The 41,011-nt window shown below is 66.0% G+C and carries 30 protein-coding genes; 10 read left to right on the top strand and 20 right to left on the bottom strand.

The genetic code is table 11. From position 1 onward, the window contains the following. Window positions 1-212 precede the first annotated feature (212 nt). Window positions 213-1,118 (bottom strand): alkaline phosphatase family protein, encoded by a 906-nt coding sequence (locus tag Q0R23_RS09995; protein ID WP_293912631.1) that lies wholly within the window; start codon window positions 1,116-1,118, stop codon window positions 213-215. A gap of 287 nt (window positions 1,119-1,405) precedes the next feature. Here Q0R23_RS09995 and Q0R23_RS09990 point away from each other — a divergent pair, with 287 nt between their 5' ends. Next, on the top strand, window positions 1,406-1,564 hold the full coding sequence (locus Q0R23_RS09990; RefSeq protein WP_293912629.1) for a hypothetical protein: 159 nt from the start codon (window positions 1,406-1,408) through the stop codon (window positions 1,562-1,564). A 66-nt stretch (window positions 1,565-1,630) separates the two neighbouring features. Here the strand turns inward: Q0R23_RS09990 and Q0R23_RS09985 are convergent, their stop codons facing one another. Together Q0R23_RS09985 and Q0R23_RS09980 are read right to left on the bottom strand one after the other, a co-directional pair. Next, window positions 1,631-3,097 carry a glutamate synthase subunit beta gene (locus tag Q0R23_RS09985; RefSeq protein WP_293912627.1) on the bottom strand — a complete coding sequence of 489 codons (1,467 nt, stop codon included), beginning with the start codon at window positions 3,095-3,097 and terminating at the stop codon, window positions 1,631-1,633. Between the two features lie 229 nt (window positions 3,098-3,326). After that, entirely contained in the window at window positions 3,327-8,051 is a 4,725-nt protein-coding gene (locus Q0R23_RS09980; RefSeq protein ID WP_293912633.1) for a glutamate synthase-related protein, read from the bottom strand. A gap of 515 nt (window positions 8,052-8,566) precedes the next feature. Here Q0R23_RS09980 and Q0R23_RS09975 point away from each other — a divergent pair. Both Q0R23_RS09975 and Q0R23_RS09970 read left to right on the top strand, forming a co-directional pair. Then, a complete protein-coding gene (locus tag Q0R23_RS09975) occupies window positions 8,567-9,316 on the top strand; it encodes an SRPBCC family protein (protein ID WP_293912625.1) in 750 nt (249 codons plus the stop codon). A gap of 133 nt (window positions 9,317-9,449) precedes the next feature. Then, window positions 9,450-10,646 carry a zinc-dependent alcohol dehydrogenase gene (locus tag Q0R23_RS09970; RefSeq protein WP_293912623.1) on the top strand — a complete coding sequence of 399 codons (1,197 nt, stop codon included), beginning with the start codon at window positions 9,450-9,452 and terminating at the stop codon, window positions 10,644-10,646. A gap of 353 nt (window positions 10,647-10,999) precedes the next feature. Here the strand turns inward: Q0R23_RS09970 and Q0R23_RS09965 are convergent, their stop codons facing one another. The 14 genes from Q0R23_RS09965 to Q0R23_RS09900 form a co-directional block, all read right to left on the bottom strand. Beyond that, window positions 11,000-13,573, bottom strand: coding sequence for a GDSL-type esterase/lipase family protein (locus Q0R23_RS09965; RefSeq protein WP_293912621.1), 2,574 nt, complete (start codon window positions 13,571-13,573; stop codon window positions 11,000-11,002). Window positions 13,574-13,658: 85 nt separating this feature from the next. Then, complete coding sequence (locus Q0R23_RS09960; RefSeq protein WP_293912620.1) at window positions 13,659-14,246, bottom strand: lipoprotein; 588 nt, start codon at window positions 14,244-14,246, stop codon at window positions 13,659-13,661. A 165-nt stretch (window positions 14,247-14,411) separates the two neighbouring features. Beyond that, window positions 14,412-15,080 carry a DUF1868 domain-containing protein gene (locus Q0R23_RS09955; RefSeq protein ID WP_293912618.1) on the bottom strand — a complete coding sequence of 223 codons (669 nt, stop codon included), beginning with the start codon at window positions 15,078-15,080 and terminating at the stop codon, window positions 14,412-14,414. A gap of 271 nt (window positions 15,081-15,351) precedes the next feature. Further along, window positions 15,352-16,206, bottom strand: coding sequence for a sugar phosphate isomerase/epimerase (locus Q0R23_RS09950; protein ID WP_293912616.1), 855 nt, complete (start codon window positions 16,204-16,206; stop codon window positions 15,352-15,354). A 60-nt stretch (window positions 16,207-16,266) separates the two neighbouring features. After that, window positions 16,267-18,189: a beta-L-arabinofuranosidase domain-containing protein gene (locus tag Q0R23_RS09945; RefSeq protein ID WP_293912614.1), complete on the bottom strand. Its 1,923-nt coding sequence runs from the start codon at window positions 18,187-18,189 to the stop codon at window positions 16,267-16,269. Window positions 18,190-18,274: 85 nt separating this feature from the next. Further along, the gene (locus Q0R23_RS09940) at window positions 18,275-19,132 is read right to left on the bottom strand and encodes a carbohydrate ABC transporter permease (RefSeq protein ID WP_293912612.1); all 858 of its coding nucleotides are present in this window, start codon (window positions 19,130-19,132) and stop codon (window positions 18,275-18,277) included. Further along, window positions 19,122-20,021 carry a sugar ABC transporter permease gene (locus Q0R23_RS09935; protein WP_293912610.1) on the bottom strand — a complete coding sequence of 300 codons (900 nt, stop codon included), beginning with the start codon at window positions 20,019-20,021 and terminating at the stop codon, window positions 19,122-19,124. Before Q0R23_RS09935 ends, Q0R23_RS09940 begins: the two co-directional genes overlap by 11 nt. Window positions 20,022-20,120: 99 nt before the next feature. After that, window positions 20,121-21,449: an extracellular solute-binding protein gene (locus Q0R23_RS09930; RefSeq protein ID WP_293912608.1), complete on the bottom strand. Its 1,329-nt coding sequence runs from the start codon at window positions 21,447-21,449 to the stop codon at window positions 20,121-20,123. 160 nt (window positions 21,450-21,609) lie between these two features. Continuing rightward, window positions 21,610-22,695: a LacI family DNA-binding transcriptional regulator gene (locus tag Q0R23_RS09925; protein WP_293912607.1), complete on the bottom strand. Its 1,086-nt coding sequence runs from the start codon at window positions 22,693-22,695 to the stop codon at window positions 21,610-21,612. Window positions 22,696-22,866: 171 nt separating this feature from the next. Then, window positions 22,867-23,676 carry an ATP-binding cassette domain-containing protein gene (locus tag Q0R23_RS09920; RefSeq protein ID WP_293912605.1) on the bottom strand — a complete coding sequence of 270 codons (810 nt, stop codon included), beginning with the start codon at window positions 23,674-23,676 and terminating at the stop codon, window positions 22,867-22,869. Window positions 23,677-23,678: 2 nt separating this feature from the next. Next, window positions 23,679-24,905: a sugar ABC transporter permease gene (locus tag Q0R23_RS09915; protein WP_293912604.1), complete on the bottom strand. Its 1,227-nt coding sequence runs from the start codon at window positions 24,903-24,905 to the stop codon at window positions 23,679-23,681. Between the two features lie 234 nt (window positions 24,906-25,139). Beyond that, window positions 25,140-26,183 (bottom strand): D-xylose ABC transporter substrate-binding protein, encoded by a 1,044-nt coding sequence (xylF, locus tag Q0R23_RS09910; RefSeq protein WP_293912603.1) that lies wholly within the window; start codon window positions 26,181-26,183, stop codon window positions 25,140-25,142. Window positions 26,184-26,539: 356 nt separating this feature from the next. After that, on the bottom strand, window positions 26,540-27,703 hold the full coding sequence (gene xylA / locus Q0R23_RS09905) for a xylose isomerase (RefSeq protein ID WP_293912602.1): 1,164 nt from the start codon (window positions 27,701-27,703) through the stop codon (window positions 26,540-26,542). Window positions 27,704-27,835: 132 nt separating this feature from the next. Continuing rightward, complete coding sequence (locus Q0R23_RS09900) at window positions 27,836-27,997, bottom strand: hypothetical protein (RefSeq protein WP_293912600.1); 162 nt, start codon at window positions 27,995-27,997, stop codon at window positions 27,836-27,838. Between the two features lies 1 nt (window position 27,998). Here Q0R23_RS09900 and Q0R23_RS09895 point away from each other — a divergent pair, with 1 nt between their 5' ends. Continuing rightward, window positions 27,999-29,501: a cryptochrome/deoxyribodipyrimidine photo-lyase family protein gene (locus Q0R23_RS09895; protein ID WP_293912597.1), complete on the top strand. Its 1,503-nt coding sequence runs from the start codon at window positions 27,999-28,001 to the stop codon at window positions 29,499-29,501. Window positions 29,502-29,654: 153 nt separating this feature from the next. Next, window positions 29,655-31,049, top strand: a complete 1,395-nt coding sequence (locus Q0R23_RS09890; protein WP_293912594.1) for an FAD-binding domain-containing protein — start codon at window positions 29,655-29,657, stop codon at window positions 31,047-31,049. 170 nt (window positions 31,050-31,219) lie between these two features. Here the strand turns inward: Q0R23_RS09890 and Q0R23_RS09885 are convergent, their stop codons facing one another. The 3 genes from Q0R23_RS09885 to Q0R23_RS09875 form a co-directional block, all read right to left on the bottom strand. Next, window positions 31,220-32,566, bottom strand: coding sequence for an alpha-glucosidase/alpha-galactosidase (locus Q0R23_RS09885; RefSeq protein WP_293912591.1), 1,347 nt, complete (start codon window positions 32,564-32,566; stop codon window positions 31,220-31,222). A 121-nt stretch (window positions 32,567-32,687) separates the two neighbouring features. Next, on the bottom strand, window positions 32,688-33,347 hold the full coding sequence (locus Q0R23_RS09880; RefSeq protein WP_293912588.1) for a response regulator transcription factor: 660 nt from the start codon (window positions 33,345-33,347) through the stop codon (window positions 32,688-32,690). Then, entirely contained in the window at window positions 33,344-34,864 is a 1,521-nt protein-coding gene (locus tag Q0R23_RS09875) for a HAMP domain-containing sensor histidine kinase (RefSeq protein WP_293912586.1), read from the bottom strand. The genes Q0R23_RS09880 and Q0R23_RS09875 overlap by 4 nt, the downstream gene beginning before the upstream one ends. A gap of 102 nt (window positions 34,865-34,966) precedes the next feature. Between Q0R23_RS09875 and kdpF the strand changes: the two genes are divergently transcribed. The 5 genes from kdpF to Q0R23_RS09850 all read left to right on the top strand — a co-directional run bounded on the left by kdpF (window position 34,967) and on the right by Q0R23_RS09850 (window position 41,010). After that, window positions 34,967-35,056: a K(+)-transporting ATPase subunit F gene (kdpF, locus tag Q0R23_RS09870; protein ID WP_293912583.1), complete on the top strand. Its 90-nt coding sequence runs from the start codon at window positions 34,967-34,969 to the stop codon at window positions 35,054-35,056. A gap of 93 nt (window positions 35,057-35,149) precedes the next feature. Continuing rightward, window positions 35,150-36,976 carry a potassium-transporting ATPase subunit KdpA gene (gene kdpA, locus Q0R23_RS09865; protein WP_293912580.1) on the top strand — a complete coding sequence of 609 codons (1,827 nt, stop codon included), beginning with the start codon at window positions 35,150-35,152 and terminating at the stop codon, window positions 36,974-36,976. Continuing rightward, a complete protein-coding gene (kdpB, locus tag Q0R23_RS09860) occupies window positions 36,973-39,039 on the top strand; it encodes a potassium-transporting ATPase subunit KdpB (RefSeq protein WP_293912578.1) in 2,067 nt (688 codons plus the stop codon). The genes kdpA and kdpB overlap by 4 nt, the downstream gene beginning before the upstream one ends. Window positions 39,040-39,258: 219 nt before the next feature. Further along, window positions 39,259-39,864, top strand: a complete 606-nt coding sequence (gene kdpC / locus Q0R23_RS09855; protein WP_293912576.1) for a potassium-transporting ATPase subunit KdpC — start codon at window positions 39,259-39,261, stop codon at window positions 39,862-39,864. 15 nt (window positions 39,865-39,879) lie between these two features. Beyond that, window positions 39,880-41,010 (top strand): sensor histidine kinase KdpD, encoded by a 1,131-nt coding sequence (locus Q0R23_RS09850; RefSeq protein WP_293912575.1) that lies wholly within the window; start codon window positions 39,880-39,882, stop codon window positions 41,008-41,010. Window position 41,011 lies beyond the last annotated feature (1 nt).

Raw genomic sequence — 41,011 nt, 5'->3', positions numbered from 1 at the left:
GCATCTGGGGCAGCGAAACCTAAAGCAGTACTCCGAATTACGCCACGGGGAAAACAGCCTCCCCGCGCCTCCATTCTGCGTCCTGCTCAGCCAAAACTACTCGCTCCGCTCGGTCATAAAAAGGGTCTTTTTATGACATCTGCTTTAAAGCCTGACAAGGAGATACTTGGATGCGGTTTGGGCAAAAACGTGCCGCCGCCAGCTCGCGCTGCTCAGGGCAGCAGATCGGTCATCGGCTGGGCTTTGACGGCTCCCCTGAGCGGTGGCAGTCCAAAGCCGTCTTCCAGCGTGCGCAGCAGCGAGTAATGGTTGTAAGCCCGGTCACTGGTCACGCCCGCTTTGCCGCCAGGCGTCACGATGATGGTGGGCACCAGGCCCCCGCCGCCGCGCTCGTCCTCGCCCTCGTCGAAGGTGATGATGAGCGCCGTGCCGGGCACCCAGGCTTTGGACTGCATGATGGCCGTGCTCCACTGCTTGACATAGGCGTCACCGAGGCGGTCCACGTTGGCGCGGCCCAGGCAGCGCAGGTCGCCGTGCAGGTCGTGGCACAGGTCGGGCACCAGCATCGAGAAGTTGGCGACCTGATTGCTGGCGAGGTCAGCTTGCAGTCGCTCGAAGGGGACGACGTTCCCGGCCCGTTTGGGGTCGTTGGCGATGTCGGCGTTGAGCATGAACGGGTTGTGCTTCTTGCCGTACAAGGCGGCGTAGGGCGCGTTCGACCCCACGCTGGGCAGCCCCTGCATGTAGGCCCGCCAGGTGAGCTGTCGGTCTTCGAGTTGCGAGGCCAGGGTGGCGCCGCCAAACGACTGCGCAGGATTGTCGCCGCGCAACTTCATGGTGCTACCCGCGATTAAAGCCACGTAGTTGGGCAGGCTGGGGTGGGTCACACCCGTGTAGTTGCGGGCCAGGGCAGCCGATTTCGCCAGGGCGTTGATCGCCTTCAGGTTGGGATTGCCGATCACCTGAGCGTAACTGTGGTTCTCCAGCACCAGTAAAAACACGTGCTGGAGGGCCGGAGTGGCAGAAGGCTGAGCTGTAGAGGGCTGGGGCGCCCCCGCCGCCTGACTGGCGCCGAGCAGGGCGGTGAGCAGCAGGCGGCGCCGATGCAATGTCCACATGCGCCCAGTCTGACGCAGGAAGGTCAGCCGCGCTGGGTGCTGCCGTCCAGTTGGGGCGGTCCAGTTCATGAACTGCTTTGTGCTGTCCCCATGCCGCTACCCCCTGGTGACCTGAACGCCACTCCTCGCCGTGCTGGACCCGGATTCAAGGACGTGACCATGCCTGTCGCCGCTCGCCGTGCTGGACTGCTGCTCTTTACCGTGCTGGGCACCGAATTTCTGGACGAACTGGTCGGTGGCGTCGGCGGCGCGGCCCTGGCGCTGGGCAAGCCCTGGCGCTGGGCAACATGGCCGGACGGCAAGGCGGCCTGTTTCCGTTGCTGCTGGGCGCACTGGCCGCCCGCTTCGGGCTGGGCGCGGCGATGTGGGGCCTGCTGCTGGGACCGGTCAGCCTGCTGTGGGGCCTGCCACGGGCCGGGCCGGAACGCAGGGAACGAAGGCCATAGCGTCAGCCGCCGTAGCGAGAGCGCCCCGCCGAGTGAATCTGGCGGGGCGCTCCGGCTGGTGCCGAGTTACCTCGGCAGCTCCGACATCCCCATCAGGTACTGATCGACGGCTCTGGCGGCCTGGCGACCCTCACGGATGGCCCAGACGACCAGCGACTGCCCCCGGCGCATATCGCCCGCCGCGAAGATGCCCGGCACGCTGGTGACGTAGCCGCCCTCCTCGTCGGTTCCGGCCCTGACGTTGCCGCGCCCGTCGCGCTCGACGCCGAACTTGTCCAGTACGCTGGCCACCGGACTCATGAAGCCCATCGCCAGCAGCACCAGGTCGGCGCTCAGCAACTCCTCGCTGCCCCCCACCTCGCTCATTTTATTGCCGTCCCACTCGACGCGCACGGTGCGGATGCCGGTCAGCTTGCCACCTTCACCCACGAACTCGCGGGTGGCGATGGCGAATTCGCGCTTGCCGCCCTCCTGGTGGCTGGAGCTGGTGCGCAGGCGGTAAGGCCAGTACGGCCAGCTCAGCGGCTTGTACTCGCTTTCGGGCGGCATCGGCATCAGCTCGAACTGGGTCACGCTGGCCGCGCCCTGGCGGTGGCTGGTGCCCATGCAGTCCGAGCCGGTGTCGCCGCCGCCGATGACGATGACGTGTTTGCCGGTGGCGAGCAACTGCCCCTGACCTTCCCAGCCGTGGTTGACCCGGTTCTGCTGTGGCAGGAATTCCATCGCAAAATGCACCCCGCTGAGTTCACGGCCCGGCACCGGCAGGTCACGGGGTTGCTCGGCGCCGCCTGAGAGCAGCACGGCGTCGAAATCGGCGCGCAGTTCTTCGGGGCTGATGGTCGTGACGTGGTGCGAGGTCACGGTGCTGCCCACCGGCAATTCGCCCACCAGCACGCCGGTCCGGAAGGTGACGCCCTCGGCCTCCATCTGCGAGACGCGGCGGTCAATGTGGACCTTTTCCATCTTGAAGTCGGGAATGCCGTAGCGCAGCAGCCCGCCGACCCGCTCGTTTTTCTCGAAGACGGTCACGTCATGCCCGGCGCGGGCCAGTTGCTGCGCGGCGGCCAGTCCAGCCGGGCCGGAGCCGATGACAGCCACTTTTTTGCCAGATTTGACGGGCGCGATCTGCGGCGTGACCCAGCCCTGTTCCCAACCCTTGTCGATGATGCTGCGCTCGATGCTCTTGATGCCCACCGGGTCGTCGTTGAAGTTCAGCGTACAGGCCGCCTCGCAGGGCGCCGGGCAGATGCGGCCCGTGAACTCCGGAAAGTTGTTGGTGGAATGCAGCACGTCCAGCGCCGAGCGCCAGTCCTGCTGATACACCAGCTCGTTGAAGTCGGGAATGATGTTGCCCACCGGGCAGCCGTTGTTGCAAAACGGAATGCCGCAGTCCATACAGCGGGCCGCCTGTTGCTTGGCCGCGCCGTCGCTGAGACCGTGAACGAACTCCTTGTAATGCCGGGTACGGGCCTCGGCGGGGTCGTAACTCTCCCCCACGCGCTTGTGATCGAGAAATCCGGTGACTTTGGACATGGGGGCTCCTGGGGAGGGGGAAGTGGGAGGTGGGGAGTGGGGAAGGGATGAGGGCATTCGCTGGTGCTCACTCACCCCCACCCAGCCTCCCCCCTCAAGGGGGAGGAGCTACAACAGCACTCTAAGAAGCTTAATTTGAGTTGTTTCAGCCCCTCTTTAGGGGGGGCCGTCGCGAAGCGACTGGGGGTGGTGAGCGCAGCGATTGCCTTCAATCTGCCTTGCTTTCCAATCACTTCGTCTTCGTCACGATCCCCGCCGCCACTTCGCCGGGAATGGTGCCTGCGTCGCTGCTCACCTGAACGGAATTCATCTCGCCCAGGGCGCGGCGGTACTCGTGGGGGTAGACCTTGACGAACTTGCTCATGGCGGCGCCCCAGTCTTCGAGCAGGTCGCTGGCCCGCACCGAGCCGGTCCAGGTCAGGTGGTCCTCGACGAGCTTGCGGAGCTGCTCCTCGTCGGTGATACCCCGGTGGAGGTGGCCGTGGCCCTGGCCGTCACGGAGCTGCTGAAGCTGGGCGGCGGCGGTCTGGATGGGCTCGATGTCCACCATGCTGGTGTTGCAGCGCCCAGCGAAGGTGCCGTCCTCGTCGTAGACGTAGGCGACGCCGCCCGACATGCCCGCCGCGAAGTTGCGCCCGGTCTGGCCCAGCACGACGACGGTGCCGCCGGTCATGTACTCGCAGCCGTGATCGCCGGTGCCCTCCACGACGGTACTGGCGCCACTCAGGCGCACGGCGAAGCGCTCGCCCGCCACGCCCCGGAAGAAGGCCTCGCCGGAGGTCGCGCCGTACAGGACCGTGTTGCCCACGATGATGTTCCTGGTCGCGTCGCCCCGGAAATCGATGCTGGGCCGCAGCGCCACCCGCCCGCCGGAAAGGCCCTTGCCGGTGTAATCGTTGGCGTCGCCGATCAGGTACAGCGTGATGCCTGTGGCCAGAAACGCGCCGAAGCTCTGGCCGCCGTTGCCCTCCATCTGGATGAAGATGGTGTGGTCGGGCAGCCCCTCCGGACGGCGCCGGATCAGTTCGCCCGACAGCATGGCGCCCACCGTGCGGTTGACGTTGCGGGCCGGGTGCAGAATCTGGATGGGCTCGCCGGTCTCGATGGCCGACCGGACCTTCTCGATCAGCACGTGGTCCAGGGCGCGCTCCAGGCCGTGCTCCTGGCGCTCCTCATGGCGGCGGACGTGCTCACCCTCCGGGCGGTAAAACACCCGGCTGAAATCCAGGCCCCGCGCCTTCCAGTGCTCGATGCCGCCCCTGGTGTCGAGCAGGTCGCTGCGGCCCACCAGATCCTCGAACTTGCGGATGCCCAGCTCGGCCATCAGGCCCCGGACCTCCTCGGCCACGAAGAAGAAGAAGTTGATGACGTGTTCCGGCTTGCCCGCGAAGCGTTTACGCAGCTCCGGATCTTGCGTCGCCACGCCCACCGGGCAAGTGTTGAGATGGCATTTGCGCATCATGATGCAGCCCTCGGCGACCAGCGGCGCGGTGGCGAAGCCGAACTCGTCGGCGCCCAGCAGCGCCCCGATGACGACATCGCGCCCGGTCTTCATCTGCCCGTCGGCCTGGACCCGCACGCGGCCTCGCAGCCCGTTGAGCACCAGGGTCTGCTGCGTTTCGGCCAGCCCCAGTTCCCAGGGTGTTCCGGCGTGCTTGATCGAGCTGTAGGGTGAAGCTCCGGTGCCGCCGTCGTGTCCTGCTATGACGAGGTGGTCGGCCTTGGCCTTGGTGACGCCCGCCGCGATGGTGCCCACGCCGACTTCCGAGACCAGCTTGACCGAGATGTCGGCCCCCGGATTGACGTTCTTGAGGTCGTGGATGAGCTGGGCCAGGTCTTCAATCGAGTAGATATCATGATGCGGCGGCGGCGAGATGAGACCCACGCCTGGCACCGAGTGGCGCAGCATGCCGATGTACTCGCTGACCTTGCCGCCGGGAAGCTGCCCGCCCTCGCCCGGCTTGGCGCCCTGGGCCATCTTGATCTGGATCTGGTCGGCGCTGACCAGGTACTCGGTGGTGACGCCGAAGCGGCCCGAAGCGACCTGCTTGATCTTGCTGCGCAGGCTGTCGCCATCCTGCAACTCGTAGTCGGAGAGGGAGCGCTCACCGCCGATGATGTCGCTGATTTTGGTTCCAGCCTGGATGGCATTGCCCGCCCGCTCGCTGCGATACCGCGCCGGGTCTTCCCCGCCCTCGCCGGTATTGGACTTGCCGCCGATACGGTTCATGGCGACGGCCAGCGTCGTATGCGCCTCGGTGCTGATGCTGCCCAGCGACATGGCGCCCGTGGCGAAGCGCTTGACGATCTCTTTTGCCGATTCCACCTCGTCGAGCGGGATGGCCTGGGCCGGGTCGGATTTCAGCTCGAACAGCCCGCGCAGGGTCATGTGACGGCGCGACTGGTCGTTGATGATGGTGGAGTATTCGGTAAAGGTCTTGGCCTCACCGCTGCGGGCGGCGTGCTGGAGCTTGGCCACCGCGTCGGGCGTCCACATGTGCTCCTCGCCGCGCACGCGCCAGGCGTATTCGCCGCCCACATCCAGCATATTTTCCAGCAGCGGGTCATGACCGAAGGCGGCCTTGTGATTGCGGATGGTCTCCTCCATCACCTCGAAGACGCCGATGCCCCCGACCTGCGTGCTGGTGCCGGGGAAGTAGCCGTCCACGAGTTCCTTGGACAGCCCCACCGCCTCGAAGATCTGGGCGCCGCAGTAGCTCATGTAGGTGCTGATGCCCATCTTGGACATGATCTTGGACAGGCCCTTGCCGATGGCCTTGATGTAGTTGTAGACGGCTTTATCGGAGTCGCCGTGCCCGTTGGGGTCGGCGTGCTGGGCGATCAGGGTTTCCAGGGCCAGGTAGGGGTGGACCGCCTCGGCGCCGTAGCCCGCCAGCACCGCGAAGTGGTGGACTTCTCTCGCGTCGCCGGTCTCGACGACCAGCCCGGCGGAGGTCCGCAGGCCCTCTTTCACCAGATAATTGTGAATGGCCGACAGTGAAAGCAGCGACGGCACCGCCACCCGCCCACTGTCGAGCTTGCGGTCCGAGATAATCAGGATGCTGGCCCCGCCGCGAATGGCGTCCACGGCCTGGGCACGCAGCGAGGCCAGCTTGGCTTCCACGCCCTGATTGCCCCAACTGGCAGGGTAGGTGATGTCCAGATCAAAGGCCTTGAACTTGCCACGTGTGTGCTCGGCAATGCTGCGCAGCCGGGCCATGTCGTTGAAATCCAGAATCGGCTGCGAGACTTCCAGGCGCATGGTCGGGTTGGCCGCGTTGATGTCGAGCAGGTTGGGCTTGGGGCCGATGAATGACCTCAGCGACATCACCACCGCCTCGCGGATCGGGTCGATGGGCGGGTTGGTGACCTGGGCGAACAACTGGCGGAAGTAGTTGTACAGCGGCTTGTTGCGACTGCTCAGCACGGCCAGCGGCGAGTCGTTGCCCATGCTGCCGATGCCTTCCTCGCCCAGCGCGGCCATCGGGCCGAGCAGAAACTTGAGGTCTTCCTGGGTGTAGCCGAAGGCCTGCTGGCGGTCCAGGCGCGACTCGGTGAAGCTGCCGACCCCGCCGGACACGTCGATGTTGCTCAGATTCACCCGCACGTTGTCGATCCACTGGCGGTAGGGCCTGGCGCCCGCGAACTGGGCCTTGAGTTCGTCATCCTCGATGATGCGGCCCTGGTCGAAGTCGATCATGAACATCTTGCCCGGCTGGAGGCGCCACTTGCGCACGATCTTGTTTTCCGGAATCGGCAGCACGCCGGTCTCGGAGGCCAGCACCACCAGATCGTCTTTGGTCACAATGTAGCGGGCCGGACGCAGGCCGTTGCGGTCCAGCGTGGCGCAGAGCTGGCGACCATCGGTGAAGACCATCGCGGCGGGGCCGTCCCAGGGCTCCATCATGGCGGCGTGGTACTCGTAGAAGGCGCGGCGGCGGTCATCCATCAGGGTGTTCTGTTCCCAGGCTTCGGGAATCAGCATCATGGCGGCCTGGGCCATCGGGTAGCCCGCCAGGGTCAGCAGTTCCAGCGCGTTGTCGAAGGTGGCGGTGTCGGACTCGCCCTCGAAGCTGATCGGATAGAGCTTTTTCAGGTCGTCGCCGAGAACCGGGCTGCTCATCACGCCTTCGCGCGCCCGCATCCAGTTGAAGTTGCCCTTCACGGTGTTGATCTCGCCGTTGTGGGCGACCATCCGGTAGGGGTGCGCCAGTGGCCATTCGGGGAAGGTGTTGGTCGAGAATCGCTGGTGGACGAGCGCCAGGGCCGACACGACCCGCACGTCTTTCAGATCGAGGTAGTAGGTGCCGACCTGGTTCGCCAGCAGCAGGCCCTTGTAGATCACGGTCCGGCACGACATCGAAGGCACGTAATATTCGCTGCCGTGGGTCAGCTTGAGGTAGCGGATGGCGTTGGAGGCGCTGCGGCGAATCACGTACAGCTTGCGCTCCAGCGCGTCGGGCACCAGGATGTCGGGGCCGCGCCCGATGAAGATTTGGCGGATGACGGGTTCCTTGCCCTGCACCGTCGGCGACATCGGCATTTCACGGTCCACCGGCACGTCGCGCCAGCCGAGGACGACCTGACCCTCGGCGGCGACGACCCGTTCGAGTTCCTGCTCACAGAAGCGCCGCGAGGCCGACTCCTTGGGCAAAAAGATCATGCCGACGCCGTATTCCCCGGCGGGCGGTAGGCTCACGCCCTGCAAGGCCATCTCGGCGCGGTAGAAGGCGTCGGGAATCTGTATCAATATACCGGCGCCGTCGCCCATCAGCTTGTCGGCGCCGACAGCCCCCCGGTGATCGAGGTTCTCCAGAATTTTCAGGCCCTGCGCCACGATGCTGTGCGCCCGCTGGCCCTTGATGTGCGCCACGAACCCGACTCCGCAGGCGTCGTGCTCGTTGTCGGCATACAGGCCGTGCTCGGCAGCTTGGCGCCTGGCCTGGCTGGTCATGGAATCGGTTCCAGAGGCGGCGTTCTGGCGGGGCTGCTGCTCAAGTCGGTCGCTGCTGTCTTGTGGGTGATTGGCCTGATCGTGCATCGCAATACCTCCGGGGCAACTGAAACCGGCGACGCCGGGTCTATCCGTCCAGTTTACTCAACCTGAGAGGCCGTGTCGGGGATTTGTTTATGCGTGTCCAGCCTGGCTTACATTCCGGTAATGCCGGGGGGCGTGTGTATAGCGCAATTTCAGCACTGCATAACCGGATACCAGTTCTCGTAACCGCCGTGTGTGTTTTTTGAAGTGCCCGTTTTGTGCGTGCTGGCGCTGGTCTGGGCAACCCGGTGCAGGGCCGTTCATCCGGGCGCCGCACCTGGCCAAGTCCCCACACAAGCTTCAGGGCACCTTCAAAGAGTGTCAGCTCACCGCTTCTCGGCTCGGCAGGCCAGGCCCAATACGGGCAGACACCAATACACGCAGGCACCGGTACACGCAGACACCGATACCCGCAGGCAAGGGAGGTCCAGATGACGACACAGACCGCTTCCGCAACTTCCTTTCTTCAGACGGCCCAGGGCGGACACCTGCAACCCACCGAGCGCGTGCTGGTCGGTGTGCTGGGCCTGGGGCTGGCGCTGCTGGGCCTCGGCGGCGGCAGGGCGCGGGGTCTGATTCTCGGCGGGGCCGGGCTGGGGCTGGCCGCCGTAGCCCTGCGCGGCAGCAATCCGCTGGCGACGGCCCTCAAGATCCAGCAAAACGAGGCGGGCGAAACGCTGGTCAGCGACGCCGTGACCATCGGCAAGGCGCCGGATGAACTCTACGCCCTGTGGCGCCCGCTGGAGAGGTTGCCGCAGATCATGAGCCACCTCAAAGACGTGCAGGTTCTGAGTGAAACGCGCTCGCACTGGACGGTCAAGGGGCCGCTGGGCAACGTGAGCTGGGACGCCGAAATAACAGCCGACGAACCGGGCAGGCGGCTGGCCTGGGCCTCGCTGCCGGGCGCAGGCATCGAGAACAGCGGCGAGGTCATCTTTCGGGAGGCTCCGGGCGGGCGAGGCACCGAACTGGTCGTGCGGCTCAAGTACAAGAATCCGGCGGGCACGGCAGGCGCAGTCATCGCCCGCATCGCCGGGCAGGAGCCTTCGCAGCAACTGCGCGACGACCTGATGCGCTTCAAGCGCGAGCAGGAACTGGGGTTTAACCCCACCACCGAGGGCCAGACCAGTGGCCGCAACAAGTCCCAGACCATCAACGAAAAAATAAGGAACGTCTCGTGATGCGGGCCGCGTCTGTTCTGTCGTCAACCCGGAAGGGCGCCGGGCCGCCGACTCCACGCCCGCAACCCGTTTTGCTCCTTCTCCCTCTGGTCGGATTGAACCACTTTTACAAAGCGGTTCAATCGGAGGCTTTATGAAAGCGGTCATCTGGCAGGGCACCAACAAGGTCGGCGTGGAGACGGTGCCGGACCCGACCATCCTGCAAGCCACCGACATGATCGTGAAGGTCACGGCCACCGCCATCTGCGGCTCGGACCTGCACCTGCTCGACGGCTACATCCCCAGCATGGAAAAAGGCGACATCCTCGGCCACGAGTTCATGGGCGAGGTCGTGGAGATCGGCCCGGCGGTCAACAACCTGAAGGTCGGGGACCGGGTGGTCGTGCCCTTCAACATCGCCTGCGGGGTGTGTGACTACTGCCAGCGCGGTTTTTTCAGTGCCTGCGACAACACCAACCCCAATCACCGGATGGCCGAGGCGCTCTACGGAGCCGTCAGCGGCGGCGGGCTGTTCGGCTACTCGCACCTGTACGGCGGCTACGCGGGCGGCCAGGCCCAGTACGTGCGGGTGCCCTTCGCCGACATGGGCGGCTTCAAGATCGAGTCGGGGCTGCGCGACGAGCAGGTGCTGTTTCTGACCGACATCTTCCCCACCGGCTACCAGGCCGCCGAGAACTGCAATATCATTCCGGGCCGCGACGTGGTGGCGGTCTTCGGCGCCGGGCCGGTAGGCCAGTTCGCCGCCCGCAGCGCCCAGATGCTCGGCGCGGCGCGGGTCATCGTCATCGACCGCGTGCCCGAACGCCTGGCCCTGGCCGAGAAGGCGGGCACCGAAACCGTCAACTACGAACAGGTGGACGTTCAGGTCGCCCTGCGCGAGATGACCGGCGGGCGCGGCCCGGATCACGTCATCGACGCGGTGGGTCTGGAGGCGCACGGCCACGGCCCCGGCGCCCTGCTCGACACCGCCCAGCAGAAGTTGCGGCTGACCTTTGACCGCATTACCGCGCTGCGCTGGGCCATCATGAGCTGCGCCAAGGGCGGCACCGTCAGCATGCCGGGCGTCTACGGCGGCCTGGTCAACGAGATGCCGATGGGCGCCGCGTTTGCCAAGGGCCTGATCTTCCGGATGGGCCAGACGCACACCCACCGTTACATCCGGCCCCTTCTGGAGCGCATCGAGAAGGGCGAGATCGACCCCAGCTTCGTGATCTCGCACCGCGCCTCGCTCCACGACGCCCCGGAGCTGTACGAAACCTTCCGTGACAAGAAGAACGGCTGCATCAAAGTGGTCCTCGACCCCTGGGGACCGCCCAGCGCGGCAGACTGAGACGAACTCCGCTCGATTGCCCAACATCCGAAGAAGCGCTTACCCTGCCTGTCCGCTTCCCGGCCAGGACGGCAGACGCCAGTTGTGGCAACACCATCCTGCGACCATCCTGCGACCATCCTGCGACCATGTGGCCCGTCTCCACAGAGCCGGAGCGCCGCTACCCGTTGAAGGCAGCGGCGCTCTGCGGGAGCACTCAGATGTGGGTGTGCTCACTCAGAGCAGTACTCCGAATTACGCCACGGGGAAAACAGCCTCCCCGCGCCTCCATTCTGCGTTCTGCTCAGTCAACACTACTCGCTCCGCTCGGTCATAAAAAGGGTCTTTTTATGACATCTGCTCTAGGACCAGCGTCAGTCGCTCAGGCTGTCCTGGTCGACGTCGCTGCCCTGGTACTCGTCACTGCCCTGATCGACCGTGGTGTTCGGGTCGGTGTTCAGCAGGTTGTAAGGGCTGGGCGGGTCGTCGGGCAGCGGCTCAGTGGGTTCTGACGTGTCGCCAGTCTGCACGTTCGTCGTGACGCTCTGTGCGGCCAGGTTGTTCTCCGGTCCGTTGAGAACAGCCGCCTTTGCACCAGTGCCTGGAATCTTCGGACAGTTGGCGCCCAAGGGCGTTGACCGGTAGGGCGCATTCAACCTGTTGAGCCAGATGTGCATCACGCCGGTCCAGCCCACCCGCACCAGATCAGCCGCCCCGTCGCCACCGACGTCCACGAAGCGCATGTCCTGGGGCGGCAGATTCTTGTCGGCCATGATCTCGCCGACTTTGCACAACGTGACCGCCGAATAAACAATACCTTGACCGGTGTTTCCGCGTACCGGAGAGATGCCTCCGGTATTGAGCCATACGGTCGCGCCGCCTTTGGGCGAGACGTTGATCTGGTCTGCGCGTCCGTCAGCGTTGATATCGGCCCAGTTGGCGATCCAGCCGGGCGGCAGGAAGTAGTTGGCGTCCAGAGCCTCCATTTTGGTCCACACAGGAATAAGGCTGCCGACGGTGAAGCTGTTGATCCAGACCGACGCAGCCCCGTTTTTCCCGACGAGGATGTAGTCGTCTTTCTTATCGCCGTTGAGGTCTGCGAACACAATCCGTGTATCCGGATCGATCTTGCCCGTGCCAGGGACATCCCAGTTCAGTTTGCCTTGCCTACCACACTGCTTCTGGCCAACCGGCTTGGACTCGTCCCAGAAGCCGACAAAGGGGAGACGTCCGTTCAGGTCAACCGTCACACAGTCGGCGTGCCCGTCTCCGTCGAGGTCGGCCAGGCGCAGGGCGTTGCCGACCAGCCCCGGCTTTCTCGGTGCGCGTTTCACGCCCGGCGCCCAGACATTCCAGCCGTTCGCGGAGCGCCCGCCGTTCCAGAAGAACTGCCATCCCTGACTCTGGTCCACCACAAAAAATTCCGGCTTCTTGTCCCCGTTCACGTCGCCAAAACGGAAGCTCGACCCCTGGGGGAAGCCCTTTTCAAAGCTCACTCCGTGGTCTTCCCAGCGCGCATCGCTGGACGTGGATGCGAGTCCGGCGCATCCGGCAGCGACGTTCCCGCTGTTGGCTTCGGGGTCGTTCAGCAAGCCCACCCGACTGGCCTCCTCTACACGCTGGAGAAAGGCCTGCGCGATCTTGAGGTAGCCCCCATCGGTAGGGTGAATATGATCCGGGCCAACGTCGGCGGCTGTGAGACCAGGATCGACCAACAGCACGTTCTTGCCTGAAGCGCGGCGGAGCGCAACCATGCCGGGCAGGGCCGCATTGAAGGCACTGGTGCGGGCGTTGATGCCGGGCTTCGAGGCGTCGGTGTTGGGCGGAACCGTGCTGACCAGCACCGTCGCTTTCGGAGAATCGACCAGAATCTGATCGATCAGTTGTCCCAGGCGGTCGGGAGCGCCCCCCACCTGGAAGTCCTGCACCATGTCGTTGGTGCCGACCAGCAGCGTGACGACGTTGGGCTTGAACGTGGGCACCGCGCACCTGGCTTCCCCCAGAACCTCATCGATGCGTTGGCCGGGACGGCCCTCGTTGTCCTTGTCGGCCATGGTGCTGGCCGGGTTCTGTATCCGGCCCACAAAGTCGATGACACCCGTCGTGACCCCTTTCAACCCGTCGTACAGCTTCGAGCGGTAGCCGTTGCCGTCGGAGCTGCCGGTGCCATACGTGATCGAGGCGCCCAGCGGCATCAGTCTGATGGGCGTAGTGGAGCTCTGCATGCGGCTGATGTTACGCTTGCCGATGCCGCGAAGTTGAACGTCGTAACTGAGTGGGTTGTCCGCCGTAATTGAGTTGAAACCCTGCGCGTTGAGATACAGCAACGAGCCACGGTTATCTTCTGTATCAGAAGGTTGGTTGAACGTCGAACCGTCGTAGAAAAAGTCCGAGAGGCGAACGCAGCAATACCCGATTGTCGTAAAGAAAAGCGGGTCGACTCTGTTGATGTCCTCTGGTTTATAATAATCCGCATATGGACTGAAAACAGTCACCGACTTTGGCCGCCCGGTGCGAGAGTCCGTCTTCGCGGCGGACAGTACATCGGTCAGAATTCCACCGAGTTTCTTGATCTGGATTTCGACCGCGACGACGTTGATATCTGGGTCGTTCTCGAAATCCCGAAGTGATTGGATGACCGCCTGTTCGCTGCCGTAACCGGTGGGCGCTGGCCCGACGTTGACACCTCCGAACGTCAGTAAATTCTCAGGCATGGCCCCCGGAGCGATGTCTCCTGTGTTGTATACCGGTTGAAAGTTCGGCGTGTAAAAAGGACCACCACCGGGAAGTGCTGCTAAAACTTCCCGAGAGTTCGCGAACGCTCTCGCCGGGACTTTGAACAGCGTCGATAAGATGAAATTGCGGCCCAGGTAATCACTGTTTTTGCTAATGACATTCCATGCAGCGTTAGTGGTATGGGCGTCCCTGAGATCGAGGGCGAGGACCATAGCGATCTTATTTTCGCGCATATAGTCTAAAACTTCTTGTAGAGTCGGTGCTAAGGTAAAAGGCGGTGAATTACTACACTTGAGGCTAATTGAGTCTCTCAGGTGTCCCATAACCAATACAATTGCGTCTCGAATACGACAAAGACCAACTGTCAACCGCAGGATTGTACGAATCGTTAGAGCTGCGGCTTCCGAACGGATCGAATTGTCCGAAGGCACCATTTGAGGGAGTCGCATTGCACTGTTCTCGCCCCCAGGTCGTATCGTGACTCAGGATCGGAACTCCGTCCTGGGTCAGCTTGACATCGATTTCGATCTCTTCTATTCCAGACTGTGCAGCGAGGCCGATAGCCTCCAGAGAATTTTCGGGAACGTTTGGATATCTGCCGTCTACCAGGGCGTGATTGCCACGGTGAGAGGAGACGATCACCAGATCAGACTTCGGATTTTTGATCGCGTCCATAATTCTTGAGGTGTCGAAGTTGTTGGGGTTGAAGTTACCGTTCAGCGCAAGCGTTTCAAACCCTGTGGCAGTGGATGTTACCGAGCCTGAAGAGGTCTCGGCAGCGGGCGGCTGGCTGCTGGGTCGGGTAGTGGCTGAGGGTGATGTCTGACCACACGCGGCGAGCAGCGTGGTAACGGCCAGGGCAGCGAAAACAGCGATTTGACGCATACTGATTCCTCCGTAAAGTGGGCGATGTAAGGCCGGGCTGTTTCGTTCCTTCCGCCCAGATTTCAAGCGGACACCACTGATGCACCTCCTTTAAACGGGTCGGGTAAACGGGTCGGGGACCTCGATGTGTGGACATCCTGTGACCAGCTATCTGTAACTAGCTCTTCAGTTCACATCGTCATTCACCCCCAGGTAAAACTGCCGGTCAAACGAAAACATGTTCTGAAAATGGCAGTATTCGGGAAGTCCCAGTTCGACCACCAGGTGTTCACGGCGCAGACGTTCCAGGAAAGCGAGCTGTTCAAGCCGGAGGCCGTGTTCCTCTTCGGGCGTCAGCCACTTCACCAGATATCCGAGGGTGAAGTGAAGAGCGAATGTAGGTGCGCACAGGCCAAGCAGCTCGGCCAGATCACGGCGCAGGCGGCTCAGGCGGTGTTCCTCGGTGCCTGAAATGGCCTCCAGGTCCAACACCAGATCGCTCCCACCGGGTTTGAAGGCCGAGGCACGTAAGCGGTAAGGCGGTCGTTCGCACAGGTCAAAGGTGCGCAGCCGATCCGCGAAGAAGCTGTGACAGAGCGCCAGAGGAGCGTTGATCGGCAGGTCGCGGGGCCAGCCGTGAAGCCCGCGTAGCCGATCATCGACGCCACAGATCAAGGTCACGTGGTAGCTGGCCGGTGGCAGGAAAGTCATCTTCTCGCCAAAGCCGAGCTGGGCGAGCCGTTGGCAAAAGCCGAGCAGGCGGCCATGCAGAGGCTGCTGCGGGTCGAGGTGAGCGATTACCGTGTTGCCGGGGTAAAAGCGCACTGTTCCGTCAGCATGAACCTTGCTGCCCACGGCGGGTGGAAGCGCCCGGATGGATGAGCTGCTCAGGGCGACTCCTTTTGAGATTAAGCCAGGCATAGTGCTTCACGGCGCATACAACTCCCTCTGTGACGCAGATGGGGGCGTTTGGACTGACGGACTCGTCGTGACGGCTACCGCGCGGGGCTGGGGGATCAGGATTGGGTTGCCTCCTGCAACCGTATAGCCCTACAGACAACTGCCGTCAACCGGTCTGCCTTCAAGCGGTCCGCCGCCGTGGCTGGCCGGTGTTCTACCCGGTGTTCTACTGGGCCAGGCCGCGTTCGGCGAGCCAGCGTGCGCCCCCTTCGAGCGCCTCCGGCTGAAGTTCCATAATCAGCCTGGGCACTCCGCCGACCTGACGCAGTGCCCGGAACACCGCCCCCCAGTTGACGCTGCCCTCGCCGGGCACCCAGTGGCGGTCGAGCTGGCCGTCGTTGTCGTGGAGATGCACGTGGGCCAGCAGGTCGCCCGCCTCCAGAATCCACTGGTCGGGCGACGGCCCACCCTTGCGCTGCATCAGGTGGGCGTGCCCGACATCCACGCTGACCCGCACCGACGCCGAACCGAACGACCGCACCAGGGCCAGCAGCGGCGCCGGGTTGAGATCACGAATGTTCTCCACCACCAGCAGGCAGCCGAGGTCGTCGGCCAGCTTCACCACCTCCCCGATGGTGTCGTGGACCTGGCTCAACTGCTCGTCGAGCCCGGTGGCGCGGGTGTGGGCCACCAGCGGGTGCCCGAAAAAATCAAACGGGCTGTGGATCACCATGTGGGTGGCCTCCACCGCCGACGCGAATTCCAGGGCGCGGGTCAGCCGGGCGGCGCTCAGGGCACGGACTGCCGGGTCGCTGACCATGATCGTCAGCCCCCAGAACGGGCCGTGAATGCCGAGGCGACCGGTAAGGCCGAGGTCGCTGCGCCGCGCCTTGATGGCCGCTGCCTGGGCCTGCCAGTCGCCGTCGAGCAGCAGGTGCGAAACAGCGTCTTTCAGCTCCAGGTCCCGCCCGGCCATCAGCCAGTCGCGGTGCGGGGCCAGTTGTGCGCCGGTCATGGCCGCGCCGACCAGCGGCAGGGCCTGGGGGCCAGGGTGCTGGAGGGATTTTGCAAGTCGAGTCATGGGCATTCTCCTGTGGACGGCGGCGGGGTGGGCCGTCTGCCGCGTTTGCGGGGAGGCCAGTCATTCGGCCCTGACCGTCGGGAACTCGGCGATGCGGATGCGGGCGCAGCCATACGGCACCAGGCTGAGCTGGGCTGGCGGCATTCGGCTGGTGAGCGGGCCGGGCGCGGGGGCCGCCGCCGAGGCGAATCCCGGCTCGAAACCCCAGCTCGGCAGCAGGTGGCCCGGAACCTGGACCTTGAGCGGCACGCCCTCGGCGCCGAGCGGCGGCGGACCTGGGCGGACGGTGAACGGCGGTGAGGTCGGGCCGAAGCGCTGCACCTCCAGGGCGGCGATGTCTGTGCCTTGCAGGGCCACCCCGTAGTTCCAGGAATGGCGCGGCCTCAGCTCCCAGTCGCCGAAGCCCGCCGAGTCGGGCAGCAGGCTCCAGCGCTCGCCGGGCGAGAAGGCCAGCGTCAGCGGCCCGCTGCGAAAGCTCACCGCCGCGTTGGGCCTGGGCAGCACCCGGACCGGCATCGGCAGGCGCAGTTCGAGCACGTCCCCGGCGGTCCAGATCCGTTCGAGTTGCACGAAACCCGCGCTGTCCGGGGTGCAGGCTTGCGCCTGACCGCCCAGGCTCAGGCTGGCCCCGACGCACCAGCCGGGAATCCGCAGCCGCAAGCTGAAGCGTGCGCCGCCCGCTTCGAGAACCCGCAGCGTCAGGGTGTCGCCGAACGGGTAGTCGGTGAGGGTCTCCATCCTGACGCGGTGGCCGCCGACCTCGGTGTCCAGGGTGTTGGGTGCGTACCCCAGCGCCACCAGGCCGCCCTGGCTGCGTGCCCACAGCGAGCGCACGAATTTGGGCCAGCCCTGGTGCAGATTGGCGGTGCAGCAGCCGAAACGCGGCTCCAGGCCGAAGATGTTGGCGTCGTCGGTGCTGTAGGTCCAGTTGCGGCGCTCGACGGTGCACGACACCTGGTTGACCTGCTGGTGGTACTGGTGTGAGCGCATGTCGGCGCTCATGGCGGCGGGCAGCGCGTTGAAGGCGATGACTTCCAGGCGGTCGGCCAGTGCGCCGTCGCCGAACAGCCGGGCGAGGACTTCCAGGCTGTGCATGGCCTCGACCACCGCGCAGGTCTCGACGCCCCGCTGCGGCTCCAGCCCGGCCAGCCATTCGTCGCCGCTGAACATGCCGTTGACCATGCCGTGTTTGAGGTCGAGTTGCTCCAGCGCCTGCGCGAGCCTGGCCGGGCGACCGGGCACGCCGAGCAGGTGCTGGGCGGCGAAGTAGGTCAGGCCCATCGCCACGTTAACGACGTGGGTTCGGTGCTCGAAGCGGGTGGCCGGGCCGCCCGGCAACTGCTCGCCCAGGTACGTCGCCCAGTCCAGGGTCTGCTCGACGATCGACGCCGCCAGGTCGCGCAGCCAGCCTTCCCCGCTGCGGGCGTGCAGCCACAGCGCCGCCAGCGCGTTCTCGGCGCCGCGTGCCTGGCCCCAGTCGCTCAGCGGGCGCAGCGGCAATTCGCGCCGCTGATACTCGAAATAGCGCCGCAAAAACGGCTCGACACGGCTGTCCCCGCTGGCCTCGGCGTGCTGGATCATCACCTTGAGGACCACCATGCGCGGCCACCAGTCCAGAACGTCGGCAGGACCGAAATTGCCGTCCGGACGCTGCGAACTCAGAATGGCCTCGGTCCACTTATGGGCGCGCCCGATCAGGGTAGCGTCGTTCAGAATGTACGCCAGCGGCAACAGGCCGTCGAGGTAGTACGGCCCCTGTTCCCCGCGCTCGCCGCCGCCGCCCAGCCAGCCCGAAGTCGGCCCCACGGCGGGCCACAGGTTTTCGAGCTGGCCGCTCAGGCCGCACGCCTGGAGTTCGAGCTGCTCGCGCAGCCAGCCCAGGGGCCGGACCGCGCCCGGCGGCAATTCGGTAAAAGGCATGTCGGTGAAGGGTCGTTCGGTGGAGAGGGGGGCGCCGTGGGCCGGGTGGGTCGGTAAAGGCATGCGTGCTCCGGGTGGGGACCGCCCAACGACCTGGCGGTCTGGTGCTGTGGACTGGGCGCGTCGGTGAACCAACGGATGGGCGGCGTCACTTTTCGCCTCCCAGCGCAAAGCCCTTGCTGAACTGCTCCTGAAGGGCCGTGAACACGATCAGGGGCGGCACGATGCTGACCACCGCCCCGGCCATCACCACGCCCCAGTTCTGGCCCTCGGCGGCGCTCGACAGGCCCTTGAGGCCGACTTGCACGACCTGGTGGGCCTCGTCGCGGATGATGACCAGCGGCCAGAGGTACTGGTCCCAGGCCGAGACGAACTGGATGACGGCCATCGCCCCGATGGTGTTGCCGCTGAGCGGAATCAGCACGTGCCACAGGTAGCGCAGCGGCCCGGCCCCGTCCATCCGGGCGGCCTCGGCCAGCGAGGAGGGAATCTGCATGAACTGCTGGCGAAACAAGAAGACCCCGGTGGCCGAGGCCAGAAACGGCACGATCACGGCGGCGTAGGTGTTGGTCCAGTGCAGCCGGGTGACCACATCGAAGAGCGCCACGATCAGGATTTCGGAGGGCAGCATCAGCGAGAACAGCACCAGTGCGAACAGCGCCCCGCGCAGCGGAAACCGGAAGTAGACGAAGGCCGCCGCCGCCAGCAACGAGAGCGCCGTTTTGCCCAGCGTCACGCACACGGCGACGATCAGCGAGTTGCGCATGTAGACGCCCAGATTGGCGCTGACCCAGGCTTCGCGCAGATTGCTCCAGAAAAATCCGGCGACCTTGAGGCTGGCGCCCGACACCATCGCCCCGGTCTGGGTGCCCTTGATGACGGCGGCCAGCAGCGGAAAGACGACGATCAGGCAGGCCAGCAGCAGCAGGGAGTGCTTGCCGACTTCGGTCCAGTCGACGCGCAGCGTGGGCCGGGTGGCCGGGCGGACTCGCACCTTAAGCGCCATACTGCACCCGCCGTCCGGCGAAGCGAAACTGCGCCAGCGTAATCAGCGCCACGCCGAGAAACATCAGCACCGCCTGGGCCGCGCCGAAGCCGGTCTTGTAGTTCTCGATGCCGTCGGTATACAGCCGGAACATCAGAAAGCGGGTCGCGCCGCCGCTGCCCATCACCGGCCCGCCCTTGGTCAGAATGTCGACCAGCGCGAAGCTCTCGAACAGGGCGTAGGTCAGGTTGGCGAACACCAGAAAAAACGTCATCGGCGAGAGCAGCGGAAACAGGATGCGCCAGAACATCCGGCTGCCCCAGGCCCCGTCGATACGGGCCGCCTCCAGCACGTCTTTGGGCAGGTTCTGAATGGCGGCGATGTAGAACGCCACGTTGTAGCCGACGTTTTTCCACACCGCCGCCATGACCACCAGCCCGAAGGCCAGCCCCGGCGTGTCCAGCCAGCGCGGGCGAATGCCGAGCAGGTCGCCCAGCACGGTATTGACCATGCCCACCTCCGGGTTGAACAAAAACAGCCACAGCGTGGCCGCGATCGCCGGGGAGAGCGCGTAGGGGTAGATCAGCGCCAGGCGGTACCAGCGGGCGCCGCGCCGGACGCTGGAGGCCAACAGCGCCAGGCTCAGGCTGACCAGCAGCCCCAGCGACACGACCAGGGCACAAAACAGCAGCGTCAGCGCGGCGCTCTGCACGTAGCTGGGGTCGCGCAGCAAGTCGGTGAAGTTCTCCCAGCCCACGAAGCGGGCGTTGCCGGTAATCAGGTTGCTGGCGGTGGCGCTCAGGCGCAGGGTCTGGACCGCCGGGTAGTACAAGAACACGGCCAGGACCATCAGCGAGGGCAGCAGCAGCAGCCAGGGGAACAGGCGGCCTTTAAAGACGGGGGTATCCAACGGGCGCCTCCAATCAGGGCAAGGCCCCCTCGGTGGAGGGGGTGGAAGGGGCCGGGTCCACGAAGCTGGACCTATTGGCCTGAACGTATCAGCCTGAATCTACTTACCCAGGCTCTTGTTGTAGTCCGAGATCACCTTGTCGACCTGCGCCTTGGTGTCCCTGGTCACCGAGTCCACGTCCTGGCCCTGCAAGACCTTCTGGAGACCTTCCTGAATAATCTGGCGGGCGGGCAGCAGGCCGCCGAACAGCGCTCCAGCGGTAGCCGGGCTGGCCTTGGTGTTCAGGAGCTGGCGAAAGGCCACCGTCTGGGGCGCGGCGCTGTCGAGCCAGCCCTCCTTGCGCAGTTCGCTGACGCTCGACTTGCGCACCGGGTAGTAGCCGGTGAGCTTGTGCCACTCCTTCATGTTGGCGGTGTTGGTCATGAACAGCGCGAAGGTGCGGGCGGCGTCGGCCACGTTGTCGGGGATGCCCTTGGCGATCCACAAGCTGGCGCCGCCGATGACCACGCCGTTGCGGGCGCTGCCGTCCTGAATCGGCAGCAGGCCCACACCCAGGCGGTAGCTGCCCTGCTTGGCGGCGTCGAGCTGGTTGCCGAGGTCGGCGGTCGACGAGATCAGGAACACGCTCTTTTGGGCGGTGAAGATGGCCGCCGAGCCCGCACCGTCGTCGAGCTTGCCGGTAAACGAGTAAAAACCGCCGTCGTTGAGCTTTTTGATGAAGCTGAAGATATTTTTGGCGGCGGGGCTGTCGAGGTTGCTCTCGGTGGCCCGCGCCGCGCGTCCGTTGCCGTTGTTGACCAGCGTGGTGCCCTGCTCGGCCATCCACTGCTCGACGAACCACGACGAGGCGCCGAACGTGATGCACTTGGCGTCCGGCAGCGCGGCTTTGATCTTGGCGCAGCTCCGCAGCAGGGCGCCGTAGGTCGCGGGCAGCGCGCCGTCGTTCAGGCCCGCTTTTTTGATCAGGTCGCGGTTGGCGTACAGCACCGGGCTGCTCGAATTGAACGGCAGGCTGTTGATCTTGCCCTGAAGCGTGTAGTAGTCGAGCACCGGCTTGAGGTAATCGCCGTAGTCGGTCTTCTCGACGTTGCCGACCGGCTGAAACACCCCGCTGTCGGCGGCGAGCTGGGTGCCGACGTCGAACACCTGTACCAGCGCCGGGGGCTGGCCCTGGCGGCTGGCCAGAATGGCGGCTTGCAGGTTTTCGCTGTAATTGCCCTTGACCACCGGCACGACCTTGATGTCGGGATTCTTGGCATTGAACTCGGCGGCCTTCTGGTCGATAAATCCCTTGCGCTTGGCGTCGCCGAAGATGTGCCAGAACTCGACGGTGAGGGGTTCGGCCAGCGCGGAGCTGGCGTAGCAGCTCAGGGCGAGCGCGAGGGTCAGTCGGTTCAGGGTCGGTCGGTTCAGGGTCGGTCGGTTCATAGGTCCTCCTGTGAAAATCCGAAACGTTCCAAACAGCGATGCGCCAAGCAGGTGCCGAGCGGCGAGCAGGACGACGAACGACTATTGCCGTGAAAATCCGAAACGTTCCAAATCAGTGTCTGGTCAGCCTAGCATGCGGCCTAACACCGTGCCGAGCAGCTCAGCGGATACTTTCGCGGATGACCAGTTGGGTCTGGAACGTTTCCTGAATCAAGGTAGGTTCCGCCTGTCTGCTGCCGGTCAGCTCAAGCAGAACCTCGAAGGTGCGGGCGGCCATCTCGGCGATGGGGCCGCTCACGCTGGTCAGCGGCGGCAGGGTGTAGCGCCCGTACTCGGAATTGTCGAAGCCCGCCAGACTGACGTCCTGCGGCACCCGGACCTGAAGGTCGTGACAGGCTTTGAGACCCCCGATGGCCATCCGGTCGTTGGCGAGGATCAGGGCGTCCGGGTACTGCGGCGCCCGTTGCGGCGAAAAGCCGCCCATCACTGCTTGCACCGCCTGGTAGCCGCTGCTGATGCTCATATCGCCCTGGCCGGTCCAGCGCTCGCTGGTGGCCAGCCCGAAGTGCCGCGTCGCCTCCAGATAGCCCAGGTAGCGCTCCTGGCCTGAAGAATGGACGGCGCTGTCGCCTGCCCAGCGGACGAAGCCGATCCGGCGGCAACCCCGCTCGACCATGTAGGTCACCAGGTTCCAGGCAGATTGCCGGTCCGCCTGGGTGACGCTGCTCAGCGCCGGGTGGGCGCTGCCGAACACCACCAGCGGTACGCCCTGCCGATGAAGGTCCAGAAGAAACTGGTCTTCTGTGATGATCGGCAGCACGATCACGCCGTCGACCCGGCCCTCCTGATAAATTCTGGAAATCACGCCCTCATGGTCGTCCAAAGAAACGGTTTTGCTCATCAGGGCGTACCCGCTCCGATCGGCGACGCTGCCAAAGGCCATCAGAACCTCGGATTGCCAGGTGTCCTGAAGCATCGGGCGGCCCTCTTCCTGGGGCCGGTTGCCCGCCGACAGGGCGACGCAGGCGATGGTCTTGCTGGAGATCTTTCTCAGCCCCCGCGCCGCCAGGTTGGGCGCGTAATGCAGCGCCTTCATGGTGTCGAGCACCCGCGTCCGGGTCCGGTCATGCACGCGCTCAGGGTGGTTGATGACCAGCGAGACCGTCTGAAAGGAGACGCCTGAATGCGCGGCCACATCTTTGAGGGTCGGACGTCGGTGGCGGGGTTCCTGGGTCTTGGCCTTCATCCGTGCAGGCAGTATACCGACCTGATCCGGTGACCCACCTGCTCCAGAGACCCACCTGCTCCAGAGATCATGTTCCCGGCCAAGCCCCCCGGCCAGGCACAGCGCTGCGCCCCGCAAACAGCGCGGGGCGAGGTGGCAAGTCCTGCTCCTGAATCGGCGCTGCTGCGCTGCTCAGCCTGGCTGGCCCACGCGCGTCGGGGGCAACTTACCGGCGATAATCATCTCCAGCACCTCGTCCTGGCTGATCTGCGAGGTCAGGGCGCTGCCGACCACCCGGCCATTTTTCATGACCGTGATGCGGTCTGCTAGGTCGAAGACGTCGTGCAGGTCGTGGCTGATCAGAAAAATGCCCACACCCTCGGCCCGCAGCGAGCCGATCAGCTCGTTGACCTGGGCGGTTTCCTGCGGCCCCAGCGCGGCGGTGGGCTCGTCCATAATCAGGATTCTGGCCTTGAAATAGATGGCCCGGCTGATGGCGATGCACTGGCGCTGACCGCCCGACAAGTTGAACACCGGCTTTTTCAGGTCCGGCACCCTGACCTTGAGACGCTCTAACACCTGCCGGGCCTCGAACTCCATGGTGTCCTCGTCGAGCACGCCGCCGCGCAGCAGTTCGCGGCCCAGGAAGATATTGGCGGGCACGTCGAGGTTGTCGGCCAGCGCCAGGTTCTGGTAGATGGTCTCGATGCCGAGCTGCTGCGCGGCGCGTGGGCTGCCCAGCGCGACCTCCTGGCCGCCGATCAGAATCTGCCCGCTGTCGCTGGTATAAGCCCCGGAGAGCATTTTAATCAGTGTGGATTTCCCCGCGCCGTTGTGGCCCAGCAGCCCCAGCACCTCGCCGGGATACAGCTCCACGCTAACGTCGCTCAGCGCCTGCACGCCGCCGAAGCTCTTGGAGAGGCCCCGCGTCTGGATCAGGGGAATGCGCGTTTCGCTGTTCAGGCTGGCGGCACTCGGAGTGGCCCCACTGATATTGGCCATACTCATTTGCTGCGCCTTCTCTGCACGACCACGTCCAGCGAGACGGCCAGCATCAGCACCAGGCCCTGCACCACGTTCTGCCAGGCGCTCGGCAGATCGAGCAGCAGCATGCCGTTAATCAGGCTGGCCATCAGCACCGCGCCCAGGAAGGCGCCGGGGATACTGCCGCTGCCGCCTGAGAGCGAGGTGCCGCCGATGACGGCTGCGGCGATGACGCTCAGCTCGGCCAGGGTGCCCGTCGAGTTGGTGCCCGCATTGAGCCGGGCGGTCTGGATGGCGCCTGCCAGCGCGGCCAGCATGCCCATCAAAGCGAAGACCATGATGGTCAATCTTTTGGTGTTGATGCCCGCTAGCCGCGCCGCTTCGGGGTTGCCGCCGTAGGCGAACACGTAGCGCCCGAAGCGGGTGGCCCGCACCAGCCACATCATGAAGGCGGTGACGACCAGCATAATCAGCACCGGCACCGGGATGCCGCGTGGCAGATTGGTGCGCGGGTCGTCGTAGCTGTTCATCACCGTCACGAAGCCGAAGATGGTCAGCGCCGTGGCGCCCGTGATCAGCAGTTGAAGACCAACTGGGCGGTTGGGCAGGCCCCGCCTGGCCCGCTGCTGGTAGTTGCGGAGTTCGGCCAGCACGATCAGCACCGTCAGGGCGCCGCCCACCGCCCAGCTCCAGGGGCCGCCGATGGAGCCGCCCAGCCCGCCGCCCAGAATCTGGAAGGTGTCACTCAGCGGCGCCACCGTCTGGCCACCGGTCAGCAGCCAGGCTCCGCCCCGGAAGATCAGCAGGCCGCCCAGCGTGACGATGAACGAGGGCACGCCCAGCGAGGCGATCCAGGTTCCCTGAATAACCCCCACCAGGGCGCCCAGCGCCAGGCCGATGGCCAGCGTGAGCAGCGCGGCCCACCAGGTATTTTGCGGAAAGACCACGGTGCCCAGCACCGCCATGCTCATGCCGGTAAAGCCCAGCACCGAGCCGATGGACAGATCGATGTTGCGCATCACGATGATGAGCACCATGCCGCTGACCATCACGCCCACCGAGGCGGTCTGCACCGAGAGGTTCCACAAATTGCGGGCCGTCAGAAAGATGTTACCGGTCAGCAGGTGAAAGGCGACCCAGATGCCCAGGATCGCCAGAATCATGAACACCAGCCGGGCGTCTAGGCCCAGCCGGGTCAGCAGTGGGACGGAGGCGGGCCGGGCCGCCGCTGAGTTGACTTGTTGCATTCGGGCTCCGTGTAGCAGTGCATAGAGGCGGGTCTGGCTAGAAGTATATCTGGAACAGCTCCGGTGTTCAGGCTCAGGGGGACACAGTACTGAACAGGCGGCTGGTACTGAACAGGCGGCTGGTATTCAAAAGGCGGCTGGTATTGAAAAGGCGGCTGGGGAAGCGGCTACCTCTCCGTCTCCCCCAGCCGTAAATCAGATCAACTGCGCTTCAGATGTCGTGTGGGCGCAGGCTTACTTGCAGGCGGCCACGGCGGTGCCGGTGACGCCCTTGCAGATTTCGGCCTTGGTGGCCCACTTGGCGGCGATCAGCACGCCCAGGTTGCTCTTGGTGATGACCACCGGCTTGAGCAGAATGGAATTCACGGTGACCTTCTTGGGGCCACCATTGAACGTCGAGCTGCCCGCCACCGAAGCCAGCTTGGCACCGCCCGCGAGCTGCACGGCGATCTTGGCGGCCTCGGAGCCCAGGGCGCGCGAGTCCTTCCAGACGGTGCCGGTCTGCTGCCCACGGGCGATGCGGTTGAGCGCGGCCTTGTCGGCGTCCTGGCCGCTGACCGGCACCTTGCCCGCCAGGCCCACGCTGGCCAGGGCCGCCACGGCGCCGCCCGCCGTGCCGTCGTTGGAGGCCACCACGGCGTCGATCTTGTTCTCGTTGGCGGTCAAAATCTGCTCCATATTGGTCTGGGCGACTTCCGGCTTCCAGCCCTCGGTGAACTGATTGCCGACGTTCTTGATGGCCCCGGACTTGATAGCCGCCGCGAGCACTTCGAGCTGTCCGTCGTAGAGGAGCTGGGCGTTGGGGTCGGTGGGGCCACCCTTGATAAAGGCGTAATTGCCCCTGGGCTTGGCGGCCAGCACCATCTTGGCCTGGAGGCGCCCGACTTCCTTGTTGTCAAAGGACAGGTAGAAAGCCGAGGGATCTTCGATCAGGCGGTCATAGGAGACGACCGGAATGCCGTCGGCCTTGGCCTTGGCGATGGCGGGCAAAATCGCCTCGCTGTCCTGGGCCAGCACGATCAGCACGGTGGCGCCGCGCGTGACCAGGCTCTCGATGTCGGAGAGCTGCTTTTCGTTGGAGCTCTGGGCGTCGGCGCTGAGGTAAGTGGCCCCCAGTTTGGCGAGCTGGGCCTTGATGGCCGCCTCGTCGGTCTTCCAGCGCTCCTCCTGAAAGTTAGACCAGCTCACGCCCACCACGACTGGTTTTTGTGCCAGGGCGGGAGCAGTCAGCATCGAAAGGCCGAGAACAGCGGTCATGAGCTTGCCGAGTCGTTTCATGGTTCTCCTGTGCGGGCGGTGCAGAACAAGGGGCCAGGCGACAAGAAACGCGACACCTGCCGAACGAAAGAGCCATGTGGCACCACAAATCCACCGAAGGCACCAGCGGAATGACGAAACGAAATTGTGTTCGTAAAAAGAGAATAGCGCAACATTGCAAGCTTTACCAGCTCTTCACGCAGCGGAGCCGACCCACCTGCCTATATGGGTGAACTCCCACGGCTGAGCACCCGCCCAGAGGCGTCCTGGGCAGGTTTTTCGCGGGTCTGCCCAGTTTCATGGAGCGGCTCATGAGGGAGGGCGGCGCAGGCCAATCAGTTCAGGTCGGCCATCACAGGTCGGCCAGCACAGGTCGATCAGCGCAGACCCAGCAGCAGTTCGACGGTGAGCTGATCGAGCCGCTCCAGGCCGGGGCCACGCGCCCCCAGCGCGGCACGGTCGAAGGCGTGGGCTCTGAGCGCGGCAGCGTTGGCCGGGCTGAAGGTACTCAGCGCCTGCATCGCCTGGTCCTCGACCCGGTAGGCCGCCAGCGCCGCCTGAATCTCGCCGTCGGCGGCGAACTGCTGGGCTTTGTCCCTGAGCATCAGGTAGGTACGCATGCAGCCGCGTGCAAAGGCCCAGACCCCGGCCTCGTCTTCAGTGCGCAGCGCGTGGGCGTCGAAGTGCTTGGGTCCGGCGTAGGCGCTGCTCTCCAGAAGCTGCACCAGGAAAAACGCAGCCTTGATGTTCTCCGAGCCGAAGCGCAGATCCTGATCGAAGCGCCCCATTTTCTGATCGTTGAGGTCGATGTGAAACAGTTTGCCCGCGTCGATGGCCTGGGCGACGGCGTGCGTGAAGTTCAGCCCCGCCATCGTCTCATGGGCGAACTCCGGGTTGACGCCGAACAACTCCGGCTGCTCCAGCGTGGCGATGAAGCCCAATGCGCTGCCGACGGTGGGCAGAAAAATGTCGGCGCGGGGCTCGTTGGGCTTGGGTTCCAGCGCGAAACGGTAGCCGTAGCCCTGCGACTGTGAATACTCGGCCAGGTAATTCAGGCTGTCGCGAAACCAGCCCAGACTGTCCAGCAGCTTGCCGCCCGCATCGACCTCGCTGCCCTCGCGGCCTCCCCAGAAAACGTAGGTCTCGGCGCCGAGTTCATGCCCCAGGTCCATGCTGAGCATGGTTTTCTGGAGGGCGTAGGCCCGCACGCGGGCGTCGGCGGAGGTGAAGGCCCCGTCCTTGAAGGCCGGATCGCCGAACAGGTTGGTGGTCGCCATCGGCACCCTCACGCCGTGGTCCGAGAGTGAGCGCCTGAAGTCGGCGACCAGTCGGTCACGTTCGGCGGCGCTGGCGCCCAACGGCACCAGATCGTTGTCGTGGAGGTTGACCCCGTAGGCACCCAGCTCGGCCAGCTTCTGGACCAGGTACGGCGCCTGCATGGCCGCCCTGGTCGGCTCGCCGAAGGGGTCGCGGCCTACGTTGCCCACCGTCCAGAGGCCAAAGGTGAAACGGTCGGCGGGCGTGGGCTGGTACGTGGTCATGTGGCGGCTCCTGGGGGGCAGTGGGGTGTGGTGGGCGGCGAAACGTACGGGAAGGGAGCGCGGGGTGTGGTCGAGCGGGGCAGCCTTCAAAGTGCTGGTGCCCAGGGCTAGCCTCAGGCAACCGGTATCAGACTAACCGGTAGACGGCTGCACACCCCGGTCACGGCCTTTGATCCGCACGGGCCGGGCATTGAGCACGAAGGGCTCCAGCAGACGCCACAGTGCGCCGACGGGCAGGGCAGCGCTGAGGGAGTCGCTACAGTCGGCGTCCAGGCTGGACTCTACCCTTGGCACTATGCCCTCACCCTCCGCCCCCGGCCCGGTCACGCTGCTGTGGTTTCGCAAAGGTCTGCGCCTGCACGATAGCCCGGCCCTGCACGCCGCGCTGGACGGCACCGCTGCCCTGTATCCGGTGTTCATCCTCGATCCCCAGTTGCTTGGTCCTACGCGGGTCGGCGTCAACCGGACGGCCTTCTTGCTGGAGAGTCTGCGGGCACTCGACGCGGAACTCACCGGGCGCGGCTCGCGGCTGATCGTGCTGCGGGGCGAGCCGCTGGCCGAGCTGGAGCGGGTGATGGTGCAGTGGAAGGTCAGTCGGCTGGTCTTCGAGGCCGACACCGAGCCGTACGCCGTGAAACGCGACGCCGGGGCCGCCGCACTGGCCCGGCGGCTGGGCGCAGAGGTGCGGACGCCGGGCGGGCACACCCTGTTTGATCCCGGTGTGCTGCAATCGGCGGCGGACGGGGTCTTACCGCTCAGCTACGGCGGCTTCGTGAAGCTGGTGGCCAAGGTCGGGGAACCACCCGCCCCGCTGCCGACCCCGGCGCGGCTGCCACCTGTGGGCGAGCTGGCTCGCCTGGCCGACCTGACCGATCAGCTCGGCATTCCGACCCTGGCCGAGCTGGGGCACCACACGCAGGCGGCGGGGCTGGCCTTCGTCACGCCCGGCGAACGGGGCGCACTCGCCACATTGTCAGCCTGGACCTCACAACCGGCCCGCGTCGCTGGCTTCGAGAAACCGAGCACCGATCCCTCGGCCCACGCCCCGGCGGCCACCACCCGCCTGAGCGCCCACCTGAAATTCGGCTCGCTCTCGGCCCGGACCATGTATCAGGCGCTGCGGGAAGCCGAGCGGGCCGCCGGGGCGCACAGCCTGCCGCCCACCTCGCTGGTCGGGCAACTGCTGTGGCGCGAGATGTTCACCACCATCGGGGCCAGTGCGCCAAACTACGACCGGATGGTCGGCAACCCCATCTGCCGACAGATCGACTGGGACGACACCCCGGAGTTGCTGAGCGCCTGGACCGAGGGCCAGACCGGCTATCCCTGGATCGACGCGGCCATGCGGCAACTCAACACCGAGGGCTGGATGCACCACCTGGCGCGGCATTCGGTGGCCTGTTTTCTGACGCGCGGCGATCTGTGGCAGAGCTGGGAGGCGGGCCAGGGCGTCTTCGACCGACTGCTCATCGACGCCGACTGGAGCCTGAACGCCTCGAACTGGATGTGGCTCTCGGCCAGCGCCTACTTTACCGCCATCGACCGCATCTACAGCCCGGTGGCCTTCGCCAAAAAATACCCCGGAGCCGGAAGTTACGTGCGCCATTACCTGCCCGAACTGGCCAGGGTGCCGGACGCCTGCCTGCTCGAACCCTGGACCATGACGGCGGAGCAGCAGCGGCAGGCCGGGTGCCTGCTGGGCCGGGATTACCCGTTGCCGGTGGTGGAGCATGCCCCGGCCCGTGAGCGCAACCTGGGCCGGATGCGGGCCGCCTACGCCCTGGGGCGCAAGGGGTAGGGGCAACGCTGAATGGGTCAACGCTGAGAGGGTCAACACATCCACACCGGTATCAGTGGTTGCCCTGGTGCTCAGGCGTGATGGCCCGGCGTATCAGTCACACGCTGCCCCAGACCACTGTTCCCGGCGCCTGCGGGTGGCACACTTCAGCGCATGCCAAAGCTGAGCGCCGCCGCGTTGCCCCCCAGTCTGCGGGATGTGCCCGTCGCCGAGCTGTTTGCCGAGGTCTTCGCCCAGAGCCTGCACCACCGGGGCTTCGCGCCTGGGGGCCGGGCGGCGGCGCAGGGTGCCCTGGCGCAGCTCGACGCCGTGGCCTACGGACGTGACCGCTCGCACTTGGGCGGACACGCCAGCCGACTCTCACCGTACCTGCACCACGGCGCCCTGACGCTGAGCGAGGTGCGGGACGCGGCGCTGGCCCAGGCGCCCCAGAGCGCCCCCAGCCGGGTTTGGAAGTACGTTAACGAGCTGAGCTGGCACGATTATTTTAACCGCGTCTACGCCGAGATCGGTGAGCTGGTGTGGCGAGACCTTCAGCCGTACCAGACCGGCCACCCCGCCGACACCTATGCCCGCACCCTGCCCGCCGACATCGTAGCCGCCGAAACCGGCGCGGCCTGTATCGACGCCTGGTCGCGTGAGCTGCGCGAGAGCGGCTACCTGCACAACCACGTCCGGATGTGGCTGGCCAGCTACGTAGTCCACCACCGCCGGGTCTGGTGGCAGGCCGGGGCCGGGTGGTTCATCACCCACCTGCTCGACGGTGATCCGGCCAACAACAATCTCAACTGGCAGTGGGTGGCGAGCACCTGGCGGGCCTACCCGTACCTGTGGAACCGGGGCAATCTGGTGAGGTACGCCGGTGAGCGGTACTGCGCCGGGTGCCCGCTGGCCCAGACCACAGCACAGGGCGGCTGCCCGTTCGAGGCGACCTATGCGGAGCTTTCCAGGCGGCTGTTCGCGGGCAAAGCCGCTGCGCCGGGCGAGACGGGGGCGCTGGACCCCGCCCGGCTCCAGGCGGTGCCCTGGGAGTCGCCGCCGACCCCTGAACCCCTACCAAACGTCGTCGTGTGGGTGCATGGCGAGCGGCTTTCACCGACCCACGAGGCGCTGGTCAGCTACCCGGATCAGCCCGCCGTGTTTGTCTGGGACGATGAACTGCTGCGCGAGTGGGAGGTCAGTGCCAAGCGCCTGAGCTTCATTCACGAGTGCGTGCAGGAGCTGCCCGTGCATGTGCTGCGCGGCGACGTGGCGGCGGAGGTCGGGCGCTTCGCCCGCGCCCACGGAGCCGTCACCGTCGCCACCACGCCCAGCCCCAGCCCACGCTTCGCGGCGACGGTGACGGCCCTGCAAGCTGCCGGGTTAGAGGTGCAACTCTGGCCGCAGCCGGTCTTCGGGGCCAGCCTGACGCCGCTGGACCTGCGCGTCCACGCCGACTACTGGCGGCAGATCAGCGCCAGCGCCTTCGGCAAAGCCCCGGCGCCCCCCAAGCCCAGACGCCCCCGCACCAAAAAAGCGGCGCCCCCGAAGTCGCCGGGCGGAGCGTAAGCCAGAGCGACGGCCCTGCGCTTCATCGACGCACAATCGGGACGCGGGCAGGCGTCTTCAAGGGGACGAATGGCGCCCGGATGAAACCTGGGCGCCGAAGCCGTTTGACCGTTTGGCCGTCTGGTCTGGCCCCACCCGCACCTTGCGCGGGGTTCAGATCACAGGCCGGATCAGTCGGCGGCCTGCAACGCCTGCGGAATGAAGTCGCCGTGCTGGCTGAGCAACTCGTCGGTCAAGGCCCAGATCTGATCGAGGTCGAGTTCCGCCGCCGTGTGGGGATCGAGCATGGCGGCGTGGTAGATGTGCTCGCGGTTGCCGCTCACCAGCGCCTCTACCGTCAGGGCCTGGACGTTGATGTTGGTCTGCATCAGGGCCGCCAGTTGCGGCGGCAGCTTGCCGATACGGGTCGGCTGAATACCCTGCTTGTCGACCAGACACGGCACCTCCACGGCGCACTCGTCGGGCAGGTTGCCGATCAGTTTGCCCGCGCCGCCGCCCTGAAGCGCCGCCGGGCTGTTCATGACATTGCCGTAGACCACGCGGGGCTGACCAGTCACCATGCTGTGGATAATCAGCGAGCCGTACTCCACGCTGGGCTTGACCTCCATCGGGGCGCCGGGGTCCTGAAGCTGGGTGCGCAGCGTTTCCCAGGCGCCGATCTGCGACTCGCAGCGGCGCGGGTACTCGTCGAGCGGCACCTGGAAGCGCTCGATCAGGTCGCCCCGGCCCGCCTTGATGAAATACGGCACGTATTCGGCGAAATGTTCGCTCGATTCGGTCACGAAATAGCCCAGTCTTCGCAGCATCTCGTAGCGCACCCGGTTGGCCTGCGGCGCCTTGCCCGACGCCGCCAGCTCCTGAAGGCAGGGGTAGAGGCTTTCTCCCTGATGCTCGAACTTGAGGTAGAAGGCCATGTGGTTGATCCCGGCAGCCAGAAAGTCGATTTCGGACACCGGAAGGCCCAGATCGGCGGCCAGCTCACCGGCAGTGTGCTGCACGCTGTGGCACAGGCCCACCGTGCGAATCGGCGTTTGCCGACTCAAGGCCCAGATGTTCATGGCCATCGGGTTGACGTAGTTCAGGTGCAGGGTATCGGGGCACAGCCGCTCCATGTCGCGGCTCATGTCCAGGAGCACCGGCACGGTCCTGAGTGCGCGCATGATGCCGCCGATGCCCAGCGTGTCGGCGATGGTCTGGCGCAGGCCGTAGTGCTTGGGAAGTTCGAAATCGGTGACGGTGGCGGGTCTGTAGCCGCCCACCTGGATCATGTTGATGACGAAATCCGCGCCGTCGAGTGCCCGCTCGCGGTCGGTGGTGGCGGTGATGCTGGGGCGGGCGCCGAGGGTTCGGGCGACCCGCCCGGCCACCTGCTCGGTGACGTCCAGCCGCTCCTGATCGATGTCAAAGAGGCGAATGTCGGCGCCCGCGAGTTCGGGAAAGCCGAGGACATCGCCCAGCAGGTTCTTGGCGAAGACGGTGCTGCCCGCGCCGAGCATGGCAATCTTGGGTGTGGTCATGGGGAGCCTTATGGGAACAGGGAGAAAGTGAGGTTTTGAACGTTCTGGAGGGCGGAAAGGGGGAGCGCTCAACCCCTATGCTACTGCCTCCAGGAGCGTCAACGCCGAAATCGCCTGACCCTCACAGCAGCCCCTGCCTGAGCGCTTTGACGGCTGCCTGGGTGCGGTCTGCGGCCTGCAATTTGACCAGCAACTCCTGCACGTGCAGCTTGACGGTGCTGACGCTGATGCCCAGCGCCAGGGCGATGTCCTTGTTGCCCTGGCCCTCGGCGATCAACCAGAGCACGTCCATCTCGCGCCTGGTCAGCGGCCCGCACGTGCCGGGCAACCGGACCACGCCCATGACGTGTGCGGCCACCGCCGGGTCGAGGTAGGCGCTTCCGGCGGCGGCGGCGCGGATGGCCAGCAGCAGCAATTCGGGGCGACCGCTCTTGAGGCTGTAGGCGTCGGCACCCGAAGCCAGCGCCGCGAAGACCTCCTGGCGCAGATCGTGGGCGGTGAGCATGACCACCCGCACCGCCGGGTAGCGCTTCTTGATCTCGGCGGTGGTCTGGATGCCGTCGATGCCGGGCAGACCGATGTCGAGCACCGCCACATCGACCTCGAAGTGTTCCAGCGCCTCCAGGCCCTCCTCGCCGCTGCGGGCCTCGGCGACCACGCGCAGGTCGCGTTCCAGGTTGATGGCGGCCCGCAAGCCGTCGCGGGTGAAGCTGTGGTCCTCGACCAGCAAGATGCGGATAGGCAAGGTGTCGCTGGGCAGGGCGCCAGTCGGACCGGTCACGGGGAACCCTCCAGGGGCAGGCTCAGTGAAAACAGGCTGCGCGGCGTGGGCGTCAGCGGCGGCAGCGCCCGGACATACGAGACCTGACCGCCGTGCGCCTCCATGATGCGGCGGGTCAGGTACAGACCCAGCCCGCTGCCCGCCCCGGCCCCACCGCCCCGGAAGCGCTGGAACAGGGCAGGCAGTCGGCTCTCCGGCACGCCCGGCCCCTCGTCGGCGACCATCAGCACCGCCTGGCCGTCTTCAGATTTGAGGCTCAGCTCGATGGTTGTGCCGGGTGGGCTGAACTTCACGGCGTTCTCCAGCAGGTTCTGGATGGCCCGGCGCAGGTCGAAACGGTTGGCGCAGACGTGCAGGGGTTCCAGCTCGGTCCGGAAGGTGACGTCCCGCGCCCCGGCCTGGGCTCCAAACTGCGTCAGGACGCTCAAGGTCAACGCTTCCAGGTCCAGGCTGAGCAGCTCCTCACGCTCACCGCCCTCGTACTTGGCCAGCAGCAGCAACTGATCGGCCAGCGAGAGCAGGGTTTCGTTGGCCTCCAGGCCGTTTTCCAGCGTCCGGAGGTACTCGCCGGGCAGCGGGCCATAGGCGCCGCGCAGCGCCATCTGGATGTTCAGGGCATTGGCCATCAGCGGCGTGCGCAGGTCGTGGCTAAAGGCGTAGATCAGGTCGCGCATCCGTTCGCCCTGCTCGGCGAGCTGGTGCTGCTTGGCGGCCAAGTCGTCGATCAATGTGGCCCGCTCCAGCAGCGGCCCTGTGATCTGAATGGCCTCGCTGAGCAGTTCGGGGGCGGCCTGGGGCGAGCGCAGCAGCGCCAGCAGCTCGTCGCCGGGGCGGCCCAGCCGGGCCAGCCAGACGTCGCCGCCCGACGCGCCCCACAGGAGCTGCGCCGAGCCGGGTTTGGAGAGGTATTCGAGCGGGAGCCGCTGGCCCAGGTGCCCCGCGCCCTGCGGCCAGACGGCGTGCGGCTCGCTCATGACCGCCCGGCGCACCATGCCGATCTCCACCGACTCGGCCTGACTGAGTTCACGCAGCGCCTGGGCAGCGCGGCGCACGAACTCGGCGCGGCCATACGGCCCGCTCAGCGCCTCGATCAGCACCCGCAGGCTGCGTTCACGGGCCAGGCGGCGCTCCTCCTCCGAGAGCCGGGCGGCCCGCCAGGAGGCTTCCTGCGATCTGAGGGTCAGTGCGCCGACCAGCAGCGCGGCCAGCATGCTCACCGCCCGGTTGGCCAGGGCCACGGCGCTGTACCCATCCCGGCTCAGGTTGATGACGCCCGCCAGCAGGTTGCCCGCCAGCGCCAGGCCCACCATGCTCCAGGTCAGGCGGCGGCTGCCCCCCAGCGCCGAGAGGGCCACCGGAGCGCTCAGCAGCGTCCCGATGACCAGTTCAGCGGGCGTCAGCGCGTCGAGGACGATAATGCCCAGGCTCAGCGCGGCGCTCAGCCAGCTCACGAAGCGGATGGACGGGCGGCGGGCAGCGCTCAGCCGGGACAGGGACAGGGAACGAGAGGTACTCACAACCTGCTTAGCCTAGCGCCCCACTCAGGCCGACACGGCTGGCCAGATGGCCAATGAAGATAGCCGGAAGACGACTGCCCCTGGGATCAGGCGGGGCGCAGCATGGCGCTCATGAACGTCTTTCTGCTCGTGCTGGTGCTGACCCTGACCGTGTATCTGCTGTACGCGCTGCTGAGGCCGGAGAAGTTTTGAGGGGGCTGGGCTGATGGACATTCTCCTGGGCCTGGGCATCCTGGCCGGACTGTTTTTGCTGTGCGCCCTGTTCATCAGAGGCGTCGAACACCTGTGACCATCTTCCTGACCTACGCCACCGTGCTGCTGCTGGCCTGGCCGCTGGGGCTGTACATCGCCCGCTTCATGCGCGGCGAAGGCACCTTCAGCGATGTCCTGAACCCCGTCGAACGCTCCTTCTACCGCCTGCTGGGCGTCCGGTTCAACGCCGACGGCAGCGCCCAGGGCATGACCTGGCAGGGCTACGCCAAGGCGCTGCTGTTCTCGAACCTGTTCGTGGGCCTGATCGCCTTGCTGATCTTCGCCTTTCAGGGCACCCTGCCGCTCAACCCCGACAAGGTGGCGAACATGCCCTGGTGGCTGTCCCTGAATACGGCGGCCAGCTTCATCACCAACACCAACTGGCAGAATTATTCGGGCCAGTCGCAACTGAGCTACCTCTCGCAGATGGTGGGCATCACGGCGCTTCAGGTTATGACCCCGGCGGCGGGCATGGCGGTCATGTTCGCGCTGCTGCGCGGGCTGATGGGCGGCCAGGCGGGCAGGGACGGTCAGCCCCAGGCCGGGAACCTCGGCAACTACTGGGTGGACGTGACTCGGCTGAGCACCCGCCTGCTGGTGCCCGTCGCCTTCGTGGTGGCGTTGCTGCTGACCTGGCAGGGTGTACCGAGTACCTTCAGCAGTGCTAAAACGGCCAACCTGGTCGAAGCCCAGACCATCACAGTCGACAAGGAAGCCACCACCGTCAGCACCCAGACCATCCCGGTCGGCCCGGTCGCCGCGCTGGTCGCCATCAAGCAGATCGGCACCAACGGCGGCGGCTGGTACGGCCCGAACTCCGCCACCCCGCTGGAGAACCCCACGCCCCTGAGCAATCTGATCCAGTGCATCTCCATTATTTTGATTCCGGTGGCCCTTATTTTCGCGCTGGGCGCCTTTTTGCGCCGCCCGCGCTTCGGCGTCATGATAATGGGCATCATGTCGGTCATGTCGGCGGCGCTGACCTTCGCCGCCGTCATGGCCGAGCGGGCCAGCAACCCGGCGCTGGCCGGGCTGGCCGCCGCCGGAGGCAACCTGGAAGGCAAGGAGGTGCGCTTCGGCAGCGACGCCACGGCGCTGTGGGCCGCGCTGACCACCGGCACCAGCAACGGCTCGGTCAACGGCATGCACGACTCGTTCTCGGCGCTGGGCGGAGTGACTGCGCAGATCAGCATGTTCCTGAACGACATCTATGGCGGCGTGGGCGTGGGCTTCATCAACATGTTCGTGTTCGTGGTGCTGACCGTGTTCATCGCCGGGTTGATGGTCGGGCGCACGCCGGAGCTGTTCGGGCGCAAGATCGAGGTGCGCGAGATGAAGATCGCCTCGATCGTGATTTTGCTTCAGCCGCTGCTGATCCTGGGATTGACGGCGTTCAGCCTGGCGACGCCGAGCCTGACGGCCAACCTAAATCCCGGCTTTCACGGCCTCTCGGAAGTGCTCTACGCCTTCAACTCGATGTACGCCAACAACGGCTCGGCCTTCGCGGGCCTGGGCACGGGCAGCAGCGTCTGGTACAACGTCGCGGGCGCCTGTGAACTGATCCTGGCCCGCTACCTGCCGATCATCGGGCCGCTGGCGATTGCCGGGCTGCTGAGCGTCAAGAAAGTCTCGCCAGAAACGTCTGGCACGCTGCGGGTCGATACGCCCGTGTTCGCCACCACGCTGCTGACGGTGATGCTGCTGCTGCAACTGCTCAACTTCGCGCCCGCGCTGGTGCTGGGCGGCGTCAGCGAGCACCTGGTCGGCAGCGTCAAGCCGGTCACGACCCCGGCAGCGACCCGACCTGCTCAGACCAGGCCCACTCCACCCCAGCTCGTCCTCAATGGAGCCTCCAAATGACCGCCATCCCGACCCAGAGCGCCGCCAGCAAGAACCGGCCCAGGAACATCTTCGCCCCGGAGTTCATGCGCCCCGCCGTCCGGGCGGCCTTTACCAAGCTCGATCCGCGCAGCACCATTCGCAACCCGGTGATGTTCGTGGTCGAACTCGGCGCCTTCCTGACGCTCTATATCGCCGTCGCCAATATCGTGACCGGCAAAGCCTTCGGCTACGAGCTGACCATCGCGCTGCTGCTGCTGCTCACCAACGTCTTCGCCAACTTCGCCGAGGGGCTGGCCGAGGCGCGTGGCAAGGCCCAGGCCGCCTCGCTGCGGGCCGCCCGTGTGGGCACGCTGGCCCGCAAGCAAGGCGGCACTCAGGTCAGCTCCGACAAGCTGGTCAGGGGCGACCGGGTCATCGTCGAGACCGGCGAGTTCATTCCCGGCGACGGCGAGATCGTGGAGGGCATCGCCACCGTGGACGAGAGCGCCATTACCGGCGAGAGCGCCCCGGTAATCCGCGAGGCCGGAACCGACCACAGCGGCGTGACCGGCGGCACCAAAGTCCTGTCTGACCGCATCGTGGTGGAGATCACCTCGCAGCCGGGCGAGAGTTTCTTAGACCGGATGATCGCGCTGGTCGAGGGCGCCAGCCGCCAGAAGACGCCCAACGAGATCGCGCTGAGCATTCTGCTCACCGCCCTGACGCTGGTGTTCGTGTTTGTGGTGGCGACCCTGCCCGCGCTGAGCAGCTTCGTGGGCGCCACCGTCAGTGTCACCACCCTGGTCGCGCTGCTGGTCTGCCTGATCCCCACGACCATCGGGGGCCTGCTGCCCGCCATCGGCATCGCGGGGATGGACCGGGCTTTGCAGGCCAACGTCATCGCCAAGAGCGGCAAGGCGGTGGAAGTCGCGGGCGACGTGGATATTTTGCTGCTCGACAAAACCGGCACCATCACCATCGGCAACCGCCAGGCGACCCGCTTCGCGCCATTGAGTGGGGTGAACGAGCGCGACCTGATCCACGCCGCCGCGCTGTCTTCCCTATCCGACCCGACGCCGGAGGGCAAGAGCATCGTGGCGCTGGCCCGCAGTCTGGGTGTCACTCCGGAAGCACCCGTCAACCCGGAATTCATCGAGTTCACGGCGCAGACGCGCATGAGCGGCGTGGATTTTGATGCAGCGGGCGGGCGCGTCAGCATCCGCAAGGGCGCCTCGGACCGCATCGCCCGCTTCGTGACGGAACTGGGTGGCAAGACCGGCAGCGAGTTGCAAACTCTCACCGACGAGATCGCCCGCGCGGGCGGCACGCCGCTGACCGTCATGCAGGTGGACCGCTCCGAGGCCCGCGTGCTGGGCGTGGTGGCGCTGTCCGACATCGTGAAGCCGGGCATGACCGAGCGCTTCGCACAACTGCGGCGGATGGGCCTGCGCACGGTGATGATTACCGGCGACAACCCGCTGACCGCCGAGGCCATCGCCAAACTGGCGGGCGTGGACGGCTTTCTGGCCGAGGCGACCCCCGAAGACAAGCTCCAGATGATCCGTGACGAACAGGCGGCGGGCAAGCTGGTCGCCATGATGGGCGACGGCACCAACGACGCCCCGGCGCTGGCCCAGGCCGACGTGGGCCTGGCCATGAACAGCGGCACCCAGGCCGCCAAGGAAGCGGGCAACATGGTGGACCTCGACTCGGACCCCACCAAGCTGATCGAGGTCGTGGAGATCGGCAAGCAGCTCCTGATTACACGCGGCTCGCTGACCACGTTCAGCATCGCCAACGACGTGGCCAAGTACTTCGCCATCCTGCCCGCCCTGTTCATCTCGGTGTTTCCGGCCCTGAGCGTGCTGAACGTGATGCGGCTGCACAGCGCCAACTCGGCCATCCTCAGCGCCGTGATCTTCAACGCGCTGGTGATTCCGGCCCTGATTCCGCTGGCCCTGCGCGGCGTCAAGTACACGCCCGGCAGCGCCGACAGCCTGCTAGCCCGCAACCTGCTGATCTACGGCCTGGGCGGCATCGTGTTGCCGTTCGTGGGCATCAAGGCGATTGATCTGTTGCTGAGCGTGCTGCATCTGAGCTGAGCGGGGAAGTGGGGAGTGGGAAGGGCATGAGCTGGCGCTCACTTTCCCTCACCCCGCTGCTGCGCAGCGCCCCTCTCCCACAGGTAGAGGGGTCAGAACCGCCCTACTGGGGTAACTGAGGATCAATTTGCTGACGTGCTGTCCTTCCTCTGTGATTGCCAAAGCCCATCTTTTCCCACTCCCTACTTCCTACTTCCTACTTCCCAACAAGGACTCACCATGACCACTTCCAACGAATCCACCCCCACCCCCGCCTTCGACTCCTCCGGCGGCTCGGTCCGCACCTGGCTGACGTTCACGGCGCTGACCTTCGCGCTGGGCGGGCTGCTGTACCCCACCGTCACCACGCTGATCGGCGGCGCACTGTTTCCAGCGCAGGCGAACGGCAGTCTGATCGTCCAGAACGGCAAGGTGGTCGGCTCAGCGCTGATCGGGCAGACCTTCAGCGCTGAGCGGTACTTCATCGGGCGGCCCAGCGCGGCGGGCAGCGGCTACGACCCCCGTGCTGCCAGCGGCTCGAATCTGGCGGGCAGCAACCCGGCGTTGCGTAAGCGGGTGCAGGCGGACTCGGCGGCGATTGCCGGGCGCGAGGGCGTGCAGGCGCCGCAGATTCCCGCCGATCTGGTCACGGCGTCGGGCAGCGGGCTCGATCCGCACATCTCGCCCCAGGGCGCCGCGATTCAGGTCGAGCGCGTGGCGAAGGCCCGCAACCTCAGCGCCGAGCAGGTCCGCTCAGCCGTGAGCGCCGCCACCGAAAGCGGCCTGGGGCAGCCCCGCGTCAACGTGCTGGAGCTGAACCTGGCGCTCGACGCGGCCAAGCCGTAATCTGCTGTTCTTCTGATGTCGAGCGCCGACTCCAACCCCTCCGGACCTGCCTCGCCGGTGCTGCTCAGCTTGCCGGGGCGCAGACCGGGACACAGCGGCGGGCACCGGGGCGTCCATAAAGTCTTTATCGGCATGGCGGCGGGCGTCGGCAAGACCTACCGGGCGCTGGGTGAACTCCGCGAGCGACTGGAACGCGGCGAGGACGCCCTCATCGGCGTGCTGGAGACGCACGGACGCAGTGAGACCATCGCGGCGGCGGCGGGGTTGCCGGTCTTCGCGCGCCGCCAGATCATGCGCGGCCAGGCCACCTTCGAGGAGCTGGACGTGGACGGCCTGCTGGCCCGGCGCCCGTATCTGGTGCTGGTCGACGAGCTGGCCCATTCCAACGCGCCGGGCAGCCAGCGGGAGAAGCGCTGGGAAGACGTGGAGGTGCTGCTGGACGCGGGCATCGATGTCCTCTCGACCATGAACGTGCAGCACCTCGAATCGCTGCACGACACGGTGGCCCGGCTGACCGGCGTGCAGGTGCGCGAACGGGTGCCCGACCGGGTGCTGGCACAGGCCGACGAGCTGGTGCTGATCGACCTGACGCCGGTGGACCTGCGGGCCAGGCTGGCCGCTGGCAAGGTCTACGGCCCGGAGAAGGTGGATCAGGCGCTGGGCAATTTTTTTACCACCGCCAACCTAACCGCGCTGCGGGAGATCGCGCTGCGGCAGGTCGCCAACGTCGTCGAGCGCGACGCGCCGCAGGGCGAGCCGGGCGCCCACGAGGTCATCGTGGTCGCCGTCAGTGCCGAGGAAAACGCCGGGCGGCTGATCCGGCGCGGCGGCCAGCTTTCAGAGCGGCTGCACGGCGAGCTGCATGTCATCACCGTGCGCGGTCAGCAGGTCAGCGCCCAGCAGTCGAGACTCCTCGACACCTACCGCCTGCTGACCGGCGCCCTGGGCGGCCAGTTCAGCGTGCTGGACGACGCGGGGGGCGTGGCGGCGACGCTGATCGGCTACCTGCAAGCCAGCAACGCCAGCCAGGTCGTGATGGGCGAGACCAGCCGTTCGCGCTGGACCGAGCTGTGGCGCGGCGACATCATCAAAGCCGTGCTGCGCGGCACCCGCAACGTGGACGTGCATGTCATCAGCCGGGACTGAG

It is taken from the genome of Deinococcus sp. (assembly GCF_025362455.1).
Taxonomy (GTDB): domain Bacteria; phylum Deinococcota; class Deinococci; order Deinococcales; family Deinococcaceae; genus Deinococcus.
This window is presented reverse-complemented; position numbering and strand designations above follow the sequence as displayed.

What these genes read in the sequence shown, in the direction of transcription:
- Q0R23_RS09995 (WP_293912631.1), bottom strand. Translation starts at nt 1,118, where the DNA reads ATGTGGACATTGCATCGGCGCCGCCTGCTGCTCACCGCCCTGCTCGGC.
- Q0R23_RS09990 (WP_293912629.1), top strand. Translation starts at nt 1,406, where the DNA reads ATGGCCGGACGGCAAGGCGGCCTGTTTCCGTTGCTGCTGGGCGCACTG.
- Q0R23_RS09985 (WP_293912627.1), bottom strand. Translation starts at nt 3,097, where the DNA reads ATGTCCAAAGTCACCGGATTTCTCGATCACAAGCGCGTGGGGGAGAGT.
- Q0R23_RS09980 (WP_293912633.1), bottom strand. Translation starts at nt 8,051, where the DNA reads ATGACCAGCCAGGCCAGGCGCCAAGCTGCCGAGCACGGCCTGTATGCC.
- Q0R23_RS09975 (WP_293912625.1), top strand. Translation starts at nt 8,567, where the DNA reads ATGACGACACAGACCGCTTCCGCAACTTCCTTTCTTCAGACGGCCCAG.
- Q0R23_RS09970 (WP_293912623.1), top strand. Translation starts at nt 9,450, where the DNA reads ATGAAAGCGGTCATCTGGCAGGGCACCAACAAGGTCGGCGTGGAGACG.
- Q0R23_RS09965 (WP_293912621.1), bottom strand. Translation starts at nt 13,573, where the DNA reads ATGGTCCTCGCCCTCGATCTCAGGGACGCCCATACCACTAACGCTGCA.
- Q0R23_RS09960 (WP_293912620.1), bottom strand. Translation starts at nt 14,246, where the DNA reads ATGCGTCAAATCGCTGTTTTCGCTGCCCTGGCCGTTACCACGCTGCTC.
- Q0R23_RS09950 (WP_293912616.1), bottom strand. Translation starts at nt 16,206, where the DNA reads ATGACTCGACTTGCAAAATCCCTCCAGCACCCTGGCCCCCAGGCCCTG.
- Q0R23_RS09945 (WP_293912614.1), bottom strand. Translation starts at nt 18,189, where the DNA reads ATGCCTTTACCGACCCACCCGGCCCACGGCGCCCCCCTCTCCACCGAA.
- Q0R23_RS09940 (WP_293912612.1), bottom strand. Translation starts at nt 19,132, where the DNA reads ATGGCGCTTAAGGTGCGAGTCCGCCCGGCCACCCGGCCCACGCTGCGC.
- Q0R23_RS09930 (WP_293912608.1), bottom strand. Translation starts at nt 21,449, where the DNA reads ATGAACCGACCGACCCTGAACCGACCGACCCTGAACCGACTGACCCTC.
- Q0R23_RS09925 (WP_293912607.1), bottom strand. Translation starts at nt 22,695, where the DNA reads ATGAAGGCCAAGACCCAGGAACCCCGCCACCGACGTCCGACCCTCAAA.
- Q0R23_RS09920 (WP_293912605.1), bottom strand. Translation starts at nt 23,676, where the DNA reads ATGGCCAATATCAGTGGGGCCACTCCGAGTGCCGCCAGCCTGAACAGC.
- Q0R23_RS09915 (WP_293912604.1), bottom strand. Translation starts at nt 24,905, where the DNA reads ATGCAACAAGTCAACTCAGCGGCGGCCCGGCCCGCCTCCGTCCCACTG.
- xylF (WP_293912603.1), bottom strand. Translation starts at nt 26,183, where the DNA reads ATGAAACGACTCGGCAAGCTCATGACCGCTGTTCTCGGCCTTTCGATG.
- xylA (WP_293912602.1), bottom strand. Translation starts at nt 27,703, where the DNA reads ATGACCACGTACCAGCCCACGCCCGCCGACCGTTTCACCTTTGGCCTC.
- Q0R23_RS09895 (WP_293912597.1), top strand. Translation starts at nt 27,999, where the DNA reads ATGCCCTCACCCTCCGCCCCCGGCCCGGTCACGCTGCTGTGGTTTCGC.
- Q0R23_RS09890 (WP_293912594.1), top strand. Translation starts at nt 29,655, where the DNA reads ATGCCAAAGCTGAGCGCCGCCGCGTTGCCCCCCAGTCTGCGGGATGTG.
- Q0R23_RS09885 (WP_293912591.1), bottom strand. Translation starts at nt 32,566, where the DNA reads ATGACCACACCCAAGATTGCCATGCTCGGCGCGGGCAGCACCGTCTTC.
- kdpF (WP_293912583.1), top strand. Translation starts at nt 34,967, where the DNA reads ATGGCGCTCATGAACGTCTTTCTGCTCGTGCTGGTGCTGACCCTGACC.
- kdpB (WP_293912578.1), top strand. Translation starts at nt 36,973, where the DNA reads ATGACCGCCATCCCGACCCAGAGCGCCGCCAGCAAGAACCGGCCCAGG.
- kdpC (WP_293912576.1), top strand. Translation starts at nt 39,259, where the DNA reads ATGACCACTTCCAACGAATCCACCCCCACCCCCGCCTTCGACTCCTCC.
- Q0R23_RS09850 (WP_293912575.1), top strand. Translation starts at nt 39,880, where the DNA reads ATGTCGAGCGCCGACTCCAACCCCTCCGGACCTGCCTCGCCGGTGCTG.